This window comes from Paenibacillus sp. J31R122 (assembly GCF_056269185.1).
Genome location: NZ_JBWDNM010000006.1, coordinates 115,343 through 173,013 on the forward strand (window position 1 = coordinate 115,343; position 57,671 = coordinate 173,013).

At 44.6% G+C, this 57,671-nt stretch carries 35 protein-coding genes and 2 riboswitches (1 of these 37 cut by a window edge); of the genes, 30 read left to right on the forward strand and 5 right to left on the reverse strand.

Annotated features, from left to right (window positions below; all coding sequences use genetic code 11):
* Positions 1-55 precede the first annotated feature (55 nt).
* The 4 genes from AC0YN7_RS11985 (at position 56) to AC0YN7_RS12000 (ending at position 6,587) form a co-directional block, all read left to right on the forward strand.
* On the forward strand, positions 56-529 hold the full coding sequence (locus tag AC0YN7_RS11985; RefSeq protein WP_475810231.1) for a MerR family transcriptional regulator: 474 nt from the start codon (positions 56-58) through the stop codon (positions 527-529).
* Complete coding sequence (locus AC0YN7_RS11990; protein ID WP_475810232.1) at positions 513-944, forward strand: hypothetical protein; 432 nt, start codon at positions 513-515, stop codon at positions 942-944. The genes AC0YN7_RS11985 and AC0YN7_RS11990 overlap by 17 nt, the downstream gene beginning before the upstream one ends.
* A gap of 950 nt (positions 945-1,894) precedes the next feature.
* Positions 1,895-6,268 (forward strand): DUF7402 domain-containing protein, encoded by a 4,374-nt coding sequence (locus AC0YN7_RS11995; RefSeq protein ID WP_475810233.1) that lies wholly within the window; start codon positions 1,895-1,897, stop codon positions 6,266-6,268.
* Between the two features lie 106 nt (positions 6,269-6,374).
* Positions 6,375-6,587 (forward strand): hypothetical protein, encoded by a 213-nt coding sequence (locus AC0YN7_RS12000; protein ID WP_475810234.1) that lies wholly within the window; start codon positions 6,375-6,377, stop codon positions 6,585-6,587.
* Positions 6,588-6,615: 28 nt separating this feature from the next.
* Here AC0YN7_RS12000 and AC0YN7_RS12005 read toward each other — a convergent pair whose 3' ends face one another.
* Positions 6,616-7,164 (reverse strand): GbsR/MarR family transcriptional regulator, encoded by a 549-nt coding sequence (locus tag AC0YN7_RS12005; RefSeq protein ID WP_475810235.1) that lies wholly within the window; start codon positions 7,162-7,164, stop codon positions 6,616-6,618.
* A 1,104-nt stretch (positions 7,165-8,268) separates the two neighbouring features.
* Here AC0YN7_RS12005 and AC0YN7_RS12010 point away from each other — a divergent pair.
* The gene (locus tag AC0YN7_RS12010; protein ID WP_475810380.1) at positions 8,269-11,865 is read left to right on the forward strand and encodes a discoidin domain-containing protein; all 3,597 of its coding nucleotides are present in this window, start codon (positions 8,269-8,271) and stop codon (positions 11,863-11,865) included.
* Positions 11,866-13,047: 1,182 nt separating this feature from the next.
* Here AC0YN7_RS12010 and AC0YN7_RS12015 read toward each other — a convergent pair.
* On the reverse strand, positions 13,048-13,539 hold the full coding sequence (locus AC0YN7_RS12015; RefSeq protein ID WP_475810236.1) for a hypothetical protein: 492 nt from the start codon (positions 13,537-13,539) through the stop codon (positions 13,048-13,050).
* A 569-nt stretch (positions 13,540-14,108) separates the two neighbouring features.
* Here AC0YN7_RS12015 and AC0YN7_RS12020 point away from each other — a divergent pair.
* From AC0YN7_RS12020 to AC0YN7_RS12030, 3 genes are all read left to right on the forward strand, one after another.
* Entirely contained in the window at positions 14,109-18,521 is a 4,413-nt protein-coding gene (locus tag AC0YN7_RS12020; protein WP_475810237.1) for a DUF7402 domain-containing protein, read from the forward strand.
* A 113-nt stretch (positions 18,522-18,634) separates the two neighbouring features.
* Positions 18,635-19,828 (forward strand): S-layer homology domain-containing protein, encoded by a 1,194-nt coding sequence (locus tag AC0YN7_RS12025; RefSeq protein ID WP_475810238.1) that lies wholly within the window; start codon positions 18,635-18,637, stop codon positions 19,826-19,828.
* Positions 19,829-19,925: 97 nt separating this feature from the next.
* Positions 19,926-21,005, forward strand: coding sequence for a HupE/UreJ family protein (locus AC0YN7_RS12030; protein ID WP_475810239.1), 1,080 nt, complete (start codon positions 19,926-19,928; stop codon positions 21,003-21,005).
* Positions 21,006-21,229: 224 nt separating this feature from the next.
* On the opposite strand, the gene AC0YN7_RS12035 is transcribed toward AC0YN7_RS12030, so the two are convergent.
* The gene (locus AC0YN7_RS12035) at positions 21,230-22,468 is read right to left on the reverse strand and encodes a helix-turn-helix domain-containing protein (protein WP_475810240.1); all 1,239 of its coding nucleotides are present in this window, start codon (positions 22,466-22,468) and stop codon (positions 21,230-21,232) included.
* A gap of 114 nt (positions 22,469-22,582) precedes the next feature.
* Here AC0YN7_RS12035 and AC0YN7_RS12040 point away from each other — a divergent pair, with 114 nt between their 5' ends.
* The 4 genes from AC0YN7_RS12040 to AC0YN7_RS12055 all read left to right on the forward strand — a co-directional run bounded on the left by AC0YN7_RS12040 (position 22,583) and on the right by AC0YN7_RS12055 (position 27,474).
* Entirely contained in the window at positions 22,583-24,880 is a 2,298-nt protein-coding gene (locus tag AC0YN7_RS12040; protein ID WP_475810241.1) for a beta-glucosidase, read from the forward strand.
* A gap of 18 nt (positions 24,881-24,898) precedes the next feature.
* Positions 24,899-26,236, forward strand: coding sequence for an MFS transporter (locus tag AC0YN7_RS12045; protein ID WP_475810242.1), 1,338 nt, complete (start codon positions 24,899-24,901; stop codon positions 26,234-26,236).
* A gap of 24 nt (positions 26,237-26,260) precedes the next feature.
* On the forward strand, positions 26,261-26,515 hold the full coding sequence (locus tag AC0YN7_RS12050; protein ID WP_475810243.1) for an HPr family phosphocarrier protein: 255 nt from the start codon (positions 26,261-26,263) through the stop codon (positions 26,513-26,515).
* A gap of 200 nt (positions 26,516-26,715) precedes the next feature.
* Positions 26,716-27,474, forward strand: coding sequence for an SDR family NAD(P)-dependent oxidoreductase (locus tag AC0YN7_RS12055; RefSeq protein ID WP_475810244.1), 759 nt, complete (start codon positions 26,716-26,718; stop codon positions 27,472-27,474).
* Between the two features lie 162 nt (positions 27,475-27,636).
* On the opposite strand, the gene AC0YN7_RS12060 is transcribed toward AC0YN7_RS12055, so the two are convergent.
* Entirely contained in the window at positions 27,637-29,019 is a 1,383-nt protein-coding gene (locus AC0YN7_RS12060) for an MFS transporter (RefSeq protein ID WP_475810245.1), read from the reverse strand.
* 399 nt (positions 29,020-29,418) lie between these two features.
* On the opposite strand from AC0YN7_RS12060, the gene AC0YN7_RS12065 reads away from it, so the two are divergent.
* The 9 genes from AC0YN7_RS12065 to AC0YN7_RS12105 all read left to right on the forward strand — a co-directional run bounded on the left by AC0YN7_RS12065 (position 29,419) and on the right by AC0YN7_RS12105 (position 42,144).
* Positions 29,419-30,495, forward strand: coding sequence for a phosphate/phosphite/phosphonate ABC transporter substrate-binding protein (locus AC0YN7_RS12065; RefSeq protein WP_475810246.1), 1,077 nt, complete (start codon positions 29,419-29,421; stop codon positions 30,493-30,495).
* A gap of 378 nt (positions 30,496-30,873) precedes the next feature.
* A complete protein-coding gene (locus AC0YN7_RS12070; protein WP_475810247.1) occupies positions 30,874-31,932 on the forward strand; it encodes an Ig-like domain-containing protein in 1,059 nt (352 codons plus the stop codon).
* A 188-nt stretch (positions 31,933-32,120) separates the two neighbouring features.
* Positions 32,121-36,425: an S-layer homology domain-containing protein gene (locus tag AC0YN7_RS12075; RefSeq protein ID WP_475810248.1), complete on the forward strand. Its 4,305-nt coding sequence runs from the start codon at positions 32,121-32,123 to the stop codon at positions 36,423-36,425.
* Positions 36,426-36,841: 416 nt separating this feature from the next.
* Positions 36,842-37,900, forward strand: coding sequence for a phosphate/phosphite/phosphonate ABC transporter substrate-binding protein (locus tag AC0YN7_RS12080; protein WP_475810249.1), 1,059 nt, complete (start codon positions 36,842-36,844; stop codon positions 37,898-37,900).
* Positions 37,900-38,748 (forward strand): HAD family hydrolase, encoded by an 849-nt coding sequence (locus AC0YN7_RS12085; RefSeq protein ID WP_475810250.1) that lies wholly within the window; start codon positions 37,900-37,902, stop codon positions 38,746-38,748. The genes AC0YN7_RS12080 and AC0YN7_RS12085 overlap by 1 nt, the downstream gene beginning before the upstream one ends.
* A gap of 71 nt (positions 38,749-38,819) precedes the next feature.
* The gene (phnC, locus tag AC0YN7_RS12090) at positions 38,820-39,635 is read left to right on the forward strand and encodes a phosphonate ABC transporter ATP-binding protein (RefSeq protein ID WP_475810251.1); all 816 of its coding nucleotides are present in this window, start codon (positions 38,820-38,822) and stop codon (positions 39,633-39,635) included.
* Positions 39,622-40,410 (forward strand): ABC transporter permease subunit, encoded by a 789-nt coding sequence (locus AC0YN7_RS12095; RefSeq protein WP_475810252.1) that lies wholly within the window; start codon positions 39,622-39,624, stop codon positions 40,408-40,410. Before phnC ends, AC0YN7_RS12095 begins: the two co-directional genes overlap by 14 nt.
* A gap of 11 nt (positions 40,411-40,421) precedes the next feature.
* Positions 40,422-41,303, forward strand: a complete 882-nt coding sequence (locus AC0YN7_RS12100) for a PhnE/PtxC family ABC transporter permease (protein WP_475810253.1) — start codon at positions 40,422-40,424, stop codon at positions 41,301-41,303.
* 22 nt (positions 41,304-41,325) lie between these two features.
* On the forward strand, positions 41,326-42,144 hold the full coding sequence (locus AC0YN7_RS12105; protein ID WP_475810254.1) for a DeoR/GlpR family DNA-binding transcription regulator: 819 nt from the start codon (positions 41,326-41,328) through the stop codon (positions 42,142-42,144).
* Between the two features lie 196 nt (positions 42,145-42,340).
* Here the strand turns inward: AC0YN7_RS12105 and AC0YN7_RS12110 are convergent, their stop codons facing one another.
* Entirely contained in the window at positions 42,341-43,672 is a 1,332-nt protein-coding gene (locus AC0YN7_RS12110; protein WP_475810255.1) for an ArsB/NhaD family transporter, read from the reverse strand.
* Positions 43,673-44,015: 343 nt separating this feature from the next.
* Positions 44,016-44,096: riboswitch (cyclic di-GMP riboswitch) on the forward strand.
* Positions 44,097-44,129: 33 nt separating this feature from the next.
* A riboswitch (cyclic di-GMP riboswitch) is annotated at positions 44,130-44,212 on the forward strand.
* 13 nt (positions 44,213-44,225) lie between these two features.
* Here AC0YN7_RS12110 and AC0YN7_RS12115 point away from each other — a divergent pair.
* From AC0YN7_RS12115 to AC0YN7_RS12155, 9 genes are all read left to right on the forward strand, one after another.
* Positions 44,226-45,035: a transglutaminase-like domain-containing protein gene (locus tag AC0YN7_RS12115; RefSeq protein ID WP_475810256.1), complete on the forward strand. Its 810-nt coding sequence runs from the start codon at positions 44,226-44,228 to the stop codon at positions 45,033-45,035.
* Positions 45,036-45,156: 121 nt separating this feature from the next.
* A complete protein-coding gene (locus tag AC0YN7_RS12120) occupies positions 45,157-46,281 on the forward strand; it encodes a response regulator (protein ID WP_475810257.1) in 1,125 nt (374 codons plus the stop codon).
* A gap of 162 nt (positions 46,282-46,443) precedes the next feature.
* Entirely contained in the window at positions 46,444-48,000 is a 1,557-nt protein-coding gene (locus tag AC0YN7_RS12125; RefSeq protein ID WP_475810258.1) for a response regulator, read from the forward strand.
* Entirely contained in the window at positions 47,997-49,721 is a 1,725-nt protein-coding gene (locus AC0YN7_RS12130) for a sensor histidine kinase (RefSeq protein WP_475810259.1), read from the forward strand. The genes AC0YN7_RS12125 and AC0YN7_RS12130 overlap by 4 nt, the downstream gene beginning before the upstream one ends.
* A gap of 173 nt (positions 49,722-49,894) precedes the next feature.
* On the forward strand, positions 49,895-50,839 hold the full coding sequence (locus tag AC0YN7_RS12135) for an ABC transporter permease (RefSeq protein WP_475810260.1): 945 nt from the start codon (positions 49,895-49,897) through the stop codon (positions 50,837-50,839).
* Positions 50,840-50,867: 28 nt separating this feature from the next.
* Entirely contained in the window at positions 50,868-51,764 is an 897-nt protein-coding gene (locus AC0YN7_RS12140; RefSeq protein ID WP_475810261.1) for a carbohydrate ABC transporter permease, read from the forward strand.
* A gap of 66 nt (positions 51,765-51,830) precedes the next feature.
* A complete protein-coding gene (locus AC0YN7_RS12145) occupies positions 51,831-53,453 on the forward strand; it encodes an extracellular solute-binding protein (RefSeq protein ID WP_475810262.1) in 1,623 nt (540 codons plus the stop codon).
* Positions 53,454-53,540: 87 nt separating this feature from the next.
* Positions 53,541-55,898, forward strand: coding sequence for a hypothetical protein (locus AC0YN7_RS12150; protein WP_475810263.1), 2,358 nt, complete (start codon positions 53,541-53,543; stop codon positions 55,896-55,898).
* Positions 55,895-57,671, forward strand: partial view of an endo-alpha-N-acetylgalactosaminidase family protein gene (locus AC0YN7_RS12155; protein ID WP_475810264.1) — the 5' portion only. 1,688 nt of this gene lie beyond the right edge of the window; 1,777 of the gene's 3,465 nt are visible here — the first part of the coding sequence; the start codon lies at positions 55,895-55,897; its stop codon lies off the right edge, out of view. Before AC0YN7_RS12150 ends, AC0YN7_RS12155 begins: the two co-directional genes overlap by 4 nt.

The following is a 57,671-nucleotide window of genomic DNA, read 5'->3' on the forward strand; positions in this document are numbered from 1 at the left end:
ATTTTTCGCCCAAGTTACTTGACACTGGAGTCAACTCTAATGTTAATCTGAATTCATGGAAAAACTTTATTCTATACAAGAGGTTTCGCGGATACTTGGGTTGCCGAAGGATACGCTTCGGTATTATGACCGGATTGGGATCGTCTCGCCGTCTCGGGAAGACAATCGATACCGAAGGTATTCGAAGGACGATCTCATGGACTTGATGAATATTCAGATCATGCAGTATGCGGACTTTTCTCTTAACGAAATCAAGGGGAAATTCGGTTACCGCAAGATGGAAAATATCGACCCCGCTTACTGCGAAGAGGTTGCTGTGTTCCTCGATGCCAAGAACGCAGAAACGCGCAAGAAGATTGCCCATCTGGAAAAGGTCAGTCGGCTGCTCAACATAGCAGCCGAAACGTTAAGGGACTTGAATAACGAAAGTGACCAACGGTTGGCAGAATTCGTCCGTGAGATTTACAAGGATATCCGAAAGAATGAACCGGGAATTTCTAAAGAAGGTTGTGATGAACATCAAGATTAGGAATTTTTATTATCTGATTGCAGGCGTTCTTGCGATATTGTTTGCCGTCACGCACGCATGGAACGGGCAATCCGCTGTGCTGCCGACGCTCGACATTAGGGCGATATCCATGGATACCCAGACGGTATTCACGTATGTTTGGCACATTATCACGGCAGAAAATCTGGTCTTCGGTATCGCATTCATTATCATGTCATTCCAAAGTGAGCGATCGAAGATCCGGTTTGCCGCATGGATGATCGCGGCGATCTTGATCGTCCGACTGATGGTCATTCTTGGCGTAACGGCATTGCTTGACGTTTCGGCGCTTACGGATACGTTTATAGATTCGATTGCCATTGTAATCTATGTCGCCCTCATCATAGTGGGCACAAGAATGAAGGAAAAGCAGTCCGGTGGACAGCAGCCGCAGTAATAGAGATGTCCGAGGAGCACGGCGTCTGAATCTACCGCTAAAAGTAATCATTGAGTAGGCTCCGTCATCATACAATCAAGATTCGGACATCCCATTATGGAAAAGCGAGTTAGACGAGCATAATCCCCCTAGGCTCCACCATATATAAACCGCGTAACGCTTGGGTTTCCGAGCGTTTTTTGTTTTTTCTAGAGAAAAAATAATCAAGATTATAAGATGCGGTTCAAGTAAATTACTTGCAGGGAGGTTAATTTTTTACAAAATCTTCATTTGAGTTTTACACGTAATTAACCTATTAATAATGGATATATTGTACAATATTTTTTGTACATAGATAGAAACACGGCCCTTATCCTAAAAATATAGATCTTGTAAAAAAAATATTGAACACAAATGAAAGGACATTCAAATGCGAAAATCGCTTTTTTGGCCAAAGCTCGCATCCCCAAAGATCGACATCCCCAAAGCGTTAGAGGAGTCGATCGATTTCGATATGCAATTGTTTTCCGTAGGGATGAGACAATTTTTTTGGGGGTGGTGCTTACGGATTGAGATGTCTGTTAATTATCGCTATAGACCTTGTAAGATCATGTCGTTACTTGGCCTGTTCGTCATTGTACGAATTGTCTCTGAGTAAATGACGTTAATCGGGGCACTAATGGCGATATACAAGAAAGCGTATCCACAGGTATCGTCGTGATCGTCGCATCCGGATCGGAATACGTCTTCTCACAAGCGCACTTGCTCTGATCCTAGCCGATTGTGTAATTGTAGTTAGGGCAGCCGTTCAAGCTGCAAATCCATGAAATGCACCTCGCGTTGTTGGTTGAATGGTAGTCGGGATACTTTCATTTTACCATTTTTTTCTACGGTTCGTTTTGTTTTTTACTTAATTTTACGAGCCTTTTGAACAGATTCTTAAAAAACTTATAATATGGAGGTTTTCTGTAGTGAAAAGAATTTTATCCTTTACCCTCGTATTAACGATGATAATCGGTATGTTATCGAACACCGCAGTAAATGCAGATAAAAACGTAGTCAAAATCGACAATGCCAACCCCCTTATTGCATCGATGAAATTCGATAATAATTTAAAGGACGATGCAAATCAAGAAAATTTGAGAGGAAATGGAAATTATAGTTATGTAAACGGTGTATTACCCGGGACCAAAGCTCTGCACGTAGAAAGCGGAGATGGTAATTATGTCGGTACGTCGAATAGCCTGAATTTTGGTAATGACAGTTTTACCACATCCTTCTGGTATAAGGGCGACACTAAAAATAATCAGGTCATATTATCAAACAAAGATTTTACTAAGAGCTCTAACGCAGGCTGGGCGATTTATACATCAGCCAACTCGGTCAATATGAATTTAGGTTTCCCGGACAATTCAGTAAATTTTGGGCGCGACACGTTTAATGCTTCCGATTGGCGTTACGTGACATTTGTAGTAGACAGAGATAAAATGCTCGCGTCGTTGTATATCGATGGTTACGAAATGGCTGAAACTTCGCTGGGGGTAGGAACTTTAGATACACCGAACCCATTAAATATAGGTAGCGACGGATTGGGCAAAAATGGCGGTAATTCACTCGATATCGCTGATCTGAATGTTTGGAAAGGCGCATTAAGCAGTGATGTAGTTCAAGCTAATTATAAGAGTTACGGTGTAAATAAAGTAGACATGAACGCACTTAACGACACAATATCAAAAGCAAATATACTAATAGCAGGAGGTCTTGGCAACGGCTTCAGCCAAACCGATTTTGATTATTTGCAGAAGGTTATGAATACGGCAAATACGGTGGCAACAACGCAAAATGTAAAATTATATACACAGGAAACCATCAATTATTACAAACGTGAACTAAGCAACGCCATATTCATCTATGAAAAAAGCAATAAAACATTAACTCCCGCTGGTTTAAATGTGCTTCTAGACAGCGACCCGGAAGTCGGTGATGATCCCGGAGTAATTGATGCTAGAGTAAAATTGTACACAAAAGAACTGAGTTTATTCCCACAGGCCGACGTAGTCTTTATTCCTGGCGACATTACCGGCCAAGATAATGATGTGGCTATGAAAGGTATGACAAAAATAGTAGATAAACTTAAAAGTGATGGTTTGTTAAACAATACGAAGTGGTACATGGTAAGAGGCAACCATGATGGGGCCGGTTCCCAAAATTTTATTCCTATCGGTTCGGCGGGCGCGTGGAACGAGTCAACGAATTCATATGAAAACCATTTCTATAACAGTGCTTATAGGGTGAATGTAAAAGGATATAATTTTGTGGGTTTTGACGGAAATATTAACAGCAGCAATACGGTGGGAAAAGCCACCAATCTCCTCAACCAAATTAAAAATGAAGCGGATTACGATCCAACCAAACCCATATTTGTATCTTCTCACTTCCCTATAAGCGGAACCATTTGGGGATCGGGATGGAGCAGCGGGGCAAGTAATGCTATGGGTAACTTTCTTGCCAACAATAACTTCTCGCAGGTGGTATATATGTCAGGTCATACGCAATACGACCCGACCGACGAACGTTCTCACTTTCAAGGTTCGGCTACGTTTCTCGAAAGCGGTGCGAGTTCATATTCCAGTTATATTGATGGCGGTCCGTACGGTGGATATATCGAAGGCTCGTATATCAATTATCTTACCACACCTAAAATCGTGAATTTCATAGAGATTTACGGTTCAAAAATGATCATCAAACAGTATAATTTAGCTACAGATGAATATGTAGGGATACCTTCTGTAAAAATCGTTGGCGAAGGCAAAGATGCCTTTACCTATAGCAGGAAGGATACAAGAGAACTCATAGCTCCGCAGCTTGATGAGGGTTCTATTAAGGTCGATTACTTGGACTTCAATAACAACGGAGTTGGTTTTACATTAAAGCAAGCAACTGACAATGTGCGCGTTCTGGAATATAATATTCAGCTTATCAACAAGCTCACTGGGAAAGTGGACAAATCGTTTAACAGCCTTTCGATGCCGATGGAGAAACCATACCAGGTATACAAGAAATATCAGGTTACAGGTTTGTCGCCGAATACGCCATATAAAATCAGGGTATTCGCCGACGATTCCATGTATAACCGTTCGTCGCAGGACATTGACATTTTAGCTCAGAATATTAATTTAAACAGCATCACTGCGCCTGCTGACGCAATAGATGTGGCATTCGGAGCGGCGAAGACAGCGGACGCCCTTGGATTACCAAAGACAGTATCCTTGGTTACCGATGATGCAATCAGGGTAGATGCCAACGTGACATGGAATGTAGATGCTTCAAACTATGATCCCAATGTAGCGACTCCACAGACCTTCAATGTAAATGGAACTGTAACTTTGCCAACTATAGTAACAAATCTCAATAACGTGCCTCTGACAACAAGCATTAGAGTATTTGTTAATAAGTTATCAGTGTCAACCGCTACGGCTACTGCTACCGCTTCATCATATCACAATGACAATTATCATCCCAGAAAAGTGATCGATGGTATCAAAAAGGGGGAACCGGGTGTTGGCGAATGGACGGGGACCAGTGCAGATCAGGGTCGATGGATCCAGGTGAATTGGCCGACTAATCAAACGATCAACAGTATTACCTTCTATGATCGGGCAAACACAGGCGACTGGACGAAAGGCGGAACACTTACCTTCAGCGACGGAAGCACTGAGACGGTTTCAGGAATCCCGAATGACGGGAGCGGTTATTCTGTACATTTCCCTACCAGGAAGGTGACATGGGTCAAATTCCAGTTATCCGGTCAGGGGAATATGGGTTTGTCGGAAATGGAATTTTCGTGGATTGTTCCGGCTGGGGTACCTTTGAATCTCATGAGCATCAAAGCGCCGGCAGCCATCACAGGAGTGGACATTGGAACGGCGAAGACAGCGGACGCCCTTGGATTGCCAAAGACAGTATCTATGGTTACCGATGCATACAGTGTGGATGCCAAGGTGACATGGAATGTAGATGCTTCAAACTATGATCCCACTGTAAAGACTGCACAGACATTCACTGTTAATGGAACTGTAGCTTTGCCAACAGGGGTGGCAAATCCCAACAACGTGCCTTTGACAACAAGCATTAGCGTAACTGTACAATATGTTAGTAAAGTACAAGCGGAAAATTATGTTAATATGTCTGGGATTCAGACAGAGGACAGCTCTGAGGGTACAAAGGATGTAGGATATACAGATCCGGGAGACTGGATGGACTACGTTGTGAATGTGCCAGAGACAGGAGTTTATAAGTTAAACTACAGGGTAGCTGTAAACAGTGGTACAGGCAAAGTCAATTTCCTTGTAGATGGTATTTCTCAAAAAATAACATCGTTGCCGTCAACAGGAGGTTGGCAGAATTGGAAGACCGTATCCGACGAAGTTTCCTTAATTGCCGGCAGTCATACGATAAGGCTGCACGTAGAAGCAGGTGGATGGAATATTAACTGGTTTGAGCTGGTTGCACCGCCAGCGCCAGTAGCGCCGCAGTCTACATTGACAGGTGTACAGCAGGTGGACTCTGATCAAGCATTCAATCTGACGATGGGATTGACCAGTGTAACACAAAGTGTATACCAGCGAATGTATGCCCAAGATGTGACTCTACATTATAATCCAGCGAATTTGCAATTCGATTCGGTTACATCGCTGAAAGATGGATTCGAAGTCATTGACCAAGAGGAGACAGCGCCGGGTCAAATTCGGATTATTGCTTCCAGCGTGGAAGCAAACCAAGGGGTTCTTGCCGAAGGCGATATGTTGACTTTCAAATTTACAGCTAAATCTGCAGCGGAGGCAACGACAATTACTGTCGACAATGTTGTGATTGCCAACGGACAGGGGAATGAATTGGAGGTTAACGGGGCCTCCCACGAAATACAAATTAGTAAATCCGTTGATAAGTCTCTCTTGAACACAACGATCGCAAGCGCTCAGGCCAAGTACGATGCTGCAGTGGAAGGCAATGAGCACGGCTTGTATGTGAATGGATCCAAAGCGCCATTGCAGTCGGCAATCGCTGTGGCCAAAGTGACAGCAAACGATCCGAATGCCACTCAGCAGCAGGTGGATAGCGCGAAAGCTGCATTGGAAGCGGCCATTCAATTGTTTGACACCAAGAAAATCAATGCCGATGTCAATGGGGATGGAAAAATTTCTATTGGAGACTTGGCTATTATTGCAGCGGCTTACGGCAAACAACAAGATCAGGCGGGCTGGAATGAGAAAGCGGATGTAAATAAAGACGGCAAGGTGGATATTGTAGACCTTGCAATCGCAGCTAAAGCAATCTTGCAATAAACAAATCCGATTGCTATAGCGAAATTTAGGATGGGCTGGGAATGAAAGGGGAGGGGAGATCTATTTTCTCCCCTTCCTCACTTACGACGAGTACAGAAAGGGCGAATTGTCCAATGATAAGCTTGATAGCGTCACGATGGCACAAGTTAAAGATATTTTCGAAGGTGATTTTACGAAGTTGAGCATTTGTACACTAAAGGTGAAGCTAAAGGCGCAACAAAAGCGTTTCTGGACTGCTGAAGAAGTAGGATTTAACAAGCAAAGGGATGGCGTTCATTCGACACCATCTCTTTTTTATTGGTTACCGAATGAGGTTTGAAATTTCGGGATGTTTATATATTGATCAATCACGGTTGAGGTGGCTGTTTAAAATATTCGCCTTGCTTCAGACCGTTGATAAATTGTTCCAAACATTCATAATACTTGAGCCCATGTCGGAGTTTATGCAAGTCTTGAAGGGCGGCCTGCCGTTCTTCGTCCGGAGTCTGTTCATCAAGGATGAGCTCTGTCAGTTCGGGAAGAACATTGTTAATGGCTCCTGTCATTCCATCAAGTTCACGCTGGAGCTTCACAGCAAAGAAGTTTTGAAAAGCATGAAAAAAGTTTGTCTCTGCCACATACAAATCTTTACGTTCCAGTTTTTCCTCCAATTTCAAGACCATTTGGGACTCCATCAGCGATCGAACCGCATAGCTCATGTTGCTTTTGCTCATATTCATGCGCGTCTTCATCTCTTCAAGGGTCATTGGCCGATCTTCAAAAAACATAATCCCGTATAATTGTCCAGACGAATGAGTTGCACCGTACAAATCCATCGATTCAGCAATGGCTTCAATCACATGTTGCCTGATGCGCAGCCGTTGCTCCATTTTCTGATTCTCTACATTTTGAGACAATAAATTGTTCACATCCTCGCTCATATCAATGACTTTTATCGTCCATCCGAATTCTTAATATCCCTCTTTCCTCTATTAATAGTATACAAAATAATAATAGCGGATGCGAATTTACAAAGAGCTATCTAAAGCTTGGCATCGAATTTCAAGGCCGTTCATTTGACATGCTGATTAGCTACACAACGGTAGTATTCAGTCGGTATTTGCTGATGAAGTCAGAGATTTGAACTACCAAACTGCATTACAGAAACTGATGTCACTATATCAAGGGTTTATTCAGGCATCTCAGCTGCGAAAGTTGAGTTACTAAATAATTGACGGTTATTTTATTTCGTCTAACATACTCAAGTAAATTACTTGCAGGGACGTTCGTTTTTTACAAAATCTTTATTTGAGTTTTACACGTAATTAACCTATTAATAATAGATATATTGTACAATAAATTTTGTACATAAATAGAAACACAGCCCTTATCCTGAAAATATAGATGTTGTAAAAAAAATATTGAACACAAATGCAAGGCCATTCAAATGCGAAAATCGCTTTTTTTGTCCAAAGCTCGACATCCCCAAAGCGTTAGAGGAGTCGATCGATTTCGATATGCAATTGCTTTCCGTAGGGATGAGACAATTTTTTTGGGGGGTGGTGCTTACGGATTGAAATGGCCGTTAATTATCGCAATAGACTTTGTACGATCATGTCGTTACTTGACCTGTTCGTCATTGTACGAATTGTCTCTGAGTAAAGGAGGTTAATCGGGACACTAATTGCGATATGCAAGAAAGCGTATCCACAGGTATCGTCGTGATCGTCGGATTGATGAGTGATTAGTATAATCTAGTTGTACAAATAACATTGTTTGGAGAAAACTCCTGTTGAAAGAGTGAGCACGGACTAGTAAATTTTTTATCTAGAGGACATAAAGGTATTTCTATGAGCGGCCACATCACTTTGACGTCTGCTGGATCATTGGGCAAAAGGATCGAGAACAAGACGATCGGACCTTTCGGACTAGGGTAGACGATGGAGTGCTTTCGGTAGCCGACGCTTTTTGAACAGACTCTTAAAATACTTAAAATATGGAGGTTTTCTGTAGTGAAAAGAATGAAAAGAATTTTTTCCTTTACCCTCGTATTAACGATGATATTCGGTATGTTATCGAACACCGCAGTAAATGCAGAAGATACTGAAGTAGATGCCAACCCCCTTATTGCATCGATGAAATTCGATAATAATTTAATGGACGATGCAAATCAAGAGAACTTGGAAGGGAAAGGAAATTATAGTTATGTAGACGGTGTATTACCCGGGACCAAAGCTCTGCACTTAGAAAGCGGAGACGGCAACTATGTCGGTACGACGCATAGCTTGAATTTTGGTAATGAGAGTTTTACCACATCTTTCTGGTATAAGGGTGACACTAAGGATAATCAGGTCATATTATCAAACAAGGATTTTACTAAGAGCTCTAACGCAGGCTGGGCGATATTTACAACAGCCAATTCGGTCAATATGAATTTAGGATTCCCGGACAATTCAGTAAAATTTGGGCGCGACACGTTCAATGCCTCCACTTGGCGTTACGTGACATTTGTTGTAGACAGAGATAAAATGCTCGGGTCGTTGTATATTGATGGTTACAAAATGACTGAAACTTCGCTTGGGGTAGGAACTTTAGATACACCGAACCCATTAAATGTAGGCAGCGACGGAGTGGGCGGCAATGGTAATAATTCATTCGATATCGCTGACCTGAATGTTTGGAAAGGCGCATTAAGCAGTGATGTCGTTCAAGCTAATTATAAGAGTTACGGTGTAAATAAAGTAGATATGAACGCACTTAACGACACAATATCAGAAGCAAATACAATAATAGCAGGCGGTCTCGGCAACGGCTTCAGCCAAACCGATTTTGATCATTTGAAAAAGGTTTTGAATACGGCATCTACGGTTGCAACAACGCAAAATGTAAAATTATATACACAGGAAACCATCAATTATTACAAACGTGAACTAAACAACGCCCTATTCATCTATCAAAAAAGCAATAAAACATTAACTCCCGCCGGTTTAAATATGATTATAGACAGCGACCCAGAAATCAGTTCTGATCCCGGAAAAATAGCGCAAATTGAAAAAGGTTACAGAACAGAACTGAGACTATTCCCTCAGGCCGACGTACTCTTTATTCCTGGCGACGTTACCGGCGGTAACAACGCCAATGAATATGTGTGGATGAAAAATCTAACAGACATACACACTAAACTTACAAATGAGGGTTTGTTAGACAATACGAAGTTTTATATGGTAAGAGGCAACCATGATATGGGCGGCGCCGAACAATTTATACCTGTCGGTTCGGCGGGCGCGTGGAACGAGTCAACGAATTCATACGATAACAATTTCTTTAACGATTCTTATAGGGTAAAGGTAAAAGGATATAATTTTGTGGGTTTTGACGGAAATTATAACAACACCAATACGGTGGGAAAAGCCACCAATTTCCTCAACCAAATTAAAAATGAAGCGGATTACGATCCAACCAAACCCATATTTGTATCTTCTCACTACCCTATAAGCGGAACCGTGTGGGGATCGGCATGGAGCAGCGGAGCAAGTAATAGTGTAGGTAAATATATTGCCGACAATAATTTTTCGCAGGTGGTATATATGTCAGGTCATACGCAATACGACCCGACCGACGAACGTTCTCACTATCAAGGTGCGGCTACGTATCTTGACAGCGGTGCGACTTCCTATTCCAGTTATATTGATGGCGGTCCGTACGGCGGATATATAGAAGGCTCGTATATCAACTATAAAACCACACCTCGTATCGCGAATTTCGTAGAGGTTTACGGTTCAAAAATGATCATCAAACAATATAATTTAGCTACAGATGAATATGTAGGCATACCTTCTGTAAAAGTCGTTGGTGAAGGCAAAGAGGCCTTTACCTATAGCAGGAGCGATATAAGAGAACTCATAGCTCCGCAGTTTGATGAGGGTATTACGATCGATTCCTACAATAACAACGAAGTTGCTTTTACAATAAAGCAAGCAAATGACAATGTGCGCGTTTTGGAATATAATATTCAGCTTATCAACAAGCTCACCGGGAAAGTGGACAAATCGTTTAACAGCCTTTCGCTGCCGCTAGACAAGCCATTCGATCAATACAGACATTATAAGTTTACAGATTTGTCGCCGACTACTCCTTATCTAATCAGGGTATTCGCCGACGATTCCATGTATAACCGTTCGTCGCAGGACATTGACCTTAAGGTTAACAGTGGTAATTTAAACAGCATCACTGCGCCTACTGACAAAATAGGGGTAATCGGATCGGCGAAGACAGCGGACGCCCTTGGATTGCCAGAGACCGTATCCTTGGTTACCGATGAAGGCTATGGGTATGCCAATGTGACATGGAATGTAGATGCTTCAAACTATGATCCCACTGTAAAGACTATACAGACCTTCACAGTAAATGGAACTGTAACTTTGCCAACTGGGGTGGCAAATCCCAATAACGTGCCTTTGACAACAAGCATTAGGATAATTGTTAATAAGATCATTCAGTCTGCAACGGCGACAAGTGAGGAAACAGCCGGTGATAATAATAGTGCTTCCATGGCGATTGACGGAAACCCACAAACGCTTTGGCATACCAAGTGGAATAAATCCGACGTTCTCCCTCAATCGATTACCTTAAAACTTGGAACAGCTTTCACAATCGGTAAAGTCACGTATTTGCCAAGGCCAGGAGGCGGCAACGGAAATATTACAGGCTATAACCTATTTGTAAGTAAGGATGGAGTGACCTTTACTAAAGTTGCAAGCGGAACTTGGGCAAACGACAGTGCGGAGAAAGTAGTAACTTTTGATCCGACAGATGCATTATATGTCAAGCTCGAAGCAACGGCGGGTGTTAACGGCTGGGCATCAGCTGCGGAGATTAATGTCTTTGAATTTGAACCGCCAACGACAACGGACAATGCGCCAAGCGGCTGGGTCAATCAAGATGTCACGGTAACCTTAAGCGCAAGCGATAACGGAACGGGTGTAGCCAATACCTACTACACGGTAGACGGTGGCGCTGAGCAAACGGGAACTTCCGTCGTATTGTCAGAAGAAGGAGTTCACAAGCTTGTATATTGGAGCGTAGACAAAGCAGGCAACGTGGAACAAGCGCATACGGTATCCGTTAGTATTGATAAGAAAGCTCCGTCGATCGCGGTGACCGTACCGGGAGACAACAGCATATATGAAGATTCCGGGGATTTGACGCCTCAGATTAATCTGACCGATAATTTGTCGGGTGTGGACACCAGCAAGACGACGGTGAAGCTTGATTCGCAATCTTACCAAATCGGAACGACGATCCCACTTTATACGTTGCCGCTTGGGCAGCATACACTTGTTGTATCCTCCAGCGACTTGGCCGGCAACCAGGTAAGCAAGACCGTTCAGTTTAAGACGGCAACCAGCATCGATTCTTTAAAGGCATTGGTGAAACGCTTTGCTAATAACAAAGAGATCAGCAAAGCCGATGTTACCACTAATCTGCTGGCTAAATTGGCAAACAACGATCTGAAAGGCTTTATGAATGATGTGAAGGCTCAAAGCGGGAAGAGCATCACAAGCAATGCGGCTAAATATTTGCTGCGAGACGCTCAATATTTATTGACACAAAAGTAGAGCAATTCAAGAGTTTGGAACCAAAAGAATAAACGCAGATGTCATCACATTAGCGAAATTTAGGATGGATCGGTAATGAAACGGGGGGAGATCAATTTTCTCCCCCTCATCGATTTGGACGATTAAGGGGTACCAAAGGTGTACTAAAGCTACATTTCCTCGCTCTGCAACGGGATACCGGCTCATATTACATATGTAATGTGACGGTCGCTGGCGCCGTCGGTGTAGAGATTGACCTAATTGTTGTCCAATTACCTTTTGAAATGCGACCAACAGGTTCGCGACTTATTGCGAAGGAAATTAGCTATTCAATGCACTTTGCTAATTACAACGTTTATGGGAGAAACATATTTAATTTCGATCAAGATATGATTGATAATATTAAGCTTACAGACATTGATGATGTCCCGATATCTGCGATGTCATTTCCATATATAACTTTTAATTTGAGTTTCGGCAAACAAATGGATTTGGATTTATATTCTCAGAATTAAATGGCGGATACACTATCTTTCATGAAGCAATGAGATTAATAGTTAATGGGCTTTTCTATATTTCATCCTATTTAGATGACGTGGAAGAGCGTTGGCCTGATGAAGCTCCGCAATCACTCGTTGAAAAAGCTAATCGCGCCACTAGCAAAAATGAGTACAAGAAAGCAAATAGGTAAGCCTTTGATATGATCTCCAGCTTTTCCCCTGCTCCACACGTAGCGTGCCAGTTTCCCAGCACTACGCGTTCCCTCTAACTGAACGTACTAGATCATAAGCATCCTCGTTACTCACAGATTTGGGATTATTCGTATCCCAATATCGTTAAGCTTGCACTGTGGAAGTTCCCACGTTCATACTCGATCGGTGAAATGCACGCTTGGAGAATGATCAATCTTTTCAGTTAGACTTTGGGCTGTTCCTCCATTCCCATTACAGGAACTTCATCAGTCGTGCCCCTGCCCTCACAAGGATAAATACATTTCGGCGAATGCCTTATAACAACCGTTTCGGGTGACAGCCCTTGTTGCAACGTTCCTTGTTTTCCAAGTCCCTTACAGCCTAGCCATCTGTTCTGGACAAGTAAACCCATTCCTTTCAAATAACGTTGAAAAGGCCCTAAAAAAAGGGAGATTAAATTCACTTTTATTCATTCTTAGAAAGGTGGCTGCCGGCTTTGTACGACGCTCCTTTAATCCTTCCCTACAGCTTCAAAAATAATGGACTCCAGCCATTCTTGCAGCGATTTATTAGCGCTTCTCGCTTTTGCAGTTAATTGATCTTTTTCGTGCTCAGATAAATAGAACGTCACTGGCGATAAACCCGTATCGATGAGCGTTCCATCATATTTAGTCGTAATCTCGCCTGAACGTATAAATGTTTTCAGCTTGTCTATCATATCTGGATGAGTAGCCGGCATTACCCCAGTTAAAACAGACTTCTTCACTTCAACCTGAATGGTTTCACCTATCTTAATACGAAGATTAGCAGGGCCAATCAGCTTAAAAAACTCCTCAATAATGGAGTAAATCATGGAATCCAAAGTAAGTGGCAGTGGAAATTCGAACAAGGCATATCCATAACTGGTTATGGCTTTACGATCCGTAATAGTGGTAGTAGGCCGCCATCCTTCATCAATCGCTCTTTCTAGAGGAATTTGTTCGTCCATCCTCAACTGCAACATGACTTCGATCCGATTCAGAGCCGTTCGTTTTTTACAAAATCTTTATTTGAGGTTTACACGTAATTAACCTATTAATAATAGATATATTGTACAATAAATTTTGTACATAAATAGAAAAACAGCCCTTATCCTAAAAATATAGATGTTATAAAAAAAATATTGAACAAAAATGCAAGGCCATTCAAATGCGGAACTCGATTTTTTGTCCAAAGGTCGACATCCGCAAAGCGTTAGAGGAGTCGATCGATTTCGATATGCAATTGCTTTCCGTAGGGATGAGACAATTTTTTTGGAGGTGGTGCTTACGGATTGAAATGTCCGTTAATTATCGCAATAGACTTTGTACGATCATGTCTTACTAGGCCTGTTCGACATTGTACGAATTGTCTCTGAGTTAAGGACGTTAATCGGGACACTAATAGCGATATACAAAAAAACGCATCCACAGGTAGTCGTGATCGTCGGATTGAGGAGTGATTAGTATAATCTAGTGCGTTACGTTTTTTACTCAATTTTACGAGCTTTTTGAACAGACTCTTAAAATACTTAAAATATGGAGGTTTTCTGTAGTGAAAAGAATTTTATCCTTTACCCTCGTATTAACGATGATAATCGGTATGTTATCGAACACCGCAGTAAATGCAGATAATAACGTAGTCAAAATCGACAATGCCAACCCCCTTATGGCATCGATGAAATTCGACAATAATTTAAAGGACGATGCAAATCAAGAGAACTTGGAAGGGAAAGGTAATTGTAGTTATGTAGACGGTGTATTACCCGGGACCAAAGCTCTGCACGTAGAAAGCGGAGACGGCAATTATGTCGGTACGACGCATAGCTTGAATTTTGGTAATGACAGCTTTACCACATCCTTCTGGTATAAGGGCGACACTAACAATAAACAGGTAATATTATCAAACAAGGATTTTACTAAGAGCTCTAACGAAGGCTGGGCGATTTATACATCAGCCAATTCGGTCGAAATGAATTTAGGATTCCCGACCACATCAGTAAATTTTGGGCGCAACACGTTTGATGCTTCCGCTTGGCGTTACGTGACATTTGTTGTAGACAGAGATAAAATGCTCGGATCGTTGTATATTGATGGTTACAAAATGACTGAAACCTCGCTGGGGATCGGATCGTTAGATACATCGAACCCATTAAATATAGGCAGCGACGGATTGGGCAAACATGGCGGTAATTCATTCGATATCGCTGATCTGAATGTTTGGAAAGGCGCATTAAGCAGTGATGTAGTTCAAGCTAATTATAATAGTTACGGTGTAAATAAAGTAGATATGAGCGCACTTAACGACAAAATATCAGAAGCAAATACAATAATAGAAGGCGGTCTCGGCAACGGCTTCAGCCAAACCGATTTTGATTATTTGAAAAAGGTTTTGAATACGGCAACTACGGTTGCAACAACGCAAAAAGTAAAATTATATACACAGGAAACCATCAATTATTACGAACGTGAACTAAACAACGCCATATTCATCTATCAAAAAAGCAATAAAACATTAACTCCCGCCGGTTTAAATATGATTGTGGACAGCGACACGGAAATCAGTAGTAATCCCGCTGCAATCAAGCGCGTGGAAGAAGGTTTCAGAACAGAGCTGAAACTATTCCCACAGGCCGACGTACTCTTTATTCCTGGCGACGTTACCGGCGGTAACAATGCTAATGAATATGTGTGGATGCAGCACATGACAGACGTACACAATAAACTTAAAGATGAGGGTCTGTTTGACAATGCGAAGCTTTATATGGTAAGAGGCAACCATGATATGGGCGGCTCCCAAAATTTAATACCTGTCGGTTCGGCGGGCGCGTGGAACGAGTCAACGAAATCATATGATAACAATTTCTTTAACGATTCTTATAGGGTAAAGGTAAAAGGATATAATATTTTGGGTTTTGACGGAAATTATAACAACGACAATACGGTGAAAAAAACCAATGATTTCCTCGACCAAATTAAAAAAGAAGCGGATTACGATCCAACCAAACCCATATTTGTATCTTCTCACTACCCTATAAGCGGAACCGTGTGGTCAGAGAGATGGAGCAGCGCGGCAAGTAATAATGTAGGTAAATATATTGCCGACAATAACTTTTCGCAGGTGGTATATATGTCAGGCCATACGCAATATGACCCGACCGACGAACGTTCTCACTATCAAGGTGCGGCTACGTATCTCGACAGCGGTGCGAGTTCATATTCCAGTTATATTGATGACGGTCCGTACGGCGGATATATAGAAGGCGCGTATATCAATTATCATACCACACCTCGCATCGTGAATTTCATAGAGGTTTACGGTTCAAAAATGATCATCAAACAGTATAATTTAGCTACAGATGAATATGTAGGCATACCTTCTGTAAAAGTCGTTGGCGAAGGCAAAGAAGCCTTTACCTATAGCAGGAGCGATATAAGAGAACTCATAGCTCCGGAGTTTGTTGAGGGTATTAAGGTCGATTACTTGGACTTCGATAACAACGCAGTTGGTTTTACAATAAAGCAAGCAACTGACAATGTGCGCGTTTTGGAATATAATATTCAGCTTATCAACAAGTTAACTGGGAAAGTAGACAAATCGTTTAACAGCCTTTCGCTGCCGCTAGACAAACCATTCGATGAATACAGACAATATAAGGTTACAGGTTTGTCGCCGAATACACCATATATAATCAGGGTATTCGCCGACGATTCCATGTATAACCGTACGTCGCAGGACATTGACATTATGGCTCAAGATGTTAATTTAAACAGCATCGCTGCGCCTGCTGACGTAACAGAGGTGGCAATCGGAGCGGCGAAGACAGCGGACGCCCTTGGATTGCCAAAGACAGTATCCTTGGTTACCGATGATGCAATCAAAATGGATGCCAAGGTGACATGGAATGTAGAGGCTTCAAACTATGATCCCAATGTAAAGACTGAACAGACCTTCAATGTAAATGGAACTGTAACTTTGCCGACTATAGTAGCAAATCCCAATGACGTGCCTTTGACAACAAGCATTAGAGTAACTGTTAATAAGATCTCAGCGGGGACCGCCACAGCTACCGCTTCATCGTATTCCAATAACAATACTAATCCCAACAAAGTGTTCGATGGCATCATAGGGCAAACCGAATGGGCGTCCAAGGAAGAACTGAATCCATGGATCCAGCTGAATTGGACGACGAATCAAACGATCAGCAAGATTAGCTTCTATGATCGGCCCAACACAGTCGACTGGGCGCCTGGCGGAACGCTTACCTTCAGCGACGGAAGCACTTTGACGGTTTCAGGAATCCCGAATGACGGGAGCGCTTATTCTGTAACTTTCCCTAAAAAGACGGTGAAATGGGTCAAATTCCAGGTATCCGGAGGAAGCGGTTCTAATGTCGGTTTGTCGGAAATGGAAATTTCGAACTTGCTTCCGGCTGGGGAAAAGCTGAATCTCATGAGCATCACAGCGCCGGCCATTACAGGATTGGACTTCGGAACGGCAAAGACAGCAGCAGCTCTTGGATTGCCCGAAAATGCAGTGCTTGTAACCGATTTAGGAAATTTGAATGCCAGTGTAACTTGGGATTTAAGCAGCATTAACTACGATCCAACTACCATGACGGGACAGACCTTCACGGTACCAGGAACCGTAACTTTGCCAAATGGAGTGGAAAATCCCAATAACGTGCCTTTGACAACAAGCATTAGGGTAAGTGTTAATAAGATCCCTCAGTCTCAAATGACGGCAACGGCGACAAGCGAGGAAATGGGTAAAGATATTGCATCCATGGCGATTGACGGAAACCCACAAACGGTGTGGCATACAAAGTGGGATAAATCGGATGTTCTCCCTCAATCGATTACCTTAAAACTTGGAGGAACTTACCCAATCAATAAGGTCGCGTATTTACCAAGGCCATCAGGCAGTAACGGAAATATTACAGGATATAACATTTATGCGAGTACAGATGGAGTGACCTTTACTAAAGTTGCAAGCGGAACTTGGGAAAACGACAATACGGAGAAAGTAGTAACTTTTGATCCGACAGATGCATCATATGTCAAGCTCGAAGCAACGGCGGGTGTTAACGGCTGGGCAGCGGCTGCGGAGATTAATGTAACAACTAGTGAACAATTAGCATCAGCTACCACTACATTGACAGGTGTACAGCAAGTGGACTCTGATCAAGCATTCACTCTGACGATGGGATTGACCAGCGTAACACAAAGTGTATACCAGCGAATGTATGCCCAGGATTTGACTCTACATTATAATCCATTGAATGTGCAATTCGATTCGGTTACATCGCTGAAAGATGGATTCCAAGTCATTGCGCAAGAGGAGACAGCGCCGGGTCAAATTCGGATTATTGCTTCCAACGTGGAAGCGAACCAAGGGGTACTTGCCCAAGGTGATTTGTTGACTTTCAACTTTACAGCCAAATCTGCAACAGAGGCAACGACAATTTCAGTCGACAATGTCGTGATTGCCAATGCAGAGGGGAATGAGCTGCAGGTCAGCGGAGCCTCCCATGAAATACAAATAACTGTACCTAATATACCTGTAGATAAGTCGTTCTTGAACACAACGATCGCAAGCGCTCAGGCCAAGTACGATGCAGCAGTGGAAGGCAATGGGCACGGCCTGTATGTGAATGGATCCAAAGCGCAATTGCAGTCGGCAATCGCTGAGGCCAAAGCGACAGCAATCGATCCGAATGCCACTCAGCAGCAGGTGGATAGCGCGAAAGCTGCATTGGAAGCGGCAATTCAAGTGTTTGACACCAAGAAAATCAATGCGGATCTCAATGGGGATGGAAATATTTCTATTGGAGACTTGGCTATTGTTTCAGCGGCTTACGGCAAACAACAAGATCAGGCGGGCTGGAATGAGAAAGCGGATGTAAATAAAGACGGCAAGGTGGATATTGTAGACCTTGCAATCGCAGCTAAAGCAATCTTGCAATAAACAAACCCGCTTTCTTTAGCGAAATTTAGGATGGGCTGGGAATGAAAGGGGAGGGGAGATCTATTTTCTCCCCCTCCTCACTTACGACGAGTACAGAAAGGGCGAATTATCCAATGATAAAAAAACTACTTGCATTTAGTCTGGCGTTGCTTTTGACATTACTCGTATTTCCCCAAGTCGATACTCAGGCAAGCTCCGGCCCTAGCTTTTCACTGTCCATCTCGGATACGAGCATATCCGCAGGCGATGACTTCCAAGTGACGGTGAGCGGAAAGAAATTAAGTGACTTGTACGCATATGAAGTCAATTTAACCTATGATACCAGCCGTTTGGTATTTGTGGATAGCGTTAACAAAGGTAGCGGCTTTGCCGTGAATCCTATTGTGAACGGAAATAAGATTCAAATCGCGCATACACAAATAGGCAATGCTGCAGGCCAGAACGGGGATGTAACATTGGCTACGCTGACATTTCATGCGGCTAGTCAGGGAAAGGCAGATATTGTACTGGACAGCGTGAAGATGGTGAATTCGCAGATCGTGTCTACTGAAGTTTCAAGCAAAAGCAAAGTATCGGTGAATATAAAATCGTCGGGTCAAGTAACACCAAAGCCAACGCCAACACCAAAGCCTCCGAAACCCGCGGACGATGTATTCAAGAGTGACATTGTTAATGTAACAAAAATGGTTGATACGATTTCGTCCAAAGTAGCGGAAGCTAATAATTCTGATATAAAGGTCGAAATGGCTGACATTAAAGGACATTGGGGCGAAAAGACCATCAGTACGTTCATAAAATTGCACGTTATTGATGGGTATGGGGATGGAACGTTCCATCCTAACGGCAACATTACACGCGCCGAATTTGCTGCGATCATTTCTCGCGTATTCGATATCAACGAAGGCGGCAATCAGCCGGTAGTTCTGAACGATATTAACAGCCACTGGGCTAATGACGCCATTGAGAAACTTGCTAGTGCAGGAGTGATTACCGGATATGATGACGAGACGTTCAAGCCGAACAAAACGATTAACCGTGAAGAAATGGTCATTATTCTATCCCGTATTGTGGACTTAAGTAAAGTGGACAAAGATGCTTCCAAAGGCAACTTTGCGGATATAGCAAGCGCAAGCTCTTATGCAGCAAATCAAATCAAGGATGCGGCAAAAGCGGGTATCATCAGCGGCAAGGGCAATGGCTTATTTGATCCGAAGGGCAACTCCACACGCGCGGAGGCGCTTACGATCGTTCTGAACGCATTGAACCTTAACCCTCAAGTGAAAACACTCTTGGACAGCTTGAAATAAGTCGAGCAACATGTTCAAGTTGCAGAATGAACGTCCGAAACCGGATAAACTATATTGCAGATTGTATAACTAGCATTTCATGAAAAGAGGTTCCGCTATGAAGCAGCGTTCATTTCTGTCCTTGTTCATCATAATGATCTTATTATTTTTTGGGACCGCCACAACTTCATTTGCGCATTCCCTAAGTATGAATTACTCGGATTTAAACATTGAAGGGAACGAGATTCTCTATGATCTTTTTATTGATCAAAGAGACTTGATTCAACAATTCGGTACTGACTTGGATAATCTGGTGAACGAGGAACTGTTCTCGCAAAAAATCGAATCCATTCTACAGAAAGGTCTTCGCATAGATGTGGATTCGAAGCCCTTAACGATGGAATTTGATTCGATGAGCATGGCGAATAAGGGTACCGTAAGAGGCATAGAATTTCATCTGACGTTTACCGCCGATGAAGAAATCGAACAATTTAATCTTCATTACGATCTGGTGTTTGACGATGCGCCTCCTCTTACAAGTGTACTCATGATCCATGATGGGGAATATTTTCAGCAGGAAGTAATTAATAGTACGAATAAAGATTTTCTGATCAACCTTCCCAAAGACCCAGCACAGGACCTTCCCCAGCCTAAGCTTGGCGCTGTTTTGTGGAAATACTTTGTACTAGGAATCGAACACATTTTGATCGGTTTTGATCATTTGCTGTTTTTGTTATCCTTAGTATTAATCGCATCTCGCTTCAAGGATGCATTGAAAATTGTTACTGCTTTTACAATCGCCCACAGCATTACACTATTCTTGGTGGCGTCGGGGCGCATTCATGTCATCCCGTCTTGGGTCGAAGCGTTGATTGCGGTGACGATCTGTTACGTGGCCGTGGAAAATATATTTGTTAAAAAGGCGAAATGGCGGTGGGTAATGACAGCCATATTTGGCCTGATTCACGGTATGGGCTTCGCCGGGGCATTGGCTGAAATAGGACTTCCAAAGGACAATCTGATTGGGACGCTCCTGGCATTCAATTTAGGTGTAGAAACGGGCCAACTGATGGTATTATGCCTATTACTGCCCCTCTTGATTTGGCTGCAAAGGTTCCCGTGGTACCGTAAAATGATGATTACAACGTCTTGCCTTATTTTTGTGCTGGCATTTTATTGGTTGATTCAAAGATTGTAACCCGTGAACAGATGGGTACGATGATCGTACAGGTATCATTCTTCAACTTATCAGAAATATCTTCCAAGTCTGTAAAAATAGATGTTTGATAAAAACGGCGGAGGACGGCAGAGATGCCGTTTTTTTGTTTTATTCGTCCCTAGGCTCATAAAGAAAAAGCCTTTACACACAAGGAATTCCGAGTGTTTAAAGGTTTTCCCGAAAGATATCTCTATTTCGTTTTATTAACCTTCCGTTTTCAATGTGGATTGGTACTTCTTCGGCGTCATGCCCGTATACTTCTTGAAAACTTTAATAAAATGAGATTGATCATAAAAATTCAACCGTAATCCGATGGACGAAATCGTGCCATTGGTCATTTGAAGCAGTTTCTTGGCTTCTTCTACCCGCTGTTTCTGTATATAATTCATCAGTGTCATGCCAGTCTGTTCTTTGAATAAATTCATCAAGTAGCTGCTGTTCAGTCCAGTCAACTCCGCAAGCTTGTCGAATGTAATCTCTTGATATAAATGGTTGAAGATGTACTCGAAGCAAATTCTGATCGGTTTGGACATACTTTCTTTCCGACTCTGTTCAACCCGTTCCGTAAAGTCCAATAACGCACGTACTAACGCGGCCTCTACTGCTTTGACATCATTCAGTTCCTCGATTTGCTGAATATGCAGGTCACTGAGAGTAAAAGCCAGTTCTTCATATATTCCTCCATCTACAGCAGCCCTCATAGCAATCGCAACAGAGCAAATGGCTAAATTTTTGATATTGCGGAGTTGGCTCCGCTTAGATAAGATCCCCACGCCCTCGTTAGGAATGGCGATCCACTGTTTCATTAATTCACTTGTATTGCCGGTTCGAATCAATTCTAGTAACCGTTTTTCTATTTTCGAACTATGATTAGACACCGATAATTCCCGTTTGGTTAGAATTTCAATTTCTATATTGCTCTGAAACATGGCGGGCAGCACATATTGATAACTATATTGCAGCACATCCGTAATCTCCAAAGCCTCTTGATTGATCATCCAATGCGCAAGTACGCTGATATGGAGCAGACGAAGACGGCTCGCGACGGGAAGGCTATCCCAATATGCTTTCCAGTGCGGCAGATCGCGATAGGACATTTGATTATCGTTCATAAGGCCATTGATATGCTCATCCGTAGGTACTTGCTGGATTGAAGGACCGATTACAACGAATCCATGCCGTTCTCGACTACGTTTAACAGGCACTATGATAAACTCTTCCCAGGAATTCGCTGTGAGAATCACAGGGTGTTCCATCTCTTTCTCTATAAATGGACGGAATAGCTTTTCGAATTCCATATAAAAAGGCCTATGCTGATCACTGCTCCCCCAAATCGTTTCCACGGCATGTCCATCCTCGGTATAAAAGATCGGAAGTTGGATGCTTTCATATAGCAACTTACAGGAATAGGCTACATCAGGTTGATTGTGAACATTGACCACTATGGAATCCCCCTCTTACGTACAATTTTTCTAAGTATTATACCATAAAAGAAAGCGGTTCCATGAAATAATGTGAGCTGTACAGATTTTTTACATTCAAGGAGGTTATATCTAATGAAACGCGATATTCAAGCTCTAATTGCAGAGATGACATTGGAAGAAAAAGCTGGCATGTGCTCCGGTTTAGATTTTTGGCGGTTAAAAGGTGTGGAGCGCCTTGGCATTCCTAGCATTATGGTCACCGACGGCCCGCACGGACTGCGCAAGCAGCAGGGAGATACCGACCATTTGGGCGTATTCAAAAGCGTACCCGCAGTTTGTTTCCCGTCGGCAGCCGGCATGGCCAGTTCGTGGGACCGGGAGCTGATCGGCAAGGTGGGCGTAGCACTGGGTGAAGAGTGCCAGGCGGAAAACGTTGCCGTCCTGCTTGGACCAGGCGCCAATATCAAGCGCTCTCCGCTATGCGGGCGCAACTTCGAATATTTCTCGGAAGACCCTTACCTTTCTTCCGAAATGGCGACCAGCCATATTCAAGGTGTGCAGAGCCAAGGCGTTGGCACTTCGCTGAAACACTTTGCGGTGAACAACCAAGAGCATCGTCGTAATGGGGTCGATGCGATTGTTGATGAACGCACGCTGCGGGAAATTTATTTGGCGAGCTTCGAAGGTCCGGTGAGAAATGCCCAGCCATGGACGGTCATGAGTGCTTACAACAAAGTTAACGGAACGTTTGCTTCCGAGAACAAGTTCTTGCTTACCGATATGTTGAAGGAAGAATGGGGGCATGAAGGATTTGTCGTGACCGATTGGGGCGCCAACAATGACCGGGTAGACGGGCTGGCTGCCGGACAAGAGCTGGAGATGCCTTCAAGCGGCGGCGTGGGCGACCGTAAAATCGTGGAGGCGATCCAGAACGGCAAGTTGTCCGAACAGACACTTAATCGTGCTGTTGAACGAATTTTGCGCATCATTTTCATGAGCGTGGACAACAAAAAACCAAACGCCACGTACGATCGGGACGAGCATCATCGTCTGGCGCGCACCGTTGCCGGAGATACGATGGTACTGCTGAAGAACGACGAGAACCTGCTCCCGCTAGCAAAAGGCAAGAAGTTGGCGGTCATCGGTCCATTCGCGCAAAAACCGAGATACCAAGGCGGCGGCAGCTCGCATATCAATCCGACCCAGATCGACGTACCGATGGATGAAATCAAAAAGCTTGCAGGCGATTCTGCCTCGGTTGTGTACACGCAAGGCTTCCATTCGGACAGAGATGAACTGGACGCTGCTTTGATGGAGGAAGCGAAACAAGCAGCCGGCAAAGCGGATGCGGTAATCATTTTTGCGGGACTTCCCGACCGTTATGAATCCGAAGGCTTTGACCGCAAGCATCTGCGTATGCCTGCGAACCAGAACCAGCTGATCGAAGTGATCGCCACTGTGCAGAGCAACGTGGTCGTCGTACTCATGAGCGGTTCTCCGATTGAAATGCCTTGGGTCGGCCAAGTGAAATCGATTCTTGAAGCTTATTTGGGCGGTCAGGCAGCAGGAGGCGCGATCGCTGATTTATTGTTCGGCGAAGTGAATCCGAGCGGTAAGCTTGCCGAGACATTCCCGATGAAGATAAGCGACAATCCATCGTTCCTGTTCTTCCCGGGCGAAGGCAATCGCGTTGAGTACCGCGAAGGCATTTTTGTCGGCTACCGCTATTATGACGCCAAAGAAGTGAAGCCACTGTTCCCGTTCGGACACGGTCTGAGCTACACCGCATTTGAATATTCGAATCTTGTCATCGATCACAAAGCAATCAAAGATACGGAATCCGTAAACGTACAGGTAACGATACAAAATACGGGATCCCGTGCTGGTAAAGAAATTGCTCAGCTCTATGTCCGCGATGTGCAGAGTACGGTTATCCGCCCCGTCAAAGAATTGAAGGGCTTTGCTAAAGTAGAGCTTCAGCCGGGAGAGAAGAAGACCGTTACGATGACGCTGGATAAGCGCTCCTTCGCTTACTACAACGTAGATCTTAAGGATTGGCATGTGGAGTCCGGTGATTTTGAAATTTTAATTGGACGCTCGTGTGAAGATATTGTATTGAGCGATACGGTACATGTCGAGTCGACAGTCGCTTTGAAATTCAAAGTCGACCGAAACACATTGATTATCGACCTGTTAAACGATCCACAAAGAGCGCCTTTCGTGCAAGGCTTGCTTCAGAAGATGCAAGAGGGCATGGGGGCGATGTTCGAGGGTCTTGATGCCGAGGAAAGCTTGGGGGAAGGCACGGGTGAAATGTTCGCTCAGATGATGGATTATATGCCGCTGCGCACTCTGGCTATGATGAGTCAAGGTATGTTCACAGATGAAATGCTGAACGAAATTATTCAGCAATTGAACGATCTTTCATAAAAGACGGGGGCAAACATCGTGGAGACCGAAAATATCAAGTTTAAAGAGAAGCTTGGTTACGGCGTTGGCGACTTGGCAAGCAACTTTATTTGGACATCGGCAAGTGCGTTCCTGACTTTCTTCTACACCGACATTGCTGGGATTTCTGCTGCGGCAGTGGGAACATTGCTGCTCATCGCGCGCGTATTCGATGGCTTCATCGATATCGGCGTCGGCGCGATGATCGACAGAACGAACAGCAAACATGGAAAGGCTCGGCCTTGGCTGCTCTGGTTAGCTCTTCCGTTTGGTATATCGGGCTTGCTGTTGTTTACAGCTCCGAATCTTGGACCTGCAGGATCCCTAGTCTATGCTTATGTAACCTATTTGATCGTCAACATTATTTATTCGGGAATTAACGTTCCTTATGGCGTGCTGAACTCGATGATTACGCAAGATCCATATCAACGGTCGCTGCTTAACATCTTCCGGATGTTGTGTGCGATAATCGGATCAATAATCGTCATGACGGCTACGCTGCCATTGGTGGATGCATTCGGCGGTGGCAAAAATGGCTGGTTCACGACGTTTGTGATCTATAGTGCGATTGCTACGATTCTGTTCTTCATTACGTTCCGTTCGACGAAAGAGCGGGTGAAGCCGTCCGTCGTCCAGAAGTCGATTCCGCTGAAGCGGGGAATCAAAGCGTTGTTCCGCAACAAATATTGGTTGATGATGGTCATACTTATGACTGTGATGAATATGCTTAATGCCGTTGGTTCAGCAATCAATGTATTCTACGCCCAATACATTATGCATAACAAAGATTTAGTAGGCATTTTGGGCGTTACTGCGCTTATTCCGATTTTACTCGGATTATTCATGATCGCGCCGGTTATTAAAAGATACGGAAAACGCAATTCAGCGATTTTTGGAATCATCGTCACGTTTATTGGCGGCATGGTGTTGGTCTTTAATCCGACGAATCTAACCGTTATTATTATCTCGTCGGTAATTAAGTCCATCGGAGCCGTTCCGCTAGCGGCCACCGGATTTGCGATGCTGGCGGACACGATCGACTATGGCGAGTGGAAGACGGGTATGCGTACGGAAGGACTCGTCTATAGTGCGGGCAGCTTCGGAGCGAAGGCAGGCAGCGGATTAGGGGCGGCTTTAGTTGGATGGTCGCTGGCGCTAGGCGGTTATATTGGCGGTCAAGTGACGATAACTGCGGCTGCAAGCTCGGCCATTCAGTTTATGTTTATTTATTTGCCTCTCATTTTTAGCGTGCTGCTTCTTATTATTCTCTTGCCTTATAAGCTGGACAAGGAGTACCCGCAAATCATTGAGGATCTGAATAACGTAAGAAATGCGTAATCGATCCCTGAGGAGGAAGATGGAATGAAAGCAATTAAAATAATGATGTCTACCGATGGTTTTCAGGTTATATTGGCGAAACAGGTGAGTTCGGCAGCTGCTACGACCCAGTCCGAAATTCGCATTATTTGGGAGGAAAAGAATATAATTTCCGATGTGAAAAGCATTCTGGGACTGATGGCTATGGAAGCGAAAAAAGGAACGGTGCTCACCCTTACGTTTGACGGTCCAGACGAGGATCATGCGGCGGGAATTCTCTCATCCATATTTGAGGAATAAGATGTAATCGCTAGACGCATGAATACAGAATTAAATAATTGCATAGAAAGAGCAATTGCCTTTTGTGACCTTAATTAACACCTTTGCTATATACAATTTTTCTAAGAATTATACTATATAAGAAAACGATTGCATGGAATAATATGAACTGGACATGTTGATACCAATTTAATAATGATGTGAAGCGGAGGTATGAAAAGATGCAAAATGAAAACCCAATCGTAGTGGTTACCGGAGCCGGCAGCGGAATCGGACGCGCAAGTTGTATAAAGCTGGCGCAGAACGGAGCGAAAGTCGTTGCGGTCGATTTCAATCAAACAACCGGGGAAGAGACGCTCGCACTAATACGAGAACATGGTGGCGAAGGCTTCTTCGTGCAAGCCGACGTATCGAAGAACGAAGACGTCGAACGGTATGTTCATCTCGCCGTCGAAACATACGGACGCATTGACGCATTTCTCAACAACGCCGGCGTTCTACAAAAGTTTTCGATGCTGTCGGACATCAACGAAGCCGAATACGACCGTATCATGGACGTCAACGTGAAGGGTGTCTTTCTCGGCTTGAAGCATGTTCTCAAAGTTATGGAGAAACAAGGATACGGTTCGATCATCAATACAGCCTCTACGGCGGGCATTCGCCCCGAACATAGCCTAGCAGTATACTCCGCGAGCAAACATGCTGTGATAGGATTGACGAAGGCGGCGGCTTTGGAATACGTGAAAAAAGGTATACGCATCAATGCGATTTGTCCAGGTGGCGTCGATACGACATTGACGCAAGCCGTTCCTTTGATGATACAGGAGACCGGCTACGTGCCGGAGGAGTTCCCGAACATGCGAATGAATAGGTTTGCTGATCCATCAGAAATAGCAGAGATGGTGGTCTTCTTGGCTTCCAACAAATCCAGCTATATGACAGGTTCAGTTATTGTCGTAGACGGTGGTTTAACACTGTAAACGCGATTCATGTTGACAGGGTGTTCCAACCAAAGGAATACTCTTCGCATTTGTAATAACGCGGATTAACTCCGTCCTTAGGGGCGGAGTTTTTTGCGTTTATATCACGATTGGACGTGGTTTTCTGTTTATTCTGCTGGCGGTCGTTCTTGGTATGGATGGTCACTTAATACCGCTTAGTTTACTAATCGGCCTTTCAGATGTAATGCGAATACTCGCTAATAAACTCATTAGTATTAACAGAAGATTAAATCCCATCGTTACAATTAATCCGGATTGCATCGTCATTCCTGCAGACTGACTAACAACAAGGATGGCACCGCCTATACCGATAACCACACCCGGTGTGAAAGAATCCGCAAATTGCAGATTCGCTGATGTCTCGCCGGCCCCTTCTTCTCCTGTATGAGCAAATGCCACCGCTCCGCTCGTTGGATGTGATAGCCCCATTCCGATCCCCGCTATGATTTGCCCAATAACTGCTAAGGCAACCGTTACGGTTGGAATCCAAAACACGACTGCAAATCCTAGTGTAAGCAGCAGCACACCCAGAATAATTCTTCTGTTGCGCCCACGACCCTTGTCTGCCGAATCCCACCTTCCTTGAAGATAAGCAAAGAGACACCAGCTTAGTGCAGCACTGGCGACAATTAGTCCTGCATGAGCTGGATTAATGCCTTTTACATCTATTAGAGCTAATACTAAAAAATTTTGAGTGCTGACATATGCGGCGAAGAACAGTCCGCGTGTTGCTAGAATAGCTGGCATGCCTCTTCGGAATATAAGAGTTCCCTTTGGCAGCAGCTTTCGCAGTGGATATGACATTAATGCTAAGCCAGCAATACTTAGTATAATCCCTGTAATTTTCGGCAGCATGCCAAGACCAACCAAGAAAATCCCAGTACCAATTGTTAAAAATAAGGCCATCCAAGTAGCGGTAGCTCCATTCCCCTCTTGTGTATCCTGTACCTTTAATATCCTGAATGCCGGTAGGCTAAGTAGTGCTGACAGAACTAGAATCGGCAATATACCCCAGAAAACAAATCGCCAAGACCACTGTTCTGCAATCATACCGGCAACGTATGGACCAAGCATGGACGGAAGAACATAGGCTGTACCGAATGCTCCGAGTATCTTCGCACGTAATTCATCGGGATAGCTTAAGGATATGGCGGTGTACACGCAAGTCATCATAGCACCAGCACCAAGGCCCTGCATCGCTCGTGCCAAAATCATCACGAACATGTCGCTTGCAGTCGCGGCAACGATGAGTCCCACGATAAACAAAACAAGTGCGAAAGTAAACGGTGCTGCAGGTCCTCTTTTATCAATGATACGACCGACAACCAAGGTGCCAACAATTTGGGCAAGCAGATAAGTGCTAAATATCCATCCAAACAGATGAATGCCATCCAAATCGCCTGCGATGGAAGGGGCGATCGTAGTTACAGCTAAGCCTTCGAAACCTACTGCCATCACTGACAAAATAATTCCTATTGATAGTGCAAAATAACGCGGGCCGAAAATGCTTTGATTATGAGACAAAAGATATAACCTCCAACAAGTTTTTTATGTATACGCCATATCTGGATATTTAGTAGACATATTTATTTATAAAGTTTAAGGTACAGTTCAGTTTCGACTTTGTCAACATTTTTATCTAAAATGTATATAATATAAGTCAAACGAATAAGGATTCTTCTTTTTTTTGGATTATTCCGTTTGTTATTGCAACGTTAAACTCAAAACAAAAAAAATCGTGAGATTTGCAATCGTGTTGGTATGTCGGAAGTTAGTGAGCGGTTTCATTACATTTTCTTAAGTTGCAATTGATTTTGACCGTACAATACAACCTTAATATTGGAGGTAGAACGGCTAGCCAGTCAGTCCATATACGACAGGCTGACACGATTCCAATAAAGAGAAAGAACAGGTGATCATCCAATGAAACGACGAATGCTATTCGCGAGTCTTATTTTTGTCCTGCTGCTCTCGGCATGCTCGAACGCAGGAAACGGCGGGAATGACTCCGGCGCTAAGAACGGCAGCAGCAACAAAGGAAAAGGCGATTCCAAGCAGACGATTACAATCGCTTGGCAACCGAACGAATCAAGTGGGGACTTGCAGGAAACGCGCGACGCGATCAGCAAGATGATCGAGGAAGCGACGGGTAAGAAAGTGGAGCACTTCACCACGACGGATTATATTATTTCGATCGAAGCGCTGACCAACGGCAGCGCGGATATTGCCTACATGGGCGCGACCTCGTACGTCGAAGCCAAGAAGAAGAACGACAATCTGGCTCCGCTCGTCGTGAACTCCGGCGAATCGGGTACGCTGGACGATGCCAGCTACTATGGCTGGTTTGCGGTGAGACAGGAAGACGAGGCGCAGTACAAGGAACAGGATGCGTATTCGATTGCTAATATCGCTGGCAAACGGTTCTCGTTTGTCTCCAACAGCTCGACCTCGGGCTTCAAAGTGCCTTCGAATGCCATTGTCTCGCATTTCTCCAAGCAGGACGCCTATAAAGACTTGACGGTCGAAGACCTGATGGAAGGCGGAAGCGGCCAGTTCTTCAGCGATGTCGTATATGGCGGCTCTCATCAAGGGTCCGCAGTCAATCTGCTGACGAAGAAAGCGGATATCGCGGCTTTCTGTGATACATGCGTCGGCAACTATGTCGAGCTGGCCGAGGGCGAGGCGAATCGTCCAGGCGCATTGTACAAGGTGAAAGAGAACGCGGAGCAGCCTTTCGATAAGCTGCCTGGCGAGCAATTCCGTCTGATCTCTGTCACGCCTGTACTGAATGGTCCGTTCGTGGCCAACCGCGACACGATTTCGGATGAAGATTTCAAAGCGATCGTAGATATCATGACATCGGAAGCAACAGCGAACAACGAAAGTGTGTTCCTGCCGGAGGATTCCGAGAAATCCGGACTGTTCTGGAAGTCGGGGGATGCGAAGTTCCTTCCGGTCGACGATGCCTGGTATAACCCGATTCGGGAGTTGTCTAACTGATTGCATTGCCCTTTATGTAACTGGGCGGCGCGACATGTCGATTCGGCCTTTGGGATTGGACTTATCCAGAAATAATCATACAGTTTGATTTAAGACCCTGTACAGGTTCAATTTGTACAGGGTCTTATTTTTTCTAATAAGAGAAATGATCACATTTGTTATCGAATCATTAAACTCAAAACGAAAAAAAACGTGAGATTTGCAATTGTATTGGTATGTCGGGGGTTAGTAATCGTTTTCATTACAATATCTTAAGTTGTAATTGATTTTGACCTTACAATACAACCTTAATATTGGAGGTAGAACGGCTAAGTTGTCCGTCCTTAAGCGGCCAAACTAACACGATTCCAATAAAATGGTAGAAAAGGGGATTTGCAAATGATCAAAAAACGAAACCGAAAAACGTTGCGTCTAATAGGATATTTTTCGTCCGTCATGGTGTTGCTTTTCAACTTGTCCGCTGCATCTTTCATGCCTGTTGCTGAAGCAGCTTCCGACCAGATTTTAACAATGGACAAACTCCAGTACCTCAAAGGGGAAGCTATCACGCTGTCGTACACAGGTGCTGGTGCAAGCGGGACGGATTGGGTCGGCATCTACAAAATCGGGGATGTTCCTCCAGATGCCGGTGTATCGTTGAGTTGGGGTTATTTAAAGGCTGGAGACGGAAAGGCTAGTCTCAGCAATGGGCTGGCCCCAGGTAAGTATGATGCGCTTTTCATGCTCAATGACGGGTATGAGATCGTGGATCGCAAGACATTCGAAGTCGTTGACCGGGTCCCTGTTAGCGGGGTAACGCTTGATCAACAGAACGTCATCATGACTGAAGGCGAAACCAGAACCTTAACGGCTGCGGTTACGCCAGCTAATGCGAACGATATCCAAGTTTCGTGGGTAAGCAGCGATCCTGCTGTCGTATCTATAACCTCAACAGGCGGCAGCGCTTCGCTAATCGGTCATACTCCCGGGAAGGCGACTGTGACGGTAACAACTGCTGATGGTGGTTTTACAGCTTCCGCCAATGTGACAGTAGAGCCCAGTCTGACATTACCAAGCATAATCGAAAGCGCTCAGGCCAAGCACGATGCAGCAGTGGAGGGCAATGAGGACGGCCTGTATGAGGCTGGCTCCAAAGCGCAATTGCAGTCGGCTATCGATGCAGCTAATGAGACAGCAAAGGATTTGAATGCTACTGAAGAGCAGGTGGATAGTGCGAAAGCGGCATTGAAAGCGGCTATTCAAGAGTTTGACAAGCAGAGAATCACAGCAGATGTAAATGGAGATGGAAAACGCTCTGTTGGAGACTTGGCTATTGTTGCAGGTGCATACGACAAACAACAAGGTCAAGAGAACTGGAATGAAAACGCGGATGTGAATCATGATGGTAAGGTTGATATTGTAGACCTTGAAATCGTAGCGAAAGCGATTCTACAATAAAAATTACTTTGCAAATGTTTGGGTAAGAAGTCTATGAGAGGGAGATCTATTGTCTTCCTCTCATAGACGCAGATTTCACCATCATCGTGTTTATGCTGGCGTAATTCGAATCTACAGCTGCATGACAGCCGATGGTGTATTCGGACTCGGTGGTAGCTCTGACTTAAAATAATGGAGGTTTTTCTGTAATGAAGAAAATTTTATCCGTTACGCTCGTACTAACGATGTTTTTCACTATGTTATCGACCAGCGCATACGCAGAAACAGATACTGCCGGCGCCAATGCTAACCCTCTTCTTGCATCGCTTAAATTCGATAATAATTTGAAGGACGATGCAACCCAAGAAGATTTGATAGCAAATGGGAATCATAGTTATGTAGACGGTGTATTACCAGGAACCAAAGCTCTGCACTTAGAAAGCGGGAACAGCAATTATGTCAGTACGCCGCAAAGCTTAAATTTTGGTGAAGAGAGTTTTACCGTGTCCTTCTGGTATAAGGGCGATACGAACAATAATCAGGTCATCTTATCAAACAAGGATTTTGGGAACGGCTCTAACGCAGGCTGGGCGATTTATACATCTGACAATTCGATCAAAATGAATTTTGGCTTCCCGAATGCAAAAGAAAAGAACATTTCCTTTGGGCGCAATACGTTTGATGCTTCCGATTGGCGTCATGTGACCTTTGTGGTAGATAGAGATAAAATGCTCGCGTCTTTGTATATTGATGGTTACGAAATGGCTGAAACTACGCTGAAGCTCGGATCGTTAGATACATCGAATCCATTACATATCGGTTCCGATGGATTGGGCAATCTCGGCGGTAACGCATTCGATATCGCTGAGCTGATGATTTGGAAAGGTACAATTAGCAACGATGCGGTTAAAGCGAATTATAGTAATTATAATGTCAATAACGTAGATTTGACTGTACTTAACGACACCATTTCAGAAGCAAATGCAATCCTAGCAGGCGGTCTCGGCAGCGGCTACAGCGAAACTGATTTTGATTATTTGGAAAAGGTTTTTAATACCGCAAATACGGTTGCAACAACGCAAAAAGAAAAATTATTTACCCAAGAGACAATCAATTATTACGAACGTGAACTAACCAATGCCATCTTCATCTATCAAAAAAGTAATAAAACGGCAACTCCCGCCGACTTAAATATGATTGTGAACAGCGATACGGAAATCAGTGCTAATCCTGCTGCAATCGCGCGCGTGGAAGATGATTTCAGAAAAAGCCTGAAAATATTTTCGCAAGCCGACGTAATGTTGATTCCAGGCGACGTTACCGGCGGTAACAATGCCATCGAATATCTGTGGATGAATGAGCTAACAAACGTATACAAAAAACTTGAAGGTGAAGGCTTATTTAAAGATATCTCACTTTATTTGGTAAGAGGCAATCATGATATGGGCGGCGCCGAAAAATTAATTCCTATCGGTTCGGCGGGCGCGTGGAACGAATCTACGCAATCGTACGATAACAATTTCTTTAACGATGCTTATCGGGTCAAGGTAAATGGATATAATCTCGTCGTTTTTGACGGAAATTATAACAATGACAACACGTCTGGAAAAGCTAAAAATTTCCTTGATCAAATTACAAAAGAAGCTGATTACGATCCAACAAAACCGATATTTGTATCTTCTCACTTCCCTATAAGTGGAACCAATTGGGGTTCGGAATGGAGCACCGCGGGAAGTAATAATGTAGGTAAATATATTGCTGACAATAATCTGTCGCAGGTGGTCTATGTGTCAGGTCATACGCATTACGATCCGACCGACGAACGTTCTCTCTATCAAGGCGCGGCTTCGTATTTTGATGCTGGTTCGACGAATTATTCTAGTTATATTGATGGCGGTCCGTATGGCGGATATATTGAAGGTGCGTATATCGAATACAATACCGCACCTCGCATCTCGAATTTCATAGAGGTTTATGGTACAAAAGTTATCATCAAACATTATAATTTAAGCACAGAACAATTTGTAGGCATACCTTCTGTAGTCTACGTTGGGGAAGGCAAAGATGCCTTTACGTATAGCAAGAGTGATACAAGAGAACTCATCGCTCCGCAGTTTGATGAGGGTATTACGATCAATTCCTTCAAAAACAACGAACTTACTTTTACAATGAAGCAAGCCAATGATAATGTGCGTGTGTTGGAATACAATGTTCAGCTTATCAACAAGCTTACCGGGGAAGTTGACAAATCGTTCAACAGTCTTTCGCTTCCGCTAGACAAGCCATTCGATGAACACAGGGAATACAAGATTTCAGGTTTGTCGCCAATTACTCCATATACACTCCGAGTATTCGCTGCTGATTCCATGTATAACCGTTCGTCGCAGGACATTGACATTACACCTCAAGGCGTTAATTTGGAGAGCATCACTGCACCTGCAGACAAAACAGGGGTGGCAATCGGAGCGGCGAAGACAGCAGACGCCCTTGAATTGCCAAAGACAGTATCCTTGGTTACCGATGGTGGTAGTGGCGATGCCAAAGTGACATGGGATGTAGATGCTTCAAACTATGATCCCGCTGTAACGACTGTACAGACCTTCACTGTAAATGGAGCTGTAACTTTGCCAACAGGGGTGGCAAATCCAAATAACGTGCCTCTGACAACAAGCATTAAAGTGACTGTTAATAAGATCCCTCAGTCACAAATGACGGCAACGGCGACAAGTGAGGAAACGGTTGGTGAAGATAATTCAGCATTCAATGCGATTGACGGAAATCCACAAACCTTTTGGCATACAAAGTGGGATAAATCTGATGTACTTCCTCAATCGATCACATTAAACCTCGGAGGAACCTACAACATTAACCAGTTAGCGTATTTGCCGAGGCAGTCAGCTCTTAATGGGATTATAACGACTTATAATATCTATGTAAGTACGGATGGAGTGACCTTTACCAAGGTTGCAAGTGGAGATTGGGCGAAGGACAATGCTGAGAAAGTAGCGACTTTTGATCCGACAGACGCATCCTATATCAAGCTCGAAGCGACGGCGGCTGTTAATGGCTGGGCATCGGCTGCAGAGATCAACGTATTTCTGGAATCGGCACCTTCGGAAAAGCCACAAACAGTTATAACTGGACCGGAAAAGGTGGCCCCTGGCGAAAAGTTCGATCTGAAGATGGGACTGACCGGCGTTACGCAAAGCGTTCACCAATCGGTGTATGCTCAAGATTTAACGCTTCACTATGATCCGGTGATTTTGCAGCTCGATTCGATCGCATCACTGAAAGACGGCTTCCAAGTCATCGGTCAAAAGGAGACGGCGCCGGGACAAATTCGAATTATCGCTTCCAGCGTTGGCGCGAACGTGCCTGCCCAAGGTGATTTGCTTGCATTCAAGTTTACGGCTAAAACTGTAACTACCGATAAGACGACAATTTCTCTAGATAATGTTGTGCTTGCAAATGAACAGGGTAACGAGCTGCAGGTAGGTGGTGCCTCCCATAATGTAAAAGTGTCAGATGGGAACGGTAACGTCGATCAAATTCCTGCTGTACCAACAGGTTTGAAAGCAACAGCAGTAAGTAAGTCACAAATCTACGTAACCTGGAACAATGCAACAGACGCAACTGGCTATGACCTGATGGTGGATGGAGTTATTCAAACGGATCTTTCAAGTCCGTTCGCACACACAGGTCTTGCAGCAAACACTAGCCATACGTATAAGGTAAGGGCTAAAAACTCGGCAGGAGCTAGTGAATGGAGTACACAGGTAATTGCAAGCACTCAGAGTGATACGCCGACGCCTGAACCAACACCTGAACCAACGCCGACACCTGAACCTACAGATAATGTATTTAACAGCAATATTATAAATGAAGAAAACTTAATTGATGCGATCGAGTCCAAGGTAGAGGAAGCTAATAAATCTAATGTTGAGATTGAACTGGCTGACATCAAAGGACACTGGGCCGAAAATACCATTGGTACGTTCGTGAAATTGCAATTTATCGATGGTTTTGAGGATGGAACGTTCCGTCCAAACGGTAAAATCACACGCGCTGAGTTTGCAGCGATCATCGATCACGTATTCGATGTCAATGGCAGCGTTAATGATGCCATTGAACTGAAGGACATTAACAGTCATTGGGCTAAAAACGCGATTAAGAAACTTGCAGACGCAGGAGTTATTTCTGGATACGGAGACGGAACCTTCAAGCCGGACAAAACGATCAGCCGTGAAGAAATGGTCATCATACTGTCCCGTATTGTCGACTTGAATAAAGTTGAAAAAGATGTTTCTAAAGGTAACTTCAAGGATATGTCAAGCGCAAGCTCTTTTGCGGTGAATCAAATTAAAGATGCGGCACAAGCTGGCATCATCAACGGCAAGTCAATTGGAGTATTTGATCCGAAAGGAACCTCATCACGGGCTGAGGCTCTGACGATCATTCTGAATGCATTGAACCTTAACCCTCAAATTAAAACACTCTTGAACAGCTTGAACTAATCCTCTTTTGCTGGGGAAGTTAGATTTAACCAAAAAAAGAGATGGTGTTCTTTTCGACACCATCTCTTTTTTGACATATTAGAATTGATAAGTTTTGGGGTGGGAGAGCAATTCCACCTCATTTTAGTTTTTGGGTAAACGTCAAAAAGTCCCAACCTGTGCATGCGATGAGTAATAAGGAAAATAATACCATTTGTTATCGAATTATTAAACTCAAAATGAAAAAAAACGTGAGATTTGCAATCATGTTGGAATGTCGGGGGTTAGTAAACGTTCTCATTACAAAATCTTAAGTTGTAATTGATTTTGACCTTACAATACAACCTTAATATTAGAGGTAGAACGGCTAGGCTGACCGTCCTTAAGCGGCCAGACTGACACGATTCCATTAAAGAGAAAGAACAGGTGATCATCCAATGAAACGGCGAATGCTATTCGCGAGTCTTATTCTTGTCCTGCTGCTCTCAGCATGCTCGAATGACTCCGGTACTAAGAACGGCAGCAGCAACAAAGGAAAAGGCGATTCCAAGGAGACGATTACAATCGCTTGGCAGCCAAACGAATCAAGTGGGGACTTGCAGGAAACGCGCGACGCGATCAGCAAGATGATCGAGGAAGCGACGGGTAAGAAAGTGGAGCACTTCACCACGACGGATTATATTATTTCGATCGAAGCGCTGACCAACGGCAGCGCGGATATTGCCTACATGGGCGCGACCTCGTACGTCGAAGCCAAGAAGAAGAACGACAATCTGGCTCCGCTAGTCGTGAACTCCGGTGAATCGGGTACGCTCGACGATGCAAGCTACTATGGCTGGTTTGCGGTAAGACAGGAAGACGAGGCGCAGTATAAGGAACAGGATGCGTATTCGATTGCCAATATCGCCGGCAAACGGTTCTCGTTTGTTTCCAACAGCTCGACCTCGGGCTTCAAAGTGCCTTCGAATGCCATTGTCTCGCATTTCTCCAAGCAGGACGCCTATAAAGACTTGACGGTCGAAGACCTGATGGAAGGCGGAAGCGGCCAGTTCTTCAGCGATGTCGTATATGGCGGCTCTCATCAAGGCTCCGCAGTCAATCTGCTGACGAAGAAAGCAGATATCGCGGCTTTCTGTGATACATGCGTCGGCAACTATGTCGAGCTGGCCGAGGGCGAAGCGAATCGTCCAGGCGCATTGTACAAGGTGAAAGAGAACGCGGAGCAGCCTTTCGATAAGCTGCCTGGCGAGCAATTCCGTCTGATCTCTGTCACGCCTGTACTGAATGGTCCGTTCGTGGCCAACCGCGACACAATTTCGGATGAAGATTTCAAGGCGATTGTAGATATCATGACATCGGAAGCAACGGCGAACAATGAAAGTGTGTTCCTGCCGGAGGATTCCGAGAAATCCGGACTGTTCTGGAAGTCGGGGGATGCGAAGTTCCTTCCGGTCGACGATGCCTGGTATAACCCGATCCGGGAGTTGTCTAACTGATGAGAGAGCATATCCAAGAGGGAGAAGCGTTGCTTCGGGTTGAGGGCAGAGCATATCCCGTAAGAGCAATTTTATTCGATAAAGACGGAACGCTTCTGGACTTCATTGGCTTGTGGGGCAGCTGGAGCAAACTGTTGATTCGTAACATTGTGATACTGCTTCAGGAGCAATACAAGATTAACGCGTCGCCGGAATCCCTGACGATGCTGCTCGGTATCAACTGCGACGAAAGCGGCAACGTGGTGGACTACGATCGGGCGGGACTGCTGTCCACCGGCACGAACGTCCAGGTGAAGGCGCTGTTGACCGAACATATCAGCGACTTGGGGGTTCCTGCCGAAGAAGCGGACCGCTGCATGGAGGAATGCATCCGCCGGACGAACTGGGAGATCGATATGCTCCGGCCGGTACAAGCCCGCTATAGACTAGTCGACTTTCTCGATCAATGCATGTCCAGAAAGCTACCGATGGCGGTTGTCACTGCCGACGACACAGAGGATGCCATTAAGCATCTGGAGTGGTTGGGTATCCGGCATTATTTTCGGGAAGTGATCGGCAGCGATGCCGTTCTTCGCGGCAAGCCTCATCCAGACATGGTGGAACTGGCCTGCGAAAGGTTGGGAATATCGCCTGTGGATGCCGCCATTCTGGGCGACACTGAGCACGATATGCGCATGGGCAGAGCGGCTGGAGCCGCCGTGACCATTGCGGTTCTACCAGAGGAAAGCACGGAAGCGGACATGATTCGGGAGCGCGAGGTCTACTTGAACGCAGATGCATTTATTACTTCTTATGAACAATGCAGTATTGAAAACTATTTCATCGTAGAAAACGCAGACTCACGTTAAGGTTGCAGGGCCCTGTTCGAGTTTCGATACAGGGTCTGATTTTCAGCTTTTAACTAGCAAAGGAGCATCTTATGTCGACATTACTTGTTTTGGATAACATATCCAAACGTTACAATAAAGACGCCATGGCCTTGGAGGATATCAGCTTCTCAATTAAGAATGGCGAATTCGTAACCATTATCGGTCCTTCCGGAGCGGGCAAATCGACCTTGCTCCGGTGCATCAACCGCATGGTCGAGCCAAGCGGCGGACGGATTCTGTTCGATGGCAAGGATACCTCTCGCTTGAGCCGGGGAGCGCTGCGGCAGTTCCGGACCAAGATCGGTATGATCTTCCAGCATTACAATCTGGTTGACCGGTTAAGCGTCGCAGAGAATGTTCTGCATGGCCGACTGGGCTACAAGAGCGCCGTTGCGGGCGCGTTCGGCATTTACAACGAGAAGGAGAAGCGGCAGTGCCAAGAGATCCTGCAGACGCTCGGCTTGTCGGAGCAGATGTTTAAACGCTGCGACCAGTTGAGTGGAGGACAAAAACAACGAGTCGGTATCGCCAGAGCGCTCATCCAGGAGCCGCGGCTGATGCTTTGCGACGAGCCGATCGCCTCCCTGGATCCGAGCTCCTCGAAGGTCATTATGGACCATTTGCGAAACATCAACAAGACAATGGGCATCACGGTTCTCGTCAATTTGCATCAGGTCGATGTCGCATTGAAATATTCGGATACGATTATCGGGGTCAACAAGGGAAAAATCGTGTTCAACGGAACGCCGGAGGAACTGACGCCGGATCGTATTCATCATATTTACGGGTCTGACAAGGGGGAGCTGATTATGGATGAAGCACCCTCATTCAAGCAGGAGGCGCGGTTGACGTATGAAATTGGATAAGTTCTTTTTACGTAAGCGGAGACGGACGTTTTTCATTTTGCTAGGCGTTCTTATGATCGCCTGGGCGGCGTCCGCCATAACTCAGTTTAATCTTATGAAGGGCGTGCTCTCTTTCCCAGATGCGATGAAGTGGGCAGCATCCAATTTCTATCCCGATGCCAAGGCGATGTCTAAGCTTCCGCAAATCATGTCGAAGCTGTGGGATACGCTTGTCATGTCCATCGCAGCGGCAGCCGTCGGGGCTGTCGGCGCTGTCGTGTTTGCTGTACTGGGGTCGGATACAACCAAGGTAAACGGATTTTTCAGTACGTCTGCCCGCTTTATCGCGACCTTGTTTCGGAATGTCGACGTTTCCGCCTGGGCGATGGTGCTGCTTTTTTCGTTCGGACAGAGCGGGCTGACCGGTTTTCTGGCACTCTTGTTTGCGAGCTTTGGATTTTTGACGCGGGCGTTTATGGAGACGATCGATGAGGTCAGCGGCAGCTCCGTAGAGGCATTGAAGGCTTCGGGGGCCGGATATTTATCGATCGTATGCAGAGCGGTTCTGCCATCCGGCACGCCTCAGATGATCAGCTGGCTGCTGTATATGGTAGAGACGAACATTCGAAGCGCTACGCTGGTGGGTATCTTGACCGGTACGGGGATCGGGTTCTCGTTCGATCTTTACTATAAAAGCTTGAACTATGCATCTGCCAGTCTGGTCGTACTCGTCATTGTGATGGCTGTGCTTGTCATCGAATTGATATCCAATGCCATTCGTAGAGTCATCGTGTAGGGGGGATTAATATGTTACCGAACAACTCGGAAATAGACGCTTCACGCATCGTCGCTCCCGTTTCATTGGAGCCGCTGCGCAGAAGGCCATTCAATAGAGCGAATTTCACAGTCAAAGTCACGTTGCTTGTCATCGCCGTCATTACGCTGTACGCCCTGTTCAATTTGGAGAGTAAGTACATCCCGTTTGGCGAGGGCTTGCTTCTGATGCTCGACAATTTCCGGCTTATGTTTACGGAGCCACATTTCAAGCATTTCACCTTCGGGAAGGCCGTCTATTCTGCGTTCATTACGTTGGGGCTTGCCGTGCTGACGACGATTATTGGCGCCATTATTGCTTTCGGCCTCAGCTTGCTTGCGGCACGCAATTTAAGCGGCAATAAAGTGTCAGGCTTCGTAAGGGCCGCAGTCGCGGTCATTCGAGCAGTACCAACCATATTGTGGGTCCTCATTTTTGCCGTTTCCTCCGGACTGGGGAGTGTAGCGGCAGTCGTCGGGATGACCTGGCATACGATAAGCTACTTGACGAAAGCTTATTCCGAGGCATTCGAGGAAATCGATAGCGGTACGCTCGAGGCATTGAAAGCGAGCGGCGCCAGCCGGATACAAATCGTATTTCAAGCCGTGTTTCCATCCTCCCTATCTTATTTGATATCGTGGACGTTTCTGCGGCTGGAAATGAATTTTTCCAATGCGCTGGCTATGGGGGCTGCAGCGGGAGCCGGAGGACTCGGCTACGATTTATATATGGCCGGCAGTCTATATTACGATATCAAGGAGATCGGGGCTCTGACGTATTTCATTCTTTTCTTTGCTATTGTGCTGGAGATTGGCTCGACCCGGTTGAAGCACAGACTGAGGCAGGGCGCATTAAGTACCGGGAAACACGGCTAAGGATAAGAAGGGGCGGGCAGGCATGTCTTTTATTGGAGAAGAACGCAAGAAGATCATTCTTGATACTTTGGAGCTCGAAGGTTTGGTGCGCACGTCAAATTTATCAGACAAGCTGAAGGTTTCGGGAGAGATGATCCGCCGGTATCTGGAAGAACTAGAGAGGGAGAAACGACTGAAGCGGATCTACGGCGGTGCGGTCAAAGTCAACGTCAACCGGGAGGAGCTTCCACATCTCAACCGAGAAGTCGTGCGTGTTGAGGAGAAGCGGAAAATCGGTCTCGCGGCGTCCGCCTTGATCGAAGACAATGATGTCGTCTTCATCGATGACGGTTCCACACCAATGCAGGTGATTTACTACCTACAGGATAAGCAGAACATTACGGTTGTCGTCTATTCATTTGATTTGCTGAGCTTGATTATGGATCTATACGGCAAGGGATTGTTTAGCGGCCACATCTATTTGCTTGGGGGCCGGGTGCTGCCCCGGTATTCCAGGGTTGCCGGCGGACTGGCGGAGACGATGGCCGAAAATTTCCATGTCGACAAGGCGCTTATATCGGTGGACGGATTTACGATTGATAAGGGCATCACGGGCTTTGATCTGGAGCGAGGCTATCTGCTGCGCAAAGTGGTGAGTACGGCGAAGATGACCGTTATCATGACGGACCATACGAAGTTTGGCAACAGCTGTCCCTATAAAATATTGGATCTGAAAGATATCGACGTCATCGTCACCGATGTCCCCCAACCGTCGCAGTGGATGCCCCATTTGGAGCAAAGAAGCATCACCTGGATCAATGTCATGACGGAAAAGCTGGGGAAAGGCGAGTTGTTTATGTAAATCGGCCTTGTCAACCAACATCCCCAGCGGGGATAATCATGAAGAAGCCGTATGTGATGATCCGCACGTACGTTCTATGAGAGGCCCATGCAACTGTGCATGGGCCTACTCGATTCCCAATCCGGCGGTATTCCGAAGATAATAACAACGAACTAATCTTACTGACTGAACAATCCGCGTATTTCTGATTGTTATATTAAAACAGCCAAGAAACCCAATAGGATAAAATAACTAGTGTGAAGATGACAGTGATTGGAATGACAAGCGACGTTACTTTGATATATTGTCCCCAGCTTATTTTCACGCCGCCTTTTCTTAATATATTCATCCACATTATTGTAGCCAGAGTACCAATTGGTAAAAAGAGCGAGCCTACATCACTACCTATTACACTTGCCAAATAGGAGATTTTTAACGTTAACGGATCGAGTCCCATATTCATTAATGTGAGCGTTCCGACCATTAAAGCAGGATGATTGTTGAATAAATTCGATAGGACGCTCAAGAGGGTACCCATTAGAACACTTGCATTGAGTAAGCTTCCAGAGACAATAGGCTGAAGCAGCTGAATAAGCAAATCCGTCAATCCAATATTATTCAGACCGTAAATAATGACGTACATACTGAAAGCGAAAATGAATATATACCAAGGGGTTTTCTTCAGCATATCGGCAGGAGAGATTTTTAAATAGATCCAACGCCACGCGAGTAATAGAGTGGATCCGATTACAGCCATTAACGAAACGGGAAAATGTATATAAGAGGCTACAAATAGGAGTACTCGAATGGTTAAAACAAATAGGAATATATTTCGCATGAAGCTAGTCCGATTCTCTCTGGAAATGGTATCTTTGAGCGGATGAGTCCCTAGCATCAGATTCCATGCTGCAGCTGGCGGCAATTTTTTCGGGAGAACGCGATAGAAGGTTGCAAACAGTAGGAAGGATAGTAGTAGTAGTCCAAGTGAGGCAGGAACGAACATCATAGCGGTATGCATATAGAGATCCATGTGAACGATTTTTATAGCAATTAAATTTACGATATTACTAACTCCAATAGGAGCGCTGGAAGCTGTTGCAATTAGAGCTCCCGAGATGAGATAAGGTATTTTTTGATGGTTTTTGAGACCCATGTTTTGAAGAAGAAGTAATAGAATAGGTGTTGTGATTAATATACTGCCATCATTGTTCACGAAGAGTGTCATGAGAAAACAAAAGAGAATCGTAATCCAGAAAAGGCGAATGCCTGACCCTTTTGCCTGTTTCAATAAAAGCTCAGCCGCCCAGTAGAAAAAACCAAAGCTTTCCAGAACAATGGCCATTACAATGGTGGCTATAATCGTTACTGCGGCACCGCTAATCGTCTCTGTTATTTTTCCCAGGTCAGCGAATGATACACTTCCACTGAGTATAACGAATAGGGCTCCAATGGTTGCAGGGATTGCTTCATTAACATGGGGACGCCAGAAGATGAAACCAACTGTAAAGAAGAAAGCGCAGATTGTGACAATGACCATTAAATCATTCATAATAAAACCTCTTTTCAAATTGAAAGTTTTTTCTTGTTATCAACTCTCCTTACTTAAAAGAAATGGTTTCAGTCTAGCATCAAGTCGAAGTCTACTTTGTCTACTAATTCCCCCTCCTTTTTTTGTAGTAAAAATATCTTTGTAATGTATATATACGTAGTAGACATATCGTTCGTACTGGTCAATATCCCTAACTCTATTAAAATCTGCTAGTGTCAGTTGTTGATATTTATCTCGTAAAGATAGTTGTATAGGATAGCATTTGGCCTATGCGTTTACGGTGAATTTGTAATATAGTCTTGTTATAACTACAAGATATGATAGTATAAGAGAATAAAAGCTAAACATTAAATGGCAAATCTGTCGAAAGACAGGGACGCAAAGCTGTAGGGCCTTCTTAAATAGATGGCAGACAGTTACCGAATGGATAGGCTTTTTTTGTTGGAAATAAAACTTTATACGATAATGGCAAACCTATCGAAAGGTAGGGACGCAAAGCTATAGGGCCTTCTTAAATAAGATGGCAGCCTGGCCACCGAAGGGAGTTTTATGAATGAAGAAGTTTATGCTGTTTATAGCTGCTATTGTCATTTTATGTCCTTTATTTAATGGAGCGGCGGTCCATGCTGAAGAGGTTAATTCGTGGTTAAACGAAGCTGATGTAAGCAAGGGAATCATTAGTGTGAAATACGATGTAAAGGCTAACGTTAAGACGAAGCTGTTGATCGTTAAAGGTCAGGAGAAGTATTCCTATAATTTAACTGCCGGCAAGAAAATGGAGTCATTTCCTCTTCAATTAGGCAACGGCGATTATACGGTTAGCGTATTGGAAAATATAAGCGGAAATAAGTATAAGGTTATTTACAAGGACAACGTTAAGCTTAATTTGAAGGACAGCACAGCTGTATACTTGAATTCGATTCAGAATATAAATTGGAATGATAAAAGCAAAGCTATTCAAAAGTCGAAAGAGCTGACGAAAAATTTAAAGACAGATACTGATAAAGTAAAAGAAATTTATAAGTATGTGATAAATAACATTAAATATGATAGCAAGTTGGCAGCAAGCGGCGTATCTTCGGACTATCTTCCTCAAATCGATCGTACATTACTATCGAAAAAAGATATATGTTATGGATATTCCGCATTGTTTGCAGCGATGCTTCGGAGTGAAGGGATTCCAGCTAAGCTGGTTATGGGCACGTCAGATTATGTGAGTACCTATCACGCTTGGAATGAAGTCTATTTAAATAATAAATGGGTAATTATAGACACAACGGTTGATGCAGGCTGGAATGGCACAACTACAGCTTTTACGATGATAAAGGATGCCTCTAAGTACACTGCTTCCAAACAATACTAACGTGTATTTGGTTTAAAGAGCCTCGAACATTATGTTCGTGGCCTTCTTTATTTAGAGATCATACAATTCTTATCACAAGGAATACAGAATTATTAAATTCCATGATTAAGGAGTATATAGGATGAAAGTGATTCTTGTAGATGATGAACAACTTGCTGTGGATTACTTGAAGCGTCAGCTTATGAAGCACGATCAGATTGAGGTTATTGGTGCCTACATAGATCCGATTGCAGCGAGGAGAGACATTCTAGCTGAGGATGTGGATTTGGTTTTTCTTGATATTAACTTGCCGGAAATAAACGGAATTCAGCTAGCGGAACAGATTCTAGAGAAGAAGCCGGATTTAAATATTGTATTTGTAACGGCATATAGTGAATATGCGGTTAAGGCTTTTGAACTTAACGCTTTGGATTATTTAGTAAAGCCGGTTAGATCGGATAGACTGGTCAAAACGATTGCTCGAATTAGGGATGAAATAGAATCTTCTCAAGTAGAGATAGAAGATCTAGCTCCCTCTGTGATGAAAATAAATATTTTTAAGCAAGTATCTGTTGAAATATCAAATACGCAGCAATCTGTCATTCATTGGCGAACGACTAAAGCGCAGGAGTTATTTCTATACTTACTTCAACATCGCGGTCAATTCGTTCGTAAATCGGTATTAATTGATACGTTATGGCAGGAGTATGAATCGGATAAAGTCTATTCGCAATTGTATACGGCAATCTATCACGTCCGGAAAACATTGGCACAATTTGCTGATCACTTTCAAATCATGAACGCGATGGAAGGTTATATTTTAAGTATAAATGATGTTGTGATAGACGTGGAAGAATGGGAGAATCGATTAGCAGCTGAAGAGGCTCTATCATTTGAAACGATAGATAATTACATAGAATTAATGAAGTTATATACAGGAGACTATTTACAGGAATATGATTATTGGTGGGTGGAAAGCGAGAGAGAGCGTCTTAAGAAGCTCTGGCTTAATATTTCGTATGAGATTGCGAGCTGGTACGAGAAACATGACCAGCTAGATAAATCCATCGTTTGGTATGATGAAATTTGCACAAAGCACGTCCAAGAAGAGAAAGCCCATTTTTCTCTTATGAAAATATATGCAGCTATGGATCAACATTTACTCGTTAATCGACAATATACTACGTTGACTACGGCTTTGTTATCCGAATTTAATGAGCAGCCAAGTGAGTATATAACAGAATGGTATAAACAGCGGGAGGCTTAATCGTTATGATTGAGCCTTTTTCGTTGAGAATTTGTTTTAAAATATGTATGCATTTGATATTGTTTAACGATCAGAGGAATTGTGAGAAGATTGTCGAAACAATAGACATGATTTCAAAAAGATAAAATTCGCGAACTACTCAATAATTGATCGAGGTGAATAATGATGTTTAAGATGCTTATCGTAGACGACGAACCTTTCGAGCGGGACGGCGTGAAATTTCTGATAGAAAAGTATGGGTTGGAGCTGGAGACATTTGAAGCGGATAGCGGAGAGAGCGCGCTTGAGTTTATGCAGCAGCACCCCGTTGACATCTTATTCTCAGATATCCGAATGAAGGGAATGGACGGACTTCAGCTTGCCGCCAAAGTTCGAGAACTGAATATTCCGGTTAAGGTGATCTTCATGAGCGCCTACGGGGAGTTTGAATACGCTCAGAAAGCGATAGACGTAAATGCGATTCGGTATATTTTGAAACCGGTTCAAGTTAATGAATTTTTGAAGGTTGTTTCACAGGTCATCCACATGTGCGAACAGGAACGTCATGAGGAGAAGCGGCAGGAGCAGCTCGAGAAGGCTTATGGACAAGGTATTCGCTACGAGAAGCAGAAGCTCGTTTCGCAATTAATTCATGGGGAAATCGGCGACATTCAGCACGAGTCATCGGAATCACATGCTCCAATACCGATGTTTGCCGGTTCCCAGCTGATTCGTATGGTTATTTTGGATTCACGCAGCCGTATATTCGATTTGTCTGATCTCGATTTCGAAAGTATGATCAGCGAATGGGTGCAAAGGCCGCATGAAGCCTTCAATTTGAATGAATATCAGAGTTTGCTCTTCATGGAAGCATTGGAAGGGGAAACGACTGCTCACTTAGAAGATCTCGGAAACAATATTTTGCAGCAATTCAGAAATGCTTACGACACAGATCTTTTTGTAGCGTTTAGCGGTCCGATCGAGAATCTTGGCAGCCTTAGGGTTGCGTATAACGAAATTGAATCGGTTTTGGAGAGCAAGTTTTTCTATGATAAAGGTGCGGTATTGTTTGCGGAAAGTTTTTGGATGGACCGCCAATCGTCCGAGAACGTGGAAGAGAAAATAACAGAAATTGCAAAAGACGTAGAGCGCAAGGATTTCTCATCCGCCCGAAGGCGCTTTGAAAAATTGTATGAGTCACTGCAGGCTGGTAAGCAGATTTCTTCGATTTTTTTGAAGTACAACTGCATGGAAATTTTGAAAATGACGTTTGACTACGCGCCGAAGAAAAATACGGAGCAATTCAAAAAAACGTTAGAAAATATTTATAAATCGAATAAGCTGAGTGAACTATGCATGCTGATGATTACGGTGCTGGAAAGCTGTGAATCTTCGGATGGCCAGACAGTCGATTCGAACCGCAAAGTAATCGAATCGATTGTCCGAACGATCCATAACGAGTACAATCGGGGTTTATCTGTCGATGAGTTGGCGGAAAGCGTTTACTTATCACCCAACTATTTGAGCCATTTATTCAAAAAGCAGGTAGGCGTCAGTATCATCAAATACATTACGAATACACGCATGAAGAAAGCGAAGCAGCTGCTTGCGGAAACAAACAAAAAAATAGCCGACATCGGTGAAGAGACGGGATACGTCAACGTGGCGTATTTCTGTTCTTTATTTAAAACTCATATCGGAAAGACACCGACTCAATTTCGGGAAGAACTCGATCTATGATCACTGTCATCGCTCGTCATTGGAAGCGTCTTCGCTTGAAGCCGAAGCTGTTTTTATCTTATTTGTCGGTCATTATTATTCCAATTATGGTGCTCGGAATCTATTCATATTGGCAGTCCAAGCAGTTGTTGAACACGCAAGCCGAGCAAGCGTTGAACCGGAATGTCGATACGATGGCCGAGTATTTTAATTTCAAGGCGGAGTTGTATAATAATACGGCAAATTCGATACTATACCACAACAAGATCCAACAAATCGTTAGTGCTTCCTATCTGGACTACGTGAACCTGTACAATGACTTGAATAGATATATCTACCCGAATTTTAACCAGATCCGGATTACAAACAGATATATTAACCAATTGACCATTTACACAGAAAATGACATGCCCGAGTCCGGGTACGCTATTTTGTCTGCCAAGCGATTGCCCGAGCTATCTTGGTACAAGGAGCTTGGAACAAGCGTGGATAAGCAGGTATGGATCCGGTCTATGTCCGAGCTATTTTTCATAAGCCCCTTTCCGCGTCTGCTCGTGAAAGGTCAGAATAATATACTGGTCATGCAGATCAATGAAAAAGGATTATTCGATCGGGTCGACGAACTAATGCCGGGTAATGGGGTAATCGTGACAAACTCGCGAGGCGGAGTTCTCTATTCAAATTCCGAAAAATATGCGCGAAAATTTGACTTGGGCAATCTGGATGATAGGGATATCATCAGGGCGGCGGAGAGCGGAACTGTGCATATTAACAATCAGAAATTGCTAGTTCTAAATAAAAGCATACCGCAATCGGGATGGTTGATCTATACCTATGTTCCTGTAAAAAACGTGTCATTGAACGCTGGCAAGATTTTGACCGCTACTTCGATTGTTGCGGGGGTATGCGTGCTCATTCTCCTTGTACTCATTTCAGTGTTGACTAACAATATGATGAAGAGAATTCATATCTTTGTGTCTTGGATGAAACGTGTTGAAGCCGGAGAGATGGATTTGCAGGTAAAAACGGAAGTAAAGGATGAAATCGGAGAGCTGATGATCCGGTTTGGGAATATGCTCAAAAGACTTAATGAGGTGATTCAGGAGTCGTATGCGAGCAAAGTCATACAGAAAGACGCGGAGCTTCGCGCTTTACAAGCACAAATTAACCCTCACTTTTTGTACAATACGTTGTCATTCGTCAATTGGAAGGCGCTGCGTAGCGAAGAGCATGACATCAGTCACATCGTAGTCTCATTGTCGAAATTTTACCGTACTGCCCTTAACAAAGGCGGACAAATTATTACCGTCCGGGATGAGCTTGAGAACATCATGTCCTACTTGGAAATTATGCTGATCATGAAAAATTACAATTTTGAAGTCGTGTACGATATTGATGAGCGGGTCTATTCGTATCGGATGATCAATCTCGTCCTGCAGCCACTCGTGGAAAATGCAATCCAACATGGCATTGACAAGAAAGATGACGGCCGTGGTCAATTGCTGCTGACGGCTCACATTGTGCAGGATACGGTCGTATTTACAGTGGAAGATAACGGGCAAGGTATCTCCGAGGAATTGATTGGAGATTTGCTGACGGTTCAGTCATCCGGCTATGGCTTGAAAAATGTGAACGAACGGCTTAAATTGAAGTTTGGCGATGAATATGGGATCACGATCAGCAGTACAATTGGCGAAGGTACCGTCATGAGAGTAACAATCCCTCAGTTGAGGGAAGCATAATAATCGGTTGACTCTGTCCTCTTTCTAGGGTGCAGAGTCTTTTTATGTAATAGCGGAGAAATCTGATATGGATCGGAGATTTGTGATATATACGACAATTGGGCCCGCTGATATGCTTATATTAAGCAAATGTAATCGCTATCATGGCTGCTTTTAGAAAGGAGGAACTCATAATGAGCGAGGTCACTGCTGCGAGGAAAGTGAAAATCGCAGATAAGAAATGGAGCAATTGGAGAAAGTATCGTGTCCTACTCCTAATGCTGGTTCCAGGCATGATTTATTTCTTGGTATTCAATTACGCTCCGATGTATGGTGTAGTTCTGGCATTTAAAGACTACAAATTTTTGGAAGGAATTATGGGGAGTCCTTGGGTGGGCTTAAAGCATTTCGAAAAGCTGTTTGCCGATCCCTATTTTTACAAGGTGCTTAAAAACACGATCATCATTAGTTTTTACAAACTGCTGTTTGGTTTTCCGGTTCCGATTATTTTCGCTTTATTATTAAACGAAATAAATAACGCCAAGTTTAAAAAATTCGTACAAACGATATCGTACTTGCCGCACTTCATATCATGGGTCATTCTTGGCGGTATTTTCTTCTCCATCTTTTCTTGGGAAGGCCCGCTTAATACGGTCATCACGATGTTTGGAGGCGACCCGATCCTTTATTTAGCGGATGATCGGTATTTCCGTACGGTGCTCGTTATCACTCATATTTTCCAAAGCTTCGGCTGGGGCTCCATTATCTATTTCGCGGCGTTGTCTGGCATCGATACGCAAATGTATGAAGCAGCAGTTCTGGATGGAGCAGGTCGATTTAAGAGGATGTGGTACATTTCGATCCCAATGATCGCTCCAGTAATAGCCATTATGCTGATCCTTTCTATGTCAGGTATATTGGATGCAGGCTTCGACCAGATTTTCAATATGTATAACGTCAAAGTTTACAGTGTGGCAGATATTATTGACACTTATGTGTATCGAAAAGGTTTGGTGGATATGGCTTACAGCTATGCTACTGCAGTGGGTTTGTTCAAATCAGTTGTAGCACTCATTCTTATCTTCACTGTCAACCAAATCATGAAAATGATGGGCCAGAAGGACAGTGCGATATGGTAAACGCATGGTCATTTGGAGGTGTTCCGTTATGCTTACAGTAAAGAAGACACAGGGCGAAAAAATCTTTGATGTTTTCCTCTATGTATTTATGTTTCTGCTTCTGCTGCTTACATTATATCCATTCTGGACGCAGGTGATTATTTCCATGGATGGAGGAGGGTCGAAGAGCACGGCATACACGTCAGGACTCGTATTATTTCCTTCACAATTTACATTGGACAGCTACAAATTAGCGTTTCAATATGATGCGTTATGGTACGGGTATAAAAATACGATTATACGAACCGTCCTCGGAGTCGTCTTGTCGGTTGTATTCACTACCTTAACGGCCTTTCCGCTCTCGAAGAGGGACTTGCCATTAAACCGAATTTCCACCGGGCTTATCCTATTCACGATGCTGTTCGGAGGCGGACTTATCCCTTCCTATCTTTTGATAAAAGAGCTTGGCATGTACAACACAGTATGGGCACTCGTTGTGCCGGGAATGATCACTGCTTTTAACGTTCTCATCGTCCGCAACTTCTTCCGTTCACTGCCTGAAGAGATTGAGGAATCAGCTCGAGTAGACGGCGCAGGGTATTTGAGAATATTTTTGCAAATCGTTCTTCCGCTTTCCAAGCCTGTATTGGCGACAATCGCCTTATGGGTTGCGGTCGGTCATTGGAATGCATGGTTTGATAGCCTGATCTACATCTCAGATCCAAAAAGTCAGGTACTTCAGGTCATATTGCGCAAAATTATTATTGAGAACAACACGTCTGGCTTGATGTTGGCTATGCAAAATCTAACCCAGCATTCGGAATTTTCCGGCAGGCAGCTACAAGCCACAATGATTATGTTCTCCATTATCCCGATGTTAGCTATCTATCCTTTCGTTCAGAAGTATTTCGTAAAAGGCGTTATGGTTGGCGCTATCAAAGGGTAATGCCGTCCCGTACGGCTCTAGCTCATGATAGAATATACGAATTAATAGGGGAAGGGTTGATTTAAGATGAAAAAAGAGTTGAAGAGGATCGTTTTCGGAGGTGCGAGCTTTGCTCTTCTTGCTGGTCTTTTGGCAGGATGTGGCGGCAACGATACAAATAATGGAGGTTCAGGTTCAACTCCGCAGGTTGGAAATGAATCGGGGTCCACATCGACTGAGGGGAAAACGGACCACCTGACTTTCTGGGCGCATTTTCCAGAGCAGAACAAGGTGGATTCTCCAGGGATTACTGCAATTGCAAAGAAATTTAACGCCGAAATTGAGCTCGTTCCGACTAGTCACGAGACATACAAAGAAGATGTGAACTTGAAAATTGCCTCGGGCAACATTCCGGATTGGATAAAGGAGCCAGCGGCTACAGATTACTTGACGTTTGTTGATCAAGGGGTCGTTGCGGAAATTCCACAGGACTTGATTGAGAAGCATATGCCGAAATACGTGGAATGGATCAAAAGGTTTATTGACAAAGATGACCCTTTCAAATATGTTCGTGTAGATGGAAAAATTTATGGTTTACCGACGATTTGGGATATCGGTATCGATGGACAACAGCTCGGATTCCGTGAAGATTGGCTGAAGAAGGTCGGTATTAACAAAATTCCGGAAACGCTCGAAGAAGAGGAAGCAGCTTTGACGAAGTTCCGCAACGACGATCCTGACGGCAATGGCAAGAAGGATACTTATGGCTTGACTGCTCATTCGGAAGGAGTGGAATCACTGTTCAGCTCCGTATTCGGAGCCTATGATGCTTACCCTGGTATCTTTCGTGAGAAAGACGGCAAAATTGTTCGCGGAGAAATCGAATCTGGTGCCAAGGAAGCGCTGACTACGCTCAACCGCTGGTACAAAAACGAATTGATCGATCCTGAGTTCGTTGTCAACAAGGGCAATAATTTTGAAGATAAAATGATAACGGGTAAAGCCGGTGCAGCAGATTACTACTGGTGGGTTTATTATCCGGGCGCTTCATTCCTCGGAGGCGAAAGTTGGTATGATAAAATTCGCAAAGACATCCCGGACTTCAAGTTTTTGACGACAGGCGGTATTAAAGGACCGGATGGTAAATACGGTATTTCGCAATCTTCGCCTGCTTCCGCGACGGGGGTTATGTTCGGTAAGCAGCTTGCAGACGATCAACAAAAAATGATTAAGTATATGCAAATTTTCGAAGCGTCGCAATTCGATCCGGAAACCTACGAGCTTCTCAACTTCGGTGTTAAAGACACGCATTGGAAATTGAACGATCATGGCATCGTAGAGCGCATAGCTCCTTATGACAATGAAGAAGAACGAAAAAAAATCGGAGTCCAAGGCGGGTACTCGATGTCTGGATCATTTAACGACTATGATTTCCAAACATCTTATACCGCTGACGTTAGTCTGCAGCCAATTGCGAAAGAAGCAAGAGCGAAGGGCGTAAAAGTATTCGACATTCTAACTGCTTATCAGAAGCCTGTCTATGATGAATATAAAGAGCAGCTTTCTCAGTTCACCTTGCAGTCTTATATCGATTTCATCACAGGCAAGAAGCCAATCAGCGACTTCGACAAATTCGTTGAAGACTGGAAGAAAAATGGTGGAGACAAAGTATTGGAAGAAGCGCAGCAAGTTTACGACAAAAATAAATAAGAAGTAGTTCATGAACCATGTGCGGACATCGGAGTTTTCGGTGTCCGTTATGTACATTATAGCTAAGAATTAGAGGGGGAATGGATCATGCAAATAAGCGCTGGCCACATCATAATCGTATTGAACGAAAGAGGAGAAATTTCAGGCTTAACTGACAAGACTTCAAGCAAAAATTACATGGATACGACTCAAGCTTCACCATTTATCCGAATCGTCACGAACGGACTAATTGAACAGCCTTCATCCGCTCAATTTAACGATGGAAATGGAACGGCCATTTTTCAATTCGGAGACAGCGGGGCTAATATTGAAGTTGGATTTATCTGCAAAGAGAAATATGTGACTTTTGAAGTGAATAATGTTGCCGGTGCTGAAGTCGAAGCGGTTCTTTGGGGACCGTTCGCGACAACGATTACCGGTTCGGTCGGCGAGTCTGTCGGTGTTGTCCATGATGGAGAGTTTGCTGTCGGCATTCAAGCATTAAATTGGAAAACGATTGGTGGTTGGCCTATTGAGCTTAAGAAACTTGAATACGCCAATCAACCGTTTGAAGATAGTAAATTCGAATATGATAAATGTACGGCTTGGCCGACAAACAGAGGCAGCCTGCTGCAGGCCTATGCGCGAAATCGAACGTTGAGCGCGCGAAGACCTGTTTGGAACCTGAATGAAGTTGAAGTACCTGCTTTTAGCGGTGCTGATGCGGAAATATCGGGATCGAAAATTGCATTTTTCGGTTGTCCTGCGAGTGATGTGCTGGCAACGATCGAAGAAATAGAGCTCGGAGAAGGATTGCCGCATCCTATGATTGAAGGAGTCTGGGGCAAGGTGTCGCCAGCGGCAAACCAATCGTATTTGATTACCGACTTTTCTGAAGCGTCAATGGAAGAAGCGGTGCGTTACACGAAGCAGGCGGGGCTGAAGTATGTGTATCATCCCGATCCATTCACAGAGTGGGGACACTTTGTGCTGAAACCAAACAGCTTCCCGAACGGTGACGAGGGAATGAGTGCTTGTGTCGCGCAGGCTGAACGGGAAGACGTTAAAGTCGGCGTTCATACGCTGTCCAATTTCACGACATTAAACGACTCGTATGTGACTCCAGTGCCGGATAGACGTCTACAGACTAGCGGTACTGCCCGATTAGTCGAGTCGATCTCGGCTGCGGCGACGGAATTAACGGTATCGGATCTGGAGCCATTTCGGGCCAGCTTGTTCCGGCATACGGCGATTATTGGCAGCGAGTTTATTGAATACGAAGCGGTATCGACTTCCGCGCCGTGGCAATTGCTCGGCGTGAAGCGAGGAGCGAACGGCACCTCCGCGTCCACGTATGAGCAGGATACGGAAATTAGCAGAGTATGGGATCATCCATATGATGTGTTTTTCCCGAATCTTGAGCTGCAGGATGAATATAGCGAGCGAATTGCCGAGCTATTACGGGAGACCGGAGTTAAGCAAATTTCGTTCGATGGACTGGAAGGCTGCTATGCGACAGGTCAAGACGACTATGGGGTAAACCGGTTTGTGCAGTTATGCTACGACAGCTGGGGCGAAGAAGTTATCAACGACGCGAGCATCGTTGTTCCAAATTACTCGTGGCATATTTTTACACGCTTCAATTGGGGAGAGCCATGGGGCGTATCAACACGAGAAGGACAGCTGGAATGGCGGCTGAGCAATCAGCGTTATTTCGAGCGCAACTTTATTCCACCGATGCTTGGTTGGTTTCTTGTACGTTCAGCTTCTGATCAATTTGAAGCTACGACACCGGATGAAATCGAATGGGTGCTGTCGAAAGCGGCAGGCTTCAACGCTGGTTTCGCTCTTGTGGCCGATATGGCAGTGTTTCGGCGGAACGGAAATACTGAAGCGCTGCTCGAAACGGTTAATCAATGGGAGACGGCTCGGAAGACGGGAGCGTTTACGCCGGAGCAGAGAGAACAGATGCGTGATCCGAAGAGCGACTGGCATTTGGAGCCTTCCGGGGAAGGAAGCTGGAGCCTGTACCCCGTTAATATTTCCAAGCCGCTTGTTTGCAACCCGGAGGAGCTGCAGCCCGGACAGCCTGGCGGCGCAGATTGGGCGTTCTATAACAAGTTCTCCGAGCAGCCGCTGCGTTTCTGCATGCGCGTAGCACCATCATACGGCAACGATGACGCTTCGGTGAAACGACCGACGTTTTATACGAACGGGGAATATATGACGTTCGACACGGAAGTACGCGCGAACCAGTACCTCGTTTGCGATGGAGATCGTACCGGAAAAATCTATGATTTGAACTGGAACTTGATAGAAACGGTTCAAGCTTCCGCGGATGCGCCTGTCGTGCGAAAAGGCGGGGCAACGTTATCATTTAGCTGCAAGTTCGTAGGTGATCCGAAACCGGCGGTGAGCGTCAAGGTGTTTACTCGGGGCGAGCCCCAAGCTGCAGGGAAAGTATGATGGATACGGTGAGTAATTATCGAATCGCATTAGGCAATGGAAGATGGACTCCGAGTGAGGATGGATATATTTTGGAGGCTGACGGCTCCGATACAGCAGTCATATTGGAAGGCGGCCCGAGCTTAAGCGACGGAGAGCTGGCGTTCACGTTAACGCCGCTCAATCCGGCTGGGCGGGTGGGCGCGGTGATCCGTTATACGGCGCCGGACAGCTGGATATTTATTGGCTGCGACACACCGATGGACCCTTTTGGAAGAAGCACGTGGATTTGGGCAATGCCTTGCGGAAAGCAAGGCGTATTGTTTAAATCGGATCCTTTGTATGAGGGGAAATCCTATCGCGTCGAGCTCCGATATTGCGGAACTGTTCTAGCCCTATCATTGAATGGCTACCCAACCTATCACGGCGACATACCGGAATGGAAGACGGAGGCTGGGGCTAACGGTTTTCGCGTTTGGAGCAGCGGCGAGGGTGAAGAAGGCCAAGCTCGTTTTAGCGAAGTAATAGCAAGTGCCCTAGAAGACAAGTATGAGTCCGATTACTTGGTGCAGGACGAAAATCTAGTGGTGCGAACTTGGACATTATCGTCAGATCTGTTGGATGTTGAGATGGATGTTTCCTTTCCGCGCGTGCTGCAATATCGTTGGAGAGCGAATGGAGCTGTCCTATATGGTCAAGAGGATCGGCTTGCCTATGTCGATCTGAATGGGGAACGGCAAGTGCCGACTGTTCTTCCGAATTCACCGACAAAGGATACGGCGGCGTATCGACTTGTATTCAAGCAGATTGAGGTTGAAATGGTCGTTTCCTTCACGCTTTCAGAATCAGTACTTGAGATGAGAATTACCGATATCAAGGAGAACGGTTTATTCCGAGTCCGGACGATCGAATTCCCGAATCATGGGCTCGTTTCTGTTCGCGATACGATGGAAGAGGCGTATGTTGCAACAGCTGAAGGTATCAAAGGTGATGAATTCGCGAGTGTATCCGAGTTGGACACGGCGCATGCTCCTGTCTATCGCGCGATCGCGATCGTGAATACGAAGCAATTGGCGGCAAGTGTGGTAGGCAACGTGCTGGAAAACCGCAGACGCGTGTGCATTCAAACCGTGCAGCGGAATGGATACAAACGAACCGCTGTCTGGAATGCATATTGGACATACCGTGGACCTGATATGGAAGTGATCGGCGAGCCATGGTCCAAAATCATCATAACGGACGATCGAAACGGCGATGGAATGGTAGATTGGCAGGACGGTGCGATTGCTGTTCGCGAAGTGCTGCCGCCGATTGCCGGCTCTGAAGCGCTGCGGAGCAGCTATGCGCATATCGCCATGAATTTCGGCAGTATGGCGCAATTTCCGTTTCTCCGTATCTTGAACAATATCAAGAAGTTTTACTTATATACAGATGGGTTTGGCCAGATGATCGAGTTGAAAGGCTATCAAAGTGAAGGCCACGATAGCGGGCATCCCGATTACGGCAACAACTTCAACGAGCGGGCCGGTGGTTTGAACGATTTGAACATTCTGGTAGATCGGGCCCGCGATTACGGAGCGGTCATCGGCGTTCATATCAATCATAGTGAAGCTTATCCGGAGGCGAAGTCATACTCGGACTCGTTTATAACGACGACGCCGGGGTGGAAATGGCTGGATCAGTCTTATTATATCGATCGAGAAAAAGATATTTTATCGGGAGAGTTCGACCAGCGCTTGGATGAGCTGAAGGCTAAAGCACCAAATCTCGGATTTGTATATGTGGATACTTATC

Coding starts and splice junctions, on each gene's coding strand:
- AC0YN7_RS11985 (WP_475810231.1), top strand. CDS start 56: ATGGAAAAACTTTATTCTATACAAGAGGTTTCGCGGATACTTGGGTTG.
- AC0YN7_RS11990 (WP_475810232.1), top strand. CDS start 513: ATGAACATCAAGATTAGGAATTTTTATTATCTGATTGCAGGCGTTCTT.
- AC0YN7_RS12010 (WP_475810380.1), top strand. CDS start 8,269: ATGAAAAGAATTTTTTCCTTTACCCTCGTATTAACGATGATATTCGGT.
- AC0YN7_RS12015 (WP_475810236.1), bottom strand. CDS start 13,539: ATGTTGCAGTTGAGGATGGACGAACAAATTCCTCTAGAAAGAGCGATT.
- AC0YN7_RS12025 (WP_475810238.1), top strand. CDS start 18,635: ATGATAAAAAAACTACTTGCATTTAGTCTGGCGTTGCTTTTGACATTA.
- AC0YN7_RS12030 (WP_475810239.1), top strand. CDS start 19,926: ATGAAGCAGCGTTCATTTCTGTCCTTGTTCATCATAATGATCTTATTA.
- AC0YN7_RS12040 (WP_475810241.1), top strand. CDS start 22,583: ATGAAACGCGATATTCAAGCTCTAATTGCAGAGATGACATTGGAAGAA.
- AC0YN7_RS12050 (WP_475810243.1), top strand. CDS start 26,261: ATGAAAGCAATTAAAATAATGATGTCTACCGATGGTTTTCAGGTTATA.
- AC0YN7_RS12055 (WP_475810244.1), top strand. CDS start 26,716: ATGCAAAATGAAAACCCAATCGTAGTGGTTACCGGAGCCGGCAGCGGA.
- AC0YN7_RS12065 (WP_475810246.1), top strand. CDS start 29,419: ATGAAACGACGAATGCTATTCGCGAGTCTTATTTTTGTCCTGCTGCTC.
- AC0YN7_RS12070 (WP_475810247.1), top strand. CDS start 30,874: ATGATCAAAAAACGAAACCGAAAAACGTTGCGTCTAATAGGATATTTT.
- AC0YN7_RS12075 (WP_475810248.1), top strand. CDS start 32,121: ATGAAGAAAATTTTATCCGTTACGCTCGTACTAACGATGTTTTTCACT.
- AC0YN7_RS12080 (WP_475810249.1), top strand. CDS start 36,842: ATGAAACGGCGAATGCTATTCGCGAGTCTTATTCTTGTCCTGCTGCTC.
- AC0YN7_RS12085 (WP_475810250.1), top strand. CDS start 37,900: ATGAGAGAGCATATCCAAGAGGGAGAAGCGTTGCTTCGGGTTGAGGGC.
- phnC (WP_475810251.1), top strand. CDS start 38,820: ATGTCGACATTACTTGTTTTGGATAACATATCCAAACGTTACAATAAA.
- AC0YN7_RS12095 (WP_475810252.1), top strand. CDS start 39,622: ATGAAATTGGATAAGTTCTTTTTACGTAAGCGGAGACGGACGTTTTTC.
- AC0YN7_RS12100 (WP_475810253.1), top strand. CDS start 40,422: ATGTTACCGAACAACTCGGAAATAGACGCTTCACGCATCGTCGCTCCC.
- AC0YN7_RS12105 (WP_475810254.1), top strand. CDS start 41,326: ATGTCTTTTATTGGAGAAGAACGCAAGAAGATCATTCTTGATACTTTG.
- AC0YN7_RS12110 (WP_475810255.1), bottom strand. CDS start 43,672: ATGAATGATTTAATGGTCATTGTCACAATCTGCGCTTTCTTCTTTACA.
- AC0YN7_RS12115 (WP_475810256.1), top strand. CDS start 44,226: ATGAAGAAGTTTATGCTGTTTATAGCTGCTATTGTCATTTTATGTCCT.
- AC0YN7_RS12120 (WP_475810257.1), top strand. CDS start 45,157: ATGAAAGTGATTCTTGTAGATGATGAACAACTTGCTGTGGATTACTTG.
- AC0YN7_RS12125 (WP_475810258.1), top strand. CDS start 46,444: ATGATGTTTAAGATGCTTATCGTAGACGACGAACCTTTCGAGCGGGAC.
- AC0YN7_RS12130 (WP_475810259.1), top strand. CDS start 47,997: ATGATCACTGTCATCGCTCGTCATTGGAAGCGTCTTCGCTTGAAGCCG.
- AC0YN7_RS12135 (WP_475810260.1), top strand. CDS start 49,895: ATGAGCGAGGTCACTGCTGCGAGGAAAGTGAAAATCGCAGATAAGAAA.
- AC0YN7_RS12140 (WP_475810261.1), top strand. CDS start 50,868: ATGCTTACAGTAAAGAAGACACAGGGCGAAAAAATCTTTGATGTTTTC.
- AC0YN7_RS12145 (WP_475810262.1), top strand. CDS start 51,831: ATGAAAAAAGAGTTGAAGAGGATCGTTTTCGGAGGTGCGAGCTTTGCT.
- AC0YN7_RS12150 (WP_475810263.1), top strand. CDS start 53,541: ATGCAAATAAGCGCTGGCCACATCATAATCGTATTGAACGAAAGAGGA.